Raw genomic sequence first — 57671 nt, 5'->3', positions numbered from 1 at the left:
AGAGAAGAGGTTATGGCAATTGGTGATGGTGACAATGATATTTCAATGATTGAATATGCAGGGATAGGTGTTGCTGTTGAAAATGCAGTTGAAAAGCTAAAAGAAGCTGCTGACTTTGTTGTTGCAAAGAGTGATGATAGCGGTTTTGCACAGGCTATAGAAAAAGTATTCAACGTTCATTTTTAAAATTTTAATCATATAATAGGATAAGAAAGAGAAAAACAGAGATTTTAATAAGAAAACGAGAGCTAATTTAAAAATTTAAAGGAAAATGATATTTTTTAAAAAAATATATTGACTTTTGAAAAAATTTTGCTAAAATAAATTCTGTTACTTGAAAAGAGTAAATTCCAAGAAGGAGGTAGGGAAGATGCACGCATTGGGCAGGCACATAATAGCAGAGCTTTACGGGTGTGACAAGGAAGTGCTCAACAACCGCGAATTGATTGAAAAAATAATGGTAGAATCAGCATTAAAAGCAGGTGCAGAGGTAAGAGAGGTAGCATTCCACAAGTTTTCACCACAGGGTGTAAGCGGTGTTGTTGTAATTTCAGAGTCACACCTGACAATCCACACATGGCCGGAGCTTGGCTATGCAGCAGTTGATGTATTTACATGCGGTGAAAGAGTTGATCCATGGCAAGCATGCAATTACATTACAGAAATGCTCAAAGCTAGCCACATGACAACTACAGAGGTAAAAAGAGGTTTGTTCGAACAACCTGTCAAGGTAGCAAACCTATAATAATACCTCCTTTTTGTTGATGGTATAGAAGATAGTGTTAAAGTTTTGAAGGGATGTGGAACTGAGAAATCTAAAAGGAGGACATAACTTTTTTAAATTGTTACTTTTTGAGGTTTTTTAATGTATTAAAGAATGCAAAAAGGGAAAAATATTTAACTGAAAGACCCCCTTTACTTAAATAAAAATATTTTGGTGCACAGATAAGACTTTCTGTGCACCAATTTTTTGGATTTACTAAACTTTGAATCCTGAAAACTTAAAGTGTCGAAAATGAAAAAAAACATGACATCAACAGCAAACTACTTTTCAAGAAACAGAGGTATTGTCCAAAGTTTTTAATTTCGTTTAACTATTAACACCTGTCAATTTCCTCTAATTGCCAAAACAAAATGGCATTTAACAATATTAAATTATACCAATAAAGTTAAATTCAGGACATTAGAATATTAATACTTCAAAAAGCAAATAATTTTCTTATTCTCTATTTTTATGTTTCCTTTTTTCAGCTTCATAAAGACTGTGTGACAATACTTTGATATAGTGCAGAGTGGAAGCTTTTCGTATTAACATAAATACAAAATAAAGATATTTACTGTCTTTCACTTCTTCACTATTTAAGTCTACTCTTGCTCTCGCATAACAGAAACTATCATATTTAACCTTGTTAAATATCTCAATTGGAAGTTGAAAATAAAGAGCAGTCGAAGCAGGGTCGATAATTAAATAACCGTTCTTTTTATCAATAATAAATCCTTCATCTTGCCATTTAAACATGTTTTCACCCAGATAAGAACGAGCAAACTCTTTAAGTAACATATTCAAATAAGAAATTTCAAAGGTCACTGGGGATTCTTTCAAAGCTTTGTTAATTTCTTTACAAGCAAGTAAAAAGACTTCATTAGGGCTCCATATTTCTATTCGTTTTCTTCTCATACCAGCACATAAACCATAAAAGGAATCAGGGAAAAATAAATTAACTGCAACTGTTTTTGCATGCGGATTGTTACTATATATATAATTTCTGAAAGCACTGTCAAAAGTATTTTTGTTAGTATATCCATACCAGTCGTAATTGCTTTCTACAGGTCTGTAATTGAACAGCTTGTCAATTAAAAATTCAAAAAGATTTTTGTTCATTCTTTTCAGAAATTTAATACTCTTTTTCTCTTCCATAATCAAATTATAAGAATAAGCAATAGCAAAAGCTTCTTCTTTCTGCCATATTCGACTACAGTTATTTATTCTGGCAAAAACATCACAGAAGTGGTAAAATTCGAAGCGAGAATAAATGGTTTTTAAAATAATATAAACAACTTGGGCAAGTTCTTTTTCTGAACTTATTGTGAAACCATTTTGGTAAACAAGTTTTAAAATTTCAAGCATTAACTGCAAAACTGCTTCAATTTTAATTCTTAAAAAACCTATCTGCTTGTCAGGAATGTAATATCCTAAAACTTTATTTACAGAACCATAATATACTTTTTGGTAAATTTCCAGCTGAGTATTTTCTATTTCTTTTTCAAGAAACTCAACATAGAACAAACCGTTATTATATTTTTTTCCAGATAAAACCTCAACATATTTTTGGAAGAAAACATCAAAAAGCATGTATTATTTATTTTCACCTCTTTCGAATATTTACATATTTTTATCATACCTTAAGTTTTAATTTGTTTCAAGCTATATTTACAAAAATAAACTGGATATGATATTATAAAATTAAAAAAATGGTGGGGTATAGAGGATGCCAAAAAGAGTAATATCTTTTGTTATGCTTTTGTCTTTTTTAATTTCAATTTTTCTTTCCTATCAAGCTTTTTCGTATTCAGATAAAGTTCTAAAAGACATTTCAATATTTGTGACAAAAGTTGAGAGGCTTGACAATAACCAGTATAAAGCAACATGGGGATATGAAAATCCGAATAAGAGTACAATAATGCTTCCGAAAGGGCACTCTAAACTATTTGGCGATATCAAAAGAGGTGACTGTATTTACAGATTTGAACCGGGGAAACATGCAACTGCTTTTTCAACATTATTTACTGGTGACAGGGTGATTTGGGAGATAAAAAACATTTCGGGAAAAGAAAAAAGGGCTATAGCTTACAAAGAGGCTGCAAATTTAGATTTTAACTCTTCTCTTATATCTATTAATTTTCAGCCGTATATAAAAGGACAAAATAATATTTTAACAGAAGGTTTTATACCAGACAGTGGTGAAGTTTTTTCAAATCAATTCGGGCTTGATTTTGGATTTGAAAAGAAGGCGAAAACCTTCAGGGATAATGCTTGCAAAGACCCTCTTGTTTGTACCGGCGTGATATTAGAACATAACAATAAATGGCAGATAAAACTTCCCAATGGAGCTTATGATGTTGTAATAAGTGTGGGGAGTGCAAATAAGGACACATGTAACACAGTTATTGTGGAAGGGCAGGAGTTCTGTTTAAATTTGAAACTCAAAAGAGGTGAATTTCAGCAGATAAAAAAGAAAGTAATTTTAAATGATGAATACCTTACACTCAGCACATCTTTTCACGGTAATTCAAAAACAGTTTTAAATTACATACAGATATTCTCAAAAAAAGTTTGTAGCATCAGCTTAGAGCCGAAGGAAATGGAAATTGAAATAGGTGAGAGTTTATATTTATTTGCTAAAGTTATTCCAGAGTGGGCGGATAATCAAGAAGTAATTTTTAGCAGCGAAAACCCTTCAATTGCCGAAGTAGACCAAAAAGGTATGGTAACAGGAGTTGCAGCCGGAACCACAAATATAATTGCACAAACTAAGGATGGAGGATATAAGGCTGTATGTAAAGTCACTGTTGTAGAGTCTGGTGTGCCATATCAGATTTCTTTTGCAAAGACTCGTTTGGATGTAGAGATTGGCAAAAGCAGAAAGATAGAATATATAATTGAACCTGTAGGGTATAAAGGCAAGATTGAGTGGATTAGCTTAAATCCTGATATTGCTGAGGTGGACTCACAGGGCAATGTAAAAGGAGTTTCAGTAGGAGAGACAAGGGTTAAGGCAAATCTGCCTGAGACAGGAAGTTTTGATGTTTGCAGGATTGTTGTCCACGACAAGTATCCTTATCCATTTGTTCTTATGGCAGACAGTGTCTATGGAGATGTTTATCTTGAGTGGGATGAAGTTTGCAATGCTGAATATTATGTTGTAAAGAGAAAAGCAGAAACTGAAGAGAATTACAAAGAAATAGCAAAGACAAAAAATACAAGTTTTGTAGATACAACATGTTATGAAGATGGCAGATATTATTACGTGGTGTATGCTTACAACAGCTTTGGAGAGAGTCATTCAAACGAAGAAATAGTAGATGTTCGCAACCTCGACAGCGATTTTGATGGCATAAATGACAAAAAAGAGAGCATGCAGGGTTTGAACCCCAAAGTGCAGGATAGTGACCGAGATGGGCTTGAAGATAGTTATGAAGCAGAGCTTGGCACAAATCCACTTTCTAAGGATTCTGATAATGACGGACTGAGTGATTATTTTGAACTTGAAATTTCGAAAACAGACCCACTCATTTCTGATTCTGACAGTGATGGCATTATTGATTCCAAAGAAGATTTTGACAATGATAAGCTTGATAATTTGTCTGAAGAAAAAACTTTTACATCTCCAATTTTTGCAGACACAGATTTTGATGGAATTAGTGATTATGATGAAATATTTATCTCAAAAACAAATCCAATAAAAGTAGATACTGACGAAGATGGTTTGTTTGATAAAACAGAAGTAGATAGTGGTTTAAATCCACTTAGCAAAGACAGTGACGGCAATGGCGTAATTGATGGAGAAGAAAGTATCTACCAAGTTGTATCAGGCGAAAGGCTAAGAAGTGTTAATCAAAATGAACAGGTTGTCTTTGGACTCAAGATAAAAGCAAAGGGTGAAATAGTCAACAGTGTTGTTGTCCAAAAAGTTTACAATTCATCCACATTTTTTGCAAATGGCTTTATAGTAGGAGAACCTGTTAAAATTGAATGTTTTGAACCGTTTGAAATAGCCCAGCTTCAATTTAGGTTAAATGACACTGTTTTAGAGGGAGGTCAGCTGAGCCATTTTGCGGTTGTGTGCTATGATACCAAAGGTGGCAAGTTTAGCTTACCAAAGGCAACATATAATGAGAGTTCAAAAACTATTACTGTTGAAACAAATCATTTCAGTGTATACTATCTTATAAATCTTAAGAAGTATTTAGATATAACTGGCTTAAAAAGTGGGACTGTTTCACCTTCCGGGCAGGCTGATATTGTGTTTGTTATAGACACAACAGGTTCAATGTCAGACGAAATAGATGCTGTCAAGCAAAACATTAACAATTTTGTAGATAAGCTAAAAACAAAAGATATTAGTGTAAATTTAGGGCTTGTAACATACAAAGATATAACATGTGATGGTCTAAATTCAACAGTAGGTCATGGATTTTTCTCATCAGCAGATGACTTCAAAAATGCACTCGGAAGTATAAAAGTTGATGGTGGTGGCGATACACCTGAGACGCTGATTGATGCACTTGAAACGGCAAGGTTGCTTGGCTTTAGAGAAAACAGCACAAAATTCATAGTTGTTTTAACAGATGCCAACTACAAGCTTGAGAACAGGTTTGGAATAAAGTCAGCAGATGAGATAATAGAAAGACTCAAAAGTGATAATATTATTGTTTCAGTTGTAAGTCCTACGTCGTTTGAAGGATTGTATTCTGCTTTTTCCAGCCAAACAAAAGGTATTTTTGCAGACATCTATTCCGACTTTTCTTCAACACTTGAAAAGTTAATTGATTTAGCAAACCAATATGTCAATGATGGCAGCTGGATTGTTTTGTCCAATCTGGATATAATCAAACTTAAAAAAGCACCAGATTTAAACGACAGTGTTACCGACACTGATGGAGATGGACTTGCTGACTCTGAAGAGCTAAAGAACTCCCAGAAAATAACACTGGAACTTCCGTGGGGTGGATTGCTGGAAAATTTAGAAATTTGGGATTTTGTGAGCTATCCAACCAAAGTTGATAGTGATGAGGATGGACTTTCAGATTACGGTGAGGTGCTTAAATACAAAACATCTCCTATCGATTTTGATACCGACTGCGACCTTTTGAGCGATCTTGAGGAAATAGAAGCAGGGACAAATCCGGTTGTTGTTGATAGCGATGAAGATGGTTTGAGTGATAGTGTTGAGTTTTATCTATTTTCCGGTGATGAAGCTTTTGATCCTAACACTGAAACAACTTTGTGGGGATGTGACTATGAAGAAGCAGTCCTCTATTTAAGAGAAGAGCTTCCGCTTTATGTGAAAAGAAACACAGTTGAGGATGTAATCTTAACAACAACATGCTCTCTTTACAAAAAGCAGCAAACTTTAAATAATTCCAGAAAAAGAAGCAAAGTTACAATGTTGAATAAAAACATAGTTTTTTGCTCAAGAAATGATGAAAAACTTCTGATTGAACCGGATGAAGAGTTAATAATTTGTGAGGGCTCAACCATTTATGTTAACAGCAAATACCCTGAATTGTTTAAAGTTTACGGCTCCTTAAAAATAGGTGGACCTAACAAAAAAACTTATGTGAAAATAGGAAATCCAAATAATTCATTAAAGTCTAATACACTCAAAGCAATTAGAGAATATACTTCAAGAATGACCATTTTTGCGGTAGTAGCCCCAATGGAGTGTGGTAACCAACCCAGATGCGAAATTACGAATATAGAGCTTTCTTCATTTGCGGGTTTTTTAAGCATAGGACACAAGGGATATGTTAAGATAGATGGTTGCACACTCAAGAATGTGAAGACGGGTATATATGTAAGTCCGGTTTGTTCTCCGCAGGGTTCCCAGCTTTTGGTTTCAAATACCACATTCCATAGCTGCTCAACAGCCGGGCTGTGGCTTTGCGCAAATATCAAACCTGTCAGGATAAATAAGAGCATATTTTATAGTGCCCCTGTTATAGTTGACAGCAAGGATGCAAATTTGAGGTTTGATGAATGTATATTCGAAAACTGCAATAACAGCAAAGATGAACCGGCATTTAGAACACTGCAAAGAGGCTCAAAAAACATTCTATTTTTATCCTGTGCATTTAGAAACAATAGCATTGGAATACATGCTTATTATCACAAAACAATAGTATTTATAAATGATTGTGTATTTGAAGGGCACAAATATTGCTCAATTTTACGCCAAGTAAGTCCTAAGGTTATTGTAGATAGACATACACGGTTTTTAGAAACCATAGAGCCTATCGTAAAATTTGAGGGAGCATCAACAAGCGAAACTCTATTTTCAGCTATTTTAGGATTATTAGATCCTTGTGGTATTAAAGATATCATAGAAATATTAGCAGGCGAAGACATCATAACTGGCGAAGAGATTCCAGGTATCGAGAAAGTTGAAAGGTTACTGTTTTTAACTTTAAATGCTAATGATATAAGAAGAGCAGATGATATTGAAAAGTGGCTTAAATATTTGGATGAAATAGAGAAAAATTCAAGTAAAGAATTCAGGGACTCTGTTGCGAAATATTCACCTGAGTTTGCCGAAAAAATTTGCAGGAAATTGTCGAATTTTGAAATATCAGTAGCAGGAAGACTGTATGATAAGATAGGGGAATTTTTTACCCAGGGATTAAATATCTATATAGACTCACATTACAAAAAGCTGATGGAATTATCAGAAGAGTATGGCAGAGAGGCAGTTTATTTGAGCATTCACGAGGGGTTGGAGAATGCCGAAAGAAGACTGGCTATGATTTCTAATAATACAAGAGAGATAAAAAATAAAGAAGATTTAGTATATTTTATAAATAGCAGCAATGAGCTGGCAAAGTCGTTGGGTGTGAGTGCTTTCAAAGAATCCAACTATCGAGATTGTTTGTATAAATATCTGGGTATAGATAACATAAAGGATTTGGCAAACAAGGCATATCAAGTTCACCACATATTTCCACAGAGTTTATTTGGGGAAGGTGGTCGTTATGAACTGATATTTAAAAAAGCGGGGTTGAATGTCCACGATGTGAGGTTTTTAGGGCTGTGGGATGCAAAGAACCATTTGAAGAAAAGTTATGATTATAATAGAGAATGGTTAGAGGAAATGAGGAAGTTGCTGAGAAAACATGGAGATCGGATAGAGGATATTGATATAATTGAAGTGATAGAAAAAGGAAGGGAGATAGCGGATAGATATGGGTTCACAAGGGTTAGATTTTAGTTTTTATGACAATTTTTATCATCTTATACCTGATTGGCGCTCAATGCAAGTAGAAATGCGACAGGAAGATTATATAAGTGGTAAATGTTTAGAGATATTAAGACGAGGGCATGAGATTGTGGAAAAAGAAGGTGCGATAGAGTTTTGGAGGATAAGGAATAAAGGGTTATCAGATGTTCTTACCACAGGAAGTGAAATACTGATAGTGTCGAGCAGGGTGATAGAGATTTTGGAGAGGTATGGGTTTACGGGGTGGAGGAAATTTAAGGTAGTGATAAAGGATAAGAAGAAGGGTGTAATAAGCGAAGGTTACTGGGGAATAAGTGTTGTGAGTAATATATTGAGAAGCAGATGGGATTTATATCGCGAGATAGTAGAGGAGAGGCTGGATGGGACTAAGAAGATAAGGAGGTTTGGATGGTATTTTGAGCCTGAGGACTGGGACGGCAGTGATTTTAACCTGCTTGATGGTATATCTTTAATAGTTACAAAGAGGGTAAAGGATGTGTTTGAGAAGGAGAAGGTAAAGAATATAAGTATTAAGAGTGTGCATGATATAAGTGTTTAATGATATTGAGGACTTTTGAGAGGGGCAGAAGAGCCCCTTATTTTTTAATATGCTATAAAAAATTTTGACACTTCTTCTGTAAAGAACTTTTAAAAAGTATGCTTAAGAGTATATTAAAAGGTTTCTCACAAGGTTTATTTATCCCTCTATATCTTATTCACTTGTGAATATTAAATGTTCTATAATAATGTTATACTCAAAGAAAAGGGGGCTATTGGTTTTTGAAAGTTGTCTGCTACGGAGAGGTTTTAATAGATTTTTTGAATGTAAAAGATAACCTGTTTGAAGCAAACCCGGGCGGTGCTCCTGCAAATGTGGCAGCAGCAGTTGCAAAGTTTGGAGGGAAATCCCATTTAATCTCACAGGTTGGAAATGATATGTTTGGAAAAATGATTATAGATAGCCTTTCTACCTGTGGTGTTGATATTTCAAATATTAAAATGACAGATGAGTATTTTACAACTCTTGCGTTTGTAAAGCTTGACAGCCGTGGTGAGAGATCTTTTTCCTTCTCAAGAAAACATGGTGCAGATGTTTACTTAAAGGTAGAGGATATTGATGTTAATGTTATAAAATCAGCTGATATATTTCACTTTGGCTCGCTTTCAATGACATATGAACAAAACAAAAGAACCACCTTTGAGCTTTTAAAGATTGCAAGACAAAGTGGCAGCACAATCTCATATGACCCAAATTACCGAAGTAGCCTGTGGGAAAGCCAAAAAAAGGCTTTGGATACCATGATTGAGCCTGTTGAAAATGGGTTTGTTGATATTCTGAAGATGTCTGAGGAAGAGGTTTTGCTATATGAAAAGGATGTAAATAACTTTTATAATAGAATAAAAGACAAGGTAAAGATTTTTCTTGTAACATTTGGCGAAAAGGGTAGCATGGTTTTCTTTAAGGGAAAGTCATATTTTGTTGATACAATAAAAGTTGATGTGGTTGACACAACTGGTTGTGGAGACTGTTTTGTTGGTATGGTTTTGTATGAAATTTCAAAATCTTTGCCAATTGAAAATTTATCAGAAGATGAAATTGTTAAAATTGTAAGAAAGGCAAACATAGCAGGGGCTCTGTGTGCGACCAAAAAAGGTGCTATTCCCGCAATTCCTGAGTACAGTTGGGTTTTAGAAAGGCTTTGAAGTCCAAAAAACTTTATTATAAAAACTTTTGGGGGAAAGAATGATGAGAGCAATAATAACGGTTGTTGGTAAAGATAAGGTTGGTATAATTGCGGCAATCTCGAGCTTACTTGCCCAGAACAATGTAAATATACTTGATATAAGCCAGACGATCATGCAAGGATTTTTTACGATGATAATGCTTGTTGACCTTAAAGATTGCAAATTGAAGTTTTCTGAACTGAAAGATCTTCTCATAAAAAAAGGAGAGGAAATAGGCGTTGATGTAAATATGCAGCACGAAGACCTTTTCAATAGCATAAACAGAATATAATAATTTTTCTTTTTGAGGAGATGAAAGCAGAATGTTCACATCACAGGAGATAATTGAAACTATCAATATGGTAAAGCAAAGCAATTTGGATATTCGAACAATCACAGTAGGGATAAGCCTTTTTGATTGTAGCTCTGACATTCCACAGAGGTTTATTGATAACATGAGAAAAAAGATTATAAAATATGCGGGGAATCTTAAAAATGTAGCAAATGAGATAGAAGATATGTTTGGGCTTCCGATTGTCAACAAAAGGGTAGCTCTTACACCTATTTCTCTTTTGACCTTTTCTTATTCATATGAAGATCTCATAGAAGTTGCGCTTGCCATTGATGAGATTGCCAAAGAGCTTGAGGTTGATCTGATAGGTGGTTACTCTGCGGCTGTTCACAAAAACTATGATGAAAATACTAAAAAATTCATATCTTCTATCCCAGATGCATTGGCCTCAACAGATAGACTATGTTCTTCGGTTGACGTTGGCACAACAAGGTCGGGTATTAACCTTGATGTGATTGCCCATCTTGGGTTTATAATAAAAGATATTGCACAAAAAACAAAGGACAAAGACAGTTTCGGCTGCGCAAGGTTTGTTGTGTTTGCAAACGCACCAGATGATAATCCATTTATGGCAGGTGCGTTTCATGGGACAGGCGAGGGAGATTGCTGTATAAATGTGGGAATCTCAGGTCCTGGTGTTGTGAAAAGAGCATTGGAAGAGAAGAAAGATGCTTCAATTGATGAGATTTATGAGACAATAAAAAAGATGGCATTTAAAATAACAAGGGCTGGTCAACTTGTTTTGCAGTATGCAAGCAAAAAGCTTCAAATTCCAGCCGGGATTGTAGACCTGTCTTTAGCGCCAACACCAAAAGTTGGTGATAGCATTGCAGAGATACTTGAAGAGATAGGAGTTGAGAAGGTAGGCGGGTATGGCACTACATTTGCTTTAGCGCTTTTGAATGATGCTGTAAAAAAGGGTGGTGCTATGGCGGCAAGTTTCACAGGTGGACTTTCTGGCGCGTTTATACCTGTATCAGAAGACTCTGGAATGGTAAAAGGGGTTGAAAGTGGAACACTTTCATTGGAAAAACTAGAAGCTATGACAAGTGTATGTTCTGTCGGGCTTGACATGATAGTTGTGCCGGGCGATGTAGAAGCTGAAGTTATCTCTGCTATGATTGCAGATGAGATTGCAATTGGTGTTTACAACAACAAAACAACAGCTGTGCGTGTGATTCCTGCATACGGCAAAAAGGAAGGCGACGAGGTTAACTTTGGTGGGCTTTTGGGAGGTTCAAAGGTGATGAAAATAAATAGAAGCTCACCAAAAAGGTTGATTGAACGTGGAGGAAGAGTTCCACCACCTATAATTTCGCTTAGAAACTAAAAATTTTGAAAAGGAGGTACAAAAATGCTTTTTTCTAAGATGCACGGGCTTGGCAATGACTTTATTGTGATAGATGCAAGGGGTAAAGAAGATATAGATTATAACTTGCTTGCAAAAAAGATGTGTCATCGCCATATTGGTGTTGGAGCAGATGGGATATTGCTTGTTTTAGATTCGAAGCTTGCTGATATCAGGATGAGAATTATAAACTCAGACGGGTCTGAAGCTGAGATGTGTGGAAATGGAATCAGGTGTTTTGCAAAGTATGTATTTGAAAGGGGAATTGTAAAATCTACTAAATTCAAAGTTGAAACATTGGCAGGAATAATTGAACCTGAGCTTTTTGTAAACGAATATGGACTTGTTGATAAAGTTAAAGTGAATATGGGAAAGCCCAGCTTTAAAAGAGAAGATATACCAATGCAAGGCGACCCAAAAAGTGATGCCATAAATACATCTATTGTAGTTGATGGCAATGAATACAGAATTACATCTCTTTTGATGGGTGTTCCTCACACTATTTTGTTTGTTGACGATTTAGAAAAGGTAGACATTTATACTTTAGGTCCTAAAATAGAAAAGCATGAGGTATTTCCAAGAAAAACAAATGTCAATTTTGTTCAGGTGATTGACAAGAATAATATAAAAGTGAGAACTTGGGAAAGAGGTGCAGGGGCTACATTTGCATGCGGTACTGGTTCTTGTGCTTCTGTGATAGCAGCAAACTTAAATGGCTATGCGGAAAGAAAAGCAAGTGTCCACCTTTATTTTGGAATTCTTGAAATAGAGTGGCAAGATGACGGTATAGTTTTTATGACAGGACCTGCCGAGGAGGTTTTTGTTGGGGAATATTTGGATTAAAGATAATTTTTTGGAAATTACAAGACAAAAAGCTCCCTGTACTTGGCTGTATGTAAGATATAAATAAAAGCTAATGCCAAGAAAGGGAGCTTTTTTATGTGTTAATATTGAACATATAAAGTATTCCTTTTTCTGCATCGTAGATTGCCAAATAAAAATCATATGAATAAAGGTTGTCAAGAATTTTAATATCAAGGTTTTCATAATCTATAAGCTTTGCTGTTGAAACCGATCTGTTACCAACTGCTCTCCAAAATCCTTTGGAAATTTTAAGAAGACAAACTTTTTTGCAAATCCTACTTACCCTTAATTTTATTTCTGAAATATCAGAAAAAGCAGAGTTTTATTCTGTTCATATGAAATGCCTTTACAAGTTAAGAAAGCATGTTCTTTTTAACAAGCGCCGCCTTGTGAGCAAAAATAGCATGATTGAAAAGGCAAGAAGTAAGTTCAGATGGATACTTTTAAAGCTGCCAAAGTCTTAGAAATTAATATTTACTTAACAAGAAGAGAACTTACGCCGCCCAAAATGGAAAAATTGAGTTTTTCAGCATTAGAAAATGTATTAACAGTATAACTCAGATCTACAATTAACATTATAAATTGGAAAATAAAATTATTGACTAATCTCTCTGGTTGTGGATAGATTTAAATTTGGAGAGTTTTGTAACAATTACAAGTGAGACAGAAACTTTGAAGATTGAATATCTGAAATATTTTATCAAAGCAGAAGAGAGACTTAAAAGAGTGCAGAGGCAATTGTCAAGGAAGAAAGAAGATCCCAAAAACTGGGGAAGTAAGAGAATGACTTTCAAAGGAGCATGAGTATAGGCAGAAAGGTCATTTCCATTTTCTAAGATATGTAGTAATAAAAACGGAAACATCAGCAAAGAACTAAAGTTGAAAGATAGAATATGGAAATGTCCGAAATGTGGAACTTGTCCATGATAAGAATGAAAATGTAGCAAAGAATCTATGAAGCTATGGAATTTTTCGTATAAGCAATAAGTAGGATGAACTGCCCGAATTTACGCTTATAGAGAGTGGAGTTCTATTACTGAGGATTTTCTCATCAATAGCAAGTCTGGTAGATGAAGTAGGATGCCTTCACCTCTTTAGGTGAATGGTAGTTCACAGCACACATAAAAAATAAATGGAGAGGAGTGTAGTTTTGCATGTTTTTAAAAAGAATTCAAGATAATATTTTGTACAAATCAAGATTGATTTTAATTATAGCAATTGTAATTTTGTTGTTAACTGAATTTAAAGTTGCTTTTGCAAACATTGAAATTGAAAGATTTCCAGTTAAGAAATTTGTTTATATTCACCCTCAATTTACCGAAGTTAAATATTTAGATTGGGTACATGGTGATTGGTCAAGAGACTATGAAATAAGGGTTTTGGTTAAAAAAGATGGTAAATGGGGTATTTTTTTAAAAAAAGCAAGAGTACTTGTGAAACCTCAATTCGATGAAATAGAACAGCTAAGCACCGGGTTTAAGGTAAAGAAAAACGAAAAATGGGGATTTATTGATAATACAGTGAAGGTATTAGTTGAACCTGTATTTGATGATGTCTATGATATATACAACGGTCTTTTAAAAATAAAAGTTGGCAATAAGTTTGGTTTTGTAAATGAAAATGGTAAGATTGAAATTGAGCCCAAGTTTGAAGACGCTAAATATTTTATTGGAAACATGGCTCCTGTAAAACAAAACGGGAAATGGGGCATAATTGATAAAACTGGAAGGTTTATTGCTGAACCTATGTATGATGAATGTGTTATACCAAATTTACCTCCATATGACAAAATAATTATAATTTCAAAAGATGAAAAATATGGTTATGTTTCAGCTGCTGGGACTACAGTTGTTCAGCCACAGTTTGAAGAAGTAGAACTACTAAATGAGAACTTGGTTGCAATAAAAAAAGAAGGAAAAATCGGGTTTGCAGATATAAGTGGAAAAATTCTCATTAATCCAGAGTATGATAAATACTATTCTATTGTTGGAGGATCTGATAATATACGAATAATAGCAGTATCTAAAAATAATCACATTGGTGCTGTTTCTATGACTGGACATGTTATGTTTGAACCTGCTTATGAAGATATCTCAGTTGTTTCAAAGAATATATTGATCGCAAAGAAAAACGGAAAATGGGGATTTATAACTTTCGACGGTAAGGTGAAGGTTGATTTTAAGTATGATGAGTTTGAACGGTTGATAGATAAAAACTTTATATTAATTAAAAAAGGAAAAAAGGTTGGGGTTGCAAATTTGAATGGTGAAATTATTGCTGAGCCTCAATATGATTATGTCGGTGACCCCTTTTTGGGTCCGACTAAAAAAGATGCTTTGATGACAGGCTCGAAAGGAAAAAGAGGAATTATTTACAACAAAATTGTTGTTCCTCCTCAATTTGATGTCATTAAATTTTGTTCAACCTCTAAAAATGCTACTATATTAACTGCTGTAAAAAAAGATGGTAAGTGGACTTATATAAATAAATATGGGAAACTTATTACTCAACCTCAGTTTGACAGTGTAGACGAATATTTTTATTCTGGTGTAGCAAAGATTATAGAAAACAACAAAATTGGATTTATAAATGAAAATGGTAAAATTATAACCAAACCACAGTTTGATGGTGTTACACCATTTGATGACTGTGGGTTTGCAGGAGTTAATCAAAAAGGTAAGTGGGGCTTCATTGATAAAAGCGGAAAGCTCATTATAAAACCTCAGTTTGAAGAAATATCTAATTTTACAGCGGATGGTTTGGCAAGAATAAAGCTAAAAGGTAAATGGGGGTACATTGAAAAAGGTGGGAAAGTTATAATCAAACCTAAGTTTAATCAATTGGGTATTTTCAAAGAAGGGTTAGCTCCTGCAAAACTTGGTGGGAAATGTGGTTATATAGACAGGAAAGGTAATTTTGCAATTAAACCGCAATATGAAGATGCATTGTATTTTGTTGGTGATACTGCTGCTGTCAAACTGAATGGCAAATGGGGTTTTATTGATAAAAAAGGCAGGTTTAAAATAAAACCTCAATATGATGAAGTGATAAACGTTTATATTATGGGATATAAGGATTTAAGAGTTATAATTAAAAACAACAGAACTGGACTAATTGATTCGAAAGGAAATATTCTAATTGATCCAAATTTCGAATCAATAGAAGGTGGTAATTTACAGTTTTTAGGTTATGTACTTTTAAAATCAACAGACAATAAGTACGGTTTTTTGCTTGATGAAGAATAAAATATCTGAATTAATCATTTTGATTGAATTTTTTTCAGCTTGTGATATAATTTTAATATGGTTTTTATGGCTTTTTGCAGGGAAGGTGAATGTATTGAAAGTCTTTTATGTTAAGATTGAATACAAAGATGGAAAAAAGGTAGAAGATATCTTTCTTACAAACGCTAAGGCAAAAGAGATGTGTGATTTACTTTTAGGTGAGGACAAAGAGGGAGCTATCAAACTTGTTGAGACAAAGTGCAGAGAAGTGGATTTATAAATTTAACCTGTAAATCTTACAAGTCAATACAAATTTTTTAGGAGGTTTTAAAACACAATGGCAAAGATAATATTAACCGTGTTGGAACTTCTTTTAGCAATTGCACTTATAATTGTTGTGCTTTTGCAGTCTGGCAAGAGTGCAGGACTTTCTGGTTCAATTGCAGGTGGAGCTGAAACATTTTTTGGAAAGTACAAGGGAAGAACTCTTGATGCTATGCTTGGAAGATACACATGGATAATTGCAGCAGCGTTCTTTATTGTATCAATAGTTTTGTTCTTTGTAATAAAGTAAAACCTGAGGTTGAATGTCAACCTTGGGTTTTTATTTTAACCATAAATGTTCACAATATCTTACAAAATGCTTAATACAAAAGGAGGTCACAACAGTTGAAAATAACAATGCAAAAAAGGTATAATTTTGACCAGGTGATATTGAATGTTGCTAAGTGTGCAAAAAGTTAAAAAGATATATTCTATCTGCCGAAGAACACTAATAAACTGGGAGAAGGAAGGGTTAATAACACCTCTCAGGACACCGAAGGGAAGGAGAAGGTATAAAAAAGAAGACATAGAAAAACTACTTGGCATGATAAAGGAAAAACCAAAACCAACCGTTGTTTTGTATGCAAGAGTCTCCACTAAAAAGCAAGAAGAGTACCTTAAAAACCAAATTAGAAGACTTGAAGAATATGCCAAGTCTCTCAAGGTTGGCAGTATGAAGTTATATCTGAAATAGCCAGCAAAGTAGATGAAAACAGGAGAGGACTATTAAAACTTTTGAACAGAATCAAAAGAGGAGAAGTTACAAAAGTTGTAATAGAGTATCCAGACAGACTTGCAAGGTTTGGATTTAAATATCTTAAGTTTTTCATGGAGAGCTTTGGGGTAGAACTGGTAGTGTTAAATGGCAGAGAAAATGAAGAAGATATAAACAGAGAACTGGCAGAGGACTTAATAGCGATAGTAACATCTTTTGCAGCGAGGATTTATGGACAAAGAGGTGCTAAAAGACATGGTAACAGTTCAGGCGAAGTTAGTGTTCGATAGAGAGGAAGACAAAAAGGCAGTATTAGATCTTATGAGAAGATGGTCCTCTTGTATGAGGTATGCATATAAGAGACTACTGGAAAGGCATAAAAGGAATGAACTCAAAAGAGAGCTGCAAGGAATTTTTAATCTTAATTCCCGATACGTTGATGATGCAATAATGAAAGCAAACAGTGTTTTAAACTTATGCAAAGGAAGAGGAGAAAATCCTGAAAAGGTCATTTTTGGTGGTAGGCAACTTTTTGAAAAACTAAAGAGGCGGCACATAAACGGCAAGGTATATAGGAAACTTCAACGAGAGTGGCAGGAGAAGAGGAAGGGGAATCTGTACTCAAGAGGAGACAGGAGCAAGAAAGGTAATCTCAATACAAGGATTGAGATAGACGGGAACTTCACAAAACTCAGGATTAACGTAGGAAAAAGAGAGTACGTATATGCGACGATACAAGCTGGATGGAAGATGAAAGGTAAGACATACATGGATAGGAACCTACTGCTACAAGCAATAAGCAGCTTTAGTGGACCTTATTCTGTAGAACTGAAACTCAAAAACGGTGTAGTATATGCCTACTTCACCGTTGAAGAAGTTTTCCCCAAGCCTGCGATAACGAGAGCAAATGGAGTTATAGGGATAGACACTAACGCATATCCAAAGAATGTTGCATGGGCAGAAACAGATGAGTACGGACAGTTTCTAGGATATGGCAGAATACCACTTGAGAAGCTTGAGAGTGGAAGCTCAAGCAAGAGAGAGTATTACAGGTGGCAGTATGCACACATGATAGTACAAATGGCGAAAGAGAAGCAAAAAGCGATAGTGATTGAGAACCTTAGCATACAGGACAGGGGCAGAAGAGGCGACTTTTCAGGTAGAAAATCAAGACGGATAAGGCACTATTTTGGAAGCAGATTACTTTTGGAGAAGGTAAAACTTCTGGCAAAACGGGAAGGAGTAGAGGTTATAGAAGTAGACCCGGCGTATACTTCTGTGATAGGGATGTTGAAGTATGCACCGCAGTATATGGTGAGCAAGGATATTGCGGCAGCGTATGTAATAGCGCGAAGAGGACTTGGTTTGAGAGAAAGGATACCGCACAATTATATGCTGCTTCTTAGTAGGCTTGATGTAAACAACCTGGAAGAGCTAAAAGAGTATGTAAGGAAGGTAGTCAAGAACAAACATCTGAGGAAAAAACAACTCAAAACGATAGATAGAGCGATAAAGTTTTTACAAAGCTCTGGGAGTGAGCCAGGGAGGCTATCCGTGCCTCTGGATGGAACAAGCGCGGGTAGTCGTGGCAAAAAACACAATCCCTGGCGAGTTCTCAGGGTAGCGGTGGTAACGCCACTCTCCCCTGACAGAGTCCTGCGTGATATGTCTGTCTTGAAATCGCTTTTGATTTCAGGGCAAGTGGGGAAGACCTGTAAGGGCGTAAGTTCCTGTTTCTTGGGGCAGGGGCTATGGCTTTCCCAAATACCGCCTGCTGGGGCTGGGAAAGCCTGAAAGGCGGACTACAAATACCCCAGCCGCCAATACTGTGCAATTTTGCACAGTTTGGTTGACCAGGAAAGTTTTGAATGAGTGTTGCACGTGAAATTGCACTTGAGGAGCTCAAAAAGAGAATAAAGACACAAAATTTACTGAAACATTGTCTGGCTTGTGAGGCTATCATGCGCGAGCTTGCATGCTATTTTGAACAGGATATGGACAAGTGGGGGATTTGTGGGCTTGTTCATGATATAGATTATGAAGATACCAAAAATGACCCTAATGCACACAGCTTAGTTGGTGCAAAAATTTTGGAGGATTTGGGGTTTGACAAGGACATTGTGTATGCTGTGAAGGTTCACAACGACGCACATGGTCTTCCAAGACTTTCACTTTTGGATAAAGCTCTTTACTGTGTTGACCCAACTTCAGGTTTTATTGTTGCAGGTGCGCTGATTCTACCATCAAAAAAACTTTCGGATGTGACAGTGCCGTTTTTATTAAACAGATTTAATGAAAAAAGCTTTGCAAAGGGTGCAAACAGAGAACAGATGAAAGCATGTTCTGAACTTGGACTTGAACTTGAAGAATTTTTGGGAATAGCCCTTAAAGCTATGCAAAAAATATCTAATGATCTTGGATTGTAAATTTAGAAAAAGGATGTGATAGTCCCTTGAAAAAAATTAAATTTGAAGAGAAAAAACAGGAGGTTTTAAATCTTTTTCAGGAAGAAAGTTATCATCCCATGACCTTTTCAGAAATCCTTGAGATTTTGAACTGGCAAGAAAAAGATGAAAAGCTTCTCAGGAAGATATTAGAAGAATTAGAACAAGAGGGCAAGATTGTAAAGACGAAGCGTGGCAGGTTTGGTCTTGCCGAAGAGATGAACTTGTTTGCTGGAGTGCTTGAGGTAAATCCGCGCGGCTATGGTTTTCTGATTCCTGACAATCCAAATGTTCCAGATATTTATATTTCACCTGAGAACATGAATGGTGCTATGCATGGAGACAGAGTGCTTGTCAAGGCACTTTCTGCTGTTCCTGTTGAGGGTAAAAAAATTGAAGGATATGTTGAGAGAATTTTACAAAGGAGTATTACAAAAGTTGTTGGAAGGTATGAGGATAGCAAAAACTTTGGTTTTGTTATTCCAGATGACCAGAGGATAACATATGATATCTATATTCCAAAGAGCGGTAAGAATAAAGCAAAGACAGGTCAGAAGGTTGTTGTTGAGATTACAAGGTATCCTGAAAAAAGAAGAAATCCTGAAGGGAAAATTGTTGAGATTTTGGGGTATGAAAATGCCAAAGGTGTTGACATTCTCTCAATAATCAAGAAATATGAACTTGACGAGGAATTTCCGAAAGAGGTATTAAAAGAAGTTGAGAATATTCCTGATGAAGTGACAGAAGAGGATTTAGAAGGAAGGGTTGACCTGCGCAACTTAACAATCTTTACAATCGATGGTGAAGATGCAAAAGACTTTGACGATGCAGTGTCTATCAAAAAACTTCCAAATGGGAACTATCTTTTAGGTGTTCATATTGCAGATGTGAGCCACTATGTAAAACCAAACACCCATCTTGACAAGGAAGCTTACAGGCGCGGAACGTCTGTGTATCTTGTTGACAGAGTCATCCCAATGCTTCCGTTTAAGCTTTCAAATGGTATCTGTTCACTTAATCCCAATGTTGACAGGTTGACGTTTTCAGTTATGATGGAGATTGATAAGCAAGGAAATGTTGTAAAACATGATATATTTGAAAGTGTTATAAGAAGCAAAGAGAGAATGACCTATACAAATGTTACAAAGATTCTTAAAGAAGAGGACAAGGAGCTTTTGAAAAGGTATGAACATATAAGAGAAGACTTAGAGCTAATGCGCGAGCTTGCACTTATCCTGCGAGAAAAGAGAATGAAAAGAGGGGCTTTGGACTTTGATTTTGACGAGACAAAAGTCATACTGGACAAAAACGGCAAACCTATAGATGTTGTTCGATATGAGCTTACAATCTCTAATAAAATAATTGAAGAGTTTATGTTGATTTGTAATGAAACAGTTGCAAATCATTTTTACTGGTTAAATGTTCCGTTTTTGTACAGGGTTCATGAAGAACCTGATATTGAAAAGATTTATCAATTTGCAGAGTTCATATACAATATGGGGTATGTTCTAAAAGGTATTTCAAACAAGGTACATCCCAAAGCTTTGCAGGCGGTTTTAGAGCAAAGCCGTGGAACACCAGAAGAAAGGGTCATTCATACTTTGTGTTTGAGGTCGCTAAAAAAAGCCAGATACTGTGAAGAAAATCTTGGCCACTTTGGCCTTTCTACAGAATACTATTGTCACTTTACCTCTCCAATTAGAAGGTATCCTGACCTTGTCATCCACAGAATTATGAAAGATGTATTAAAAGGTAAAATGACAGAGAAGAAGGCTCAAAAATTAAAACTTAAAATGCCAGAGATTGCAAAGTGGACGTCACAGAGAGAAAGAGTTGCAGAAGAAGCAGAAAGGGAAACAATTGACCTCAAGAAGGTTGAATTTATGCAGGACAAGATTGGTCAGGTCTTTGAAGGAATTATTTCGAATGTCACGCCTTTTGGATTTTTTGTAGAGCTTGAAAATACAATAGAAGGCCTAGTAAGAGTCAGCACTTTAGAAGATGATTATTATGTCTTTAATGAAAAAACTTACCAGCTAATAGGCGAGAAGTCCAAAAAGGTATACAAGATAGGTGACAGGGTAAAAGTAATGCTCATTGACGCCAATGTCCCGCTAAGACAAATTGAGTTTTCTGTTGTTGAGAAACTCAAAATGTAGAAAAAAGGGTGATAAGTATGCACATAGCACTTTACAGGAAATATAGGCCTAAGGTGTTTGAAGATGTTGTTGCACAAGAGCATATAACAAGGACTTTAAAAAATCAAATAAAACAGGACAAAGTAGCTCACGCATACATCTTTTGCGGCCCGAGAGGCACTGGCAAGACAACAACTGCAAAAATAATGTCAAGAGCTGTGAACTGTTTGAATCCCAAGGATGGGAATCCGTGCAACGAATGTGAGATATGCAGAAGCATCTTGGATGAAAAGACGCTTGATGTTTTGGAGATTGACGCTGCATCAAACACAAGTGTCAACGACGTGAGGCAAATCAGGGACGAGGTCAGGTACCCACCTTCTGTTTGCAAAAAGAAGGTATATATAATAGACGAGGTGCACATGCTCTCAACAGGGGCTTTCAACGCGCTTTTAAAAACCCTTGAAGAGCCCCCCTCCCATGCACTTTTTATTCTGGCAACCACAGATATTCAAAAAGTACCTGCAACCATTCTTTCAAGATGTCAGAGGTTTGATTTTAAAAGGATTTCTGTAAAGGACATATATGAAAGGCTCAAAAAGATTGTTCAGATGGAAAATATATCAATTGACGATAATGCCCTGTATTTGATCTCACAAAAGGCAGAAGGTGCTCTGAGGGATGCTTTGACCATATTAGAAAGGTGCATGAATACATCTGATGAACATATAACCTACAAGTTTGTTGCAAACCTTTTAGGTGTTACATCAACCGAGATAGTGAAAGAATATATTGCTGCTATTGTAGAAAATGATTCCAACAAAGGACTCAAAGTTATAAATAGGCTTTGGGATGAAGGAATGGATGTAAATACTTTTTTAGAAGAAGCTGTGAAGCTTTTGAGAAGTGCACTGATTTTACGACTTGGTGCAAAAGATGTTTTGGTTGACATGCTTGAAAGTGATAAAGATTTTGTCATTAACATATCAAACCTTGTTGATTCAAACAGACTTGTTTCAATCATAAAGATGCTTATTGACACTGCCAACCAGATACGCTGGACAAGATTTCCAAAGGTTTTGCTTGAGATAAATACAATAAAACTTTGCGATAGCCAGTTTGACACCTCATTTGAAACGCTCATTGAAAGAGTTCGAAAACTTGAGACAAAGCTTTCTCAGCTTGCCGAAAATCCCAAGGCTTTTGAAGCCATGAAACTTGACAAGGCTCAATCTACAAAACAAGAGCAAAAGATCTCGCATATAGCTGACAAAAGCGCAGAAGGTGTGGACAGCAATGCATCTTTTTCATGGTCTGAGATTTTGAGCAGGTGGCAGGAAATAAAAGAGGCTATCAAGGAGGAAAAGCCGGGACTTTCGCATGTTCTTCAAAATGCCAGCCTGAGGTTAGAAAATGGTGTGAAGGTATGTTTTAAGCAGGAAGATAGTGTGTTTGCAGAGGTTTTGAGCAGAAACATGGAGTATTTTAAGTCAATTCTAAAGAGGATTGTGGGGTATGAAGGTGAGGTCTCTGTTGATGTTGAAAAGCAAGAGCCATTTAAAGAAAATACTGTGTCTGACCAAGAGATAATAAACAAGCTCAAGGACATCTTCCCTGACACAGAGATTACTATAAAAGAGTGAAAGGAAGAAAAAATATGAATAACAACATTTACATTATCTACGGTAAAGATGCTAAATCTATGACAAAACAGCTTCTTGAGTATGCCGATGTGAAAAGTTATATTCCTCAGGGGAGCAAAATTGCTATAAAACCCAACTTGGTTGTTGCAAAGCCGTATACCTCAGGTGCTACAACAAATCCACATATTGTTGAAGGAATCATAGAGTACTTGAGGGAAAATGGGTTTGAAAACATTGCAATTTTAGAGGGTGCATGGCTTGGCGCTTCCACAAAAAGGGCGTTTGAAGTTTGTGGGTATACTGAGATTGCAAAAAAATACGGTGTAAAGCTTATTGACACAAAAGACGATAGGCCTTTGAAGATAAATGTTGATGGGTTTGAGCTGAACATTTGTACCCAGGTCTATAGCTACGACTTTTTAATAAACGTTCCACTTTTGAAAGGGCACTGCCAGACACAACTTACCTGTGCTTTGAAAAATCTCAAAGGGCTTATTCCTGACAGTGAAAAGAGAAGGTTTCACACACTTGGTCTTCACAAACCAATTGCATACTTGAACAAAGCAATAAAAACGCATCTTGTAGTGGTAGACAGTATTATGCCAGACCCTGACTTTGAAGAGGGAGGAAATCCTGTTGAGAAGGATTTTATAGCCCTTGGCTTTGACCCAGTTTTGATAGACAGCTTTGCCGCCGAGCATTTGGGTTACAACCCATATGACATTGAATACATAAGATTAGCAGAAAAATTAGGTGTTGGGAAAGCAGGTGAGTATAATCTCATAGAAATAAATTCTGATAAAAAACCTACAGGAGTTTCAAAAAGGTCTTCAATTGTTTCAAGATACACAAAATATATTGAAGAAAAAGACGCATGTTCTGTATGTTATGCAAACCTCATAAGTGCTCTTATGAGGTTAGACGAGCAGGGGGTTTTAAAAAGACTTTCGAAAAAACTCTACATTGGACAAGGCTATAAAGGGAAAGTTATGGATGGAATAGGAATTGGGAGCTGTACAAGCGATTTTAATATATGCAAACAGGGATGTCCTCCAAAGTCAAACGAGATTGTTGAATTTTTAAAACAGAATTTATAGTAAATACTCATACTCAAGGGCACATGCATGTAATAGAAGATGTATGTGTCCTTTTTGTTTAAAAAATAGAAAGGGACTTTTCAACAACCAGAGACACTTGGGAAATAACATATCCACAGAGTTATCCACATTATCCACAGCTTATTTTTAAACAGAATGGATATTTGCTTATTGTGAATTGTGGATAATTTTGTGGAAAAAATTTTTGTGTAAATAAGTCGAAATTGGTGGTATATATATAATATCAAAACAAAACTTTCTACATAGAAAGGATGGTCAATATGATGAACTTTATTATCAGTGGTAAAAACATAGAAGTAACTGATGCACTAAAAGAGAGGATTGAAAAAAAACTTTCAAAACTTGAGAGGTATATAAAACTAAATACAGATGTTCATGTAACTTTGAGTGTTGAAAAGATTTCACATATAGTTGAAGTGACAATACCATTTCATGGAATGATTTTGAGAGCTGAAGAGAGAAGCAACGATATGTACAGTGCCATAGATTTGGTAGTTGACACCTTGGAAAGACAAATTAGAAAGTTCAAAACAAAGATAGCAAAAAGGGCAAAAGACGCAGAGTCTTTGCGATACATGACATTTGAATTGGAAGAACCTGAAAAAGAGGTTCAAGAAGAAAATAGTGAGTTTAGAATTGCTAAAACAAAGAGGTTTCCAATAAAGCCAATGAGTGTTGAAGAGGCTATTTTGCAAATGAATTTACTTGGTCATAACTTCTTTGTATTTTTGAATCAAGATACAGATAAGGTAAATGTTGTATATAGAAGAAACGACGGCGCGTATGGTTTAATTGAACCTGAATATTAAAACTTTTTTAACAAAAGAAAAAAAATTAGAGCATCACTGCCCCCGCTCAAAGACGTTTTGTCTTTGAGCGGATTTTTGTTTGAATATGCATTCAAGAAGTGATAAAATAATTATTTGAAATGTCCAAAAAATTTTCAAAAATCGAGGGTGGAAAAATGTTAAAGATAATTGAAAAGCTTATAGGTAGCTACAGTGAAAGAGAGATAAAAAAAATCTTGCCAATAGTTGACAAAATAGAGTCGCTTGCACCAGAGTATGAAAGATTAACAGATGCAGAGCTGAGGCAAAAGACAGATATATTCAAACAGAGGCTAAAAAACGGCGAAACTTTGGACGATATCCTGCCAGAAGCGTTTGCAGCTGTGAGAGAGGCTGCTTGGCGGACTTTAAAGATGCGTCACTTTAGAGTTCAGCTTATTGGTGGAATAGTTCTTCACCAGGGCAGGATTGCAGAGATGAAAACTGGTGAAGGTAAAACCCTTGTGGCAACTCTACCTGCGTACTTGAACGCATTAGAGGGCAAGGGTGTTCATATAGTAACTGTCAATGACTACTTGGCAAAAAGAGACGCAGAGTGGATGGGACCTATTTACAATTTCTTGGGGCTTTCTGTTGGTGTTATAGTCCATGGACTTAGTCATGAAGAGAGGAAAAAAGCATACAATTGTGATATTACCTATGGTACAAATAACGAGTTTGGGTTTGATTACTTGCGAGACAACATGGCAATTTACAAAGAAGAACTTGTGCAAAGAGAGTTAAACTATGCAATAATCGACGAGGTTGACTCAATCTTGATTGATGAGGCAAGAACGCCTCTTATAATCTCAGGTCCTGCTGAGAAATCAACAGACCTTTACAAAAGAGCTGACAATTTTGTAAGAAGACTAAAACCTCTTTATTATAACAGTGATGATGACAAACAAATGCCTGATACAAACGGCTATGACTATATAGTAAACGAGAAAAGACACACAGTTTCGCTCACAGAAGAGGGTATCAAGAAGGCCGAGAAATATTTTGGTGTTACAAACTTGGCTGACCCGGAAAATGCAACGCTTCATCATCATATTATCCAAGCACTAAAAGCTCACGCGCTCATGAAAAGAGACAGGGACTATGTTGTAAAAGATGGGCAGGTAATAATCGTTGATGAGTTTACAGGAAGATTGATGTACGGACGAAGGTTTTCGGAGGGGCTTCACCAGGCCATTGAAGCAAAAGAAGGTGTGAGGATAGAAAGAGAGAGCAAAACTTTGGCAACAATAACTTTTCAGAACTATTTCAGGCTGTACAAAAAACTTGCTGGTATGACAGGTACTGCAAAAACTGAAGAGCAGGAGTTTAGAGAAATCTATAAGCTTGATGTTATAGAAATTCCAACTCATAAACCAATGATAAGAATTGACCACCCGGACAAGGTTTACAAGACAGAAAAGGCAAAGTTTGAAGCAATTGTTCAGGAGATTGTTGAGACTCATAAGAAAGGCCAGCCTGTTTTGGTTGGTACAGTGTCAATTGAGAAGTCTGAGATGCTGAGCGAGATGCTCAAAAAACATGGTATAAAACATGAAGTTTTAAATGCGAAACACCACGAAAAAGAGGCAATGATAATTGCAAAGGCTGGTCAAAGAGGTGCTGTAACAATTGCAACCAACATGGCAGGCCGTGGAACAGACATTGTTTTGGGCGAGGGTGTTGCTGAGCTTGGCGGGCTCAAAGTAATTGGCACAGAGAGGCATGAGAGCAGGCGAATAGACAACCAGCTTCGTGGAAGAGCCGGCCGTCAGGGTGACCCTGGTGAATCAAGGTTCTATGTATCATTGGAAGACGATTTAATGAGACTTTTTGGTTCAGAGAGGATTAAAAATCTTGTTGAATCGCTGGGCTTGCCTGATGACCAGCCAATTGAACATAAGCTCTTGTCTGATGCAATTGAAAAGGCACAAAAGAGGGTTGAGGCACGAAACTTCGAGATACGAAAACATCTTTTGCAGTTTGACGATGTTTTGAACAAGCAAAGAGAGATAATATACTCACAAAGGCGCAAGGTTTTAGAAGGTGAGAACTTAAGAGACTCTATCTTGGGCATGATAGATGAGCTTGTGGATTACAAGATAAAAGTTTATACAGGTGAAAGTCCTCATCCTGAAGACTGGGATATAAAAGGTCTTTTGCAGGATTTGAAGTTTATATTCTTGGACAGTGAGCTTTATGAGCAGGATGCAAAAAATATGACAAAACAGGAGCTAAAAGAAAAGCTCATCTCAATTGCAAAAGAAAAATATGAGAAGAAAGAACAAGAAATTGGCGAGCTTATGCGTGAGCTTGAAAGGGTTGTGCTTTTGCGAGTTGTTGACATGCACTGGATGGAACACATAGATGCAGTGGAACAGCTGAGAGAAGGCATATCTCTTCGCGCAATTGGCCAAAAAGACCCAATAGTTGAGTTTAGGTTCGAAGCGTTTGAGATGTTTGATGAGATGATAAAGAGAATTCAGGAGGACACAATAAAGATTATACTTCATGCAAATGTTGAAAATATGCCTCAGAGAGAAAGAGTTGCAAAAGAAATGTATGAAAATGCGCCATCAGACACGCCTGTAAGAAAACCTGTTGTGAAAACACAGAAGGTTGGGAGAAACGATCCATGTCCTTGCGGGAGCGGCAAAAAATACAAAAAATGCTGTGGCGCAGTTTAATTCATAAATATATCTTATAGGAAGGAGTGGTCTTAAAGTATGCTAATGCTTGAAGAAATTTTGCAAAGACTTGAAAAAGCAGAAGAAGATTTAAAAGAAATGAGGGTTTCTCTTTGACATTGACGGGCTGGAAAGTGAACTGAAATCCTTAGAGACTGAGACATCAAAACCTGAGTTCTGGCAAGACATAGAAAATTCCCAAAGAATTTTGCAGAAGATAAAGAGAATAAAAGATAAAATAGAAAGATTCCAAAAGTTATATTCTCAATGGGAGGATTTAAAAGTCTTGACAGAGCTCAGTATAGAAGAAGGCAACCACGAGATGTCAGAAGAACTTGAAAAAGAGCTCATTAGCCTCGAAAGAAAAATAGATGAATTTAAGATAGAAATTCTTTTAAACGGTCCATATGACAAAAATAATGCAATATTATCAATCCATGCTGGTGCAGGTGGCACAGAAGCTCAGGACTGGGCAGAGATGTTACTTAGGATGTACACGCGCTGGGCTGCAAAAAAAGGTTACAAGGTTGAAACTTTGGACATTCTGCCCGGTGAAGAGGCAGGTATTAAAAATGTCACCATTCGAATAGTTGGTGAAAATGCTTATGGGTATTTAAAAGCTGAGAAAGGAGTTCACAGGCTTGTGAGGATATCACCTTTTGATGCGGCTGGAAGAAGACATACTTCCTTTGCAGCGGTTGAGGTTCTGCCCGAGGTTGAAGATGACACCGACATTGAGATAAAGGAAGAGGACCTTGAGATAGACACATATAGATCATCTGGTGCAGGTGGTCAGCATGTTAACAAAACAGAGTCAGCTGTCAGAATAAAGCATATTCCAACAGGTATTGTTGTGACATGCCAGAATGAGAGGTCTCAACATAAAAATAGAGAGATTGCTCTTAAAATCTTAAAAGCAAAACTTTTAGAGCTTAAAGAAAAGGAAAGAAGAGAAAAGATTCAAAAACTTAAAGGTGAACAAACAGAGATTGGCTGGGGCAACCAAATTAGGTCATATGTATTTTGTCCGTACACTTTGGTAAAAGACCACAGGACAGAAGCTGAAGTAGGGAATGTTGAGGCAGTAATGGACGGTGAGATAGATGTCTTCATAAATGCGTACCTCAAGAAATTTAGAAACGAGGAGGATGTTGCGTGAAACAGTATGTAATTTTCAATGTAGGTGATTACAGCTTTGGGGTTGACATACTTGAGATTGTTGAGATTATAAAGCCAAACAAGATTGTAAAGGTACCAAGTATGCCCCAGTATGTTGAAGGGATTATTGATGTAAGAGGCACATCTGTTCCGGTTTACAACCTTGCAAAGCGTCTGGAGATTAAGTCGAAAGCAGAGACGCAAAAAATTATTATTGTTGAGCTTTCCAAGTTCCAGCTTGGATTTTTGGTTGATGATGTCTCTGAGATACTCAAAATCGAAGATGATAAGATTGAAAAGGCAAATGAGAGCATCAGGGGGATCAAGCGAAAATTCATTGACTCAATTGCGCGTGTGGGAGATGACATGATTATCATTCTTGACCTTAAAAGTGTGCTTACAATTGAAGAGGAAGAACAAATATCTGATATGCTAACAGAGAACAATTAATAAAATTTTTTGAGTATTAGGGGCTTTTTATAACATAAATTTTCTTGGAAAGCCCCTTTTTGTTTGCAAAAAACATGATATTTTTTATCAGAATAAAAAAATAAATAATTGAAAACTGTATACAGGTATACTAAAATAAATTTCAAAATAAGAGCAAGGGGTGAAATTTAAATATGACAAAACCGATGACAATGTCACAAAAGATTTTGGCATACCATGCAGGAAAAGAATATGTTGAACCTGGAGACTTGATTTTTGCAAATGTTGACCTTGTTTTGGGGAATGACGTTACAACACCTGTTGCAATAAAGGAGTTTGAAAAGATAGGGATTGACAGGGTTTTTGACAAAGATAAAATTGCGATAGTTCCCGACCATTTTACTCCAAACAAAGACATAAAGTCTGCTCAGCAGTGCAAGATGGTTCGAGAGTTTGCTAAAAAGTATGAGATTACAAATTATTTTGAAGTTGGCGAGATGGGTATTGAACATGCACTCTTGCCAGAAAAAGGACTTGTTGTGCCGGGTGATTTGGTAATTGGTGCGGATTCGCATACTTGCACATATGGTGCACTTGGTGCTTTTTCAACAGGAATTGGTTCTACTGACATGGCATGTGCAATGGCAACAGGAAAGTGCTGGTTCAAAGTTCCAGAGGCCATTAAATTTATTCTCTACGGCAAAAAAACTGGCTGGACATCGGGAAAAGATATCATCCTTCACATTATTGGTATGATAGGTGTTGATGGTGCACTTTACAAGTCAATGGAATACACGGGAGAAGGTTTAAAATCACTTTCAATGGATGACAGGTTCACCATTGCTAACATGGCAATTGAAGCAGGTGCGAAAAATGGCATATTTGAGGTTGATGAAAAGACAATAGAGTATGTAAAACAGCACTCTACAAAGCCTTATAAGATATTCAAGGCAGACGAGGATGCAGAGTATTCACAGGTCTTTGAGATTGATATTTCAAAAATTAGACCCACAGTTGCCTTTCCACATCTTCCAGAGAATACAAAGACGATTGATGAGATAACAGAAAAGATTTATATTGACCAGGTTGTGATTGGTTCTTGCACAAATGGCAGAATTGAAGACTTAAGGATTGCAGCAAAGATCTTAAAAGGAAGAAAGGTTAAAAAAGGGCTCAGATGTATTATATTCCCTGCAACACAGAATATATACAAACAGGCATTAAAAGAGGGATTCATTGAGATATTCATAGACGCTGGATGTGTTGTTTCAACACCAACTTGTGGTCCATGCCTTGGTGGACACATGGGAATTTTAGCAGATGGTGAGAAGGCTCTTGCTACAACAAATAGGAACTTTGTTGGCAGAATGGGTCATCCAAATAGTGAGGTTTATCTTTCATCGCCTGCAATTGCAGCAGCATCAGCAGTTTTAGGTTACATTGGCTCACCTGAAGAGCTTGGAATGAAAGGAGATGAAGAATAGATGATTTTCAAAGGTAAAGCTCACAAGTATTATGATAATATCGATACAGATGTTATTATTCCTGCAAGATATCTTAACACATCTGATCCTAATGAACTTGCAAAGCATTGTTTGGAGGATTTAGATAAAGAGTTTGTGAACAAGGTTCAAAAAGGTGACATTTTGGTTGCTGGGAAAAATTTTGGATGTGGATCTTCAAGGGAACATGCACCAATTGCAATAAAGGCATGTGGGGTTTCATGTGTTATTGCAAAGTCGTTTGCAAGGATATTTTACAGAAATGCGATAAACATTGGTCTTCCAATTGTTGAGTGCGAAGAGGCAGTAGATGGTATAGAAGCTGGAGATGAGGTGGAAGTTGACCTTGTAAATGGAATAATTAAAAATCTAACAAAAGGTAAAGAGTTTAAAGCAAAACCCTTTCCTGAGTTTATGCAAAATATCATGAAAGCAGGCGGACTTATAGAGTTTGTAAAAGGAGAGTTGAAAAAAGATGCATAGGATAGCTGTAATTCCTGGAGATGGAATAGGTCCTGAAGTAATTGAACAAGCGCTAATTGTTCTTGATAAGATATCTTCTAAATTTGGAGTTAAATTTGAATATATCTTCATTGACGCTGGCGGATGTGCAATCGACAAGTATGGTGTGCCAATTAGAGAGGAAGATTTAGAACTTGTTAAAAAATGTGAGGCAACATTATTGGGTGCTGTTGGTGGACCAAAGTGGGATAATCTTCCCGGAAATTTGAGACCTGAACAAGCTCTTTTGAAGCTCAGAGGAGGACTAAAAGTTTATGCAAACCTGCGTCCTGCTGTGCTGTATGATGAGTTAAGAGATTCATCACCTCTCAAAAAAGAGATTGTATCAAGAGGCATTGATATTCTGGTTGTAAGAGAGCTAATTGGTGGCATGTACTTTGGTCCAAAGGGAAGAGAAGTAAAAGATGGCGATGAAGTGGCTTATGACACAGAGGTGTATTCAAAAAGTGAAGTTAGAAGAATCGCAAAGGTTGCGTTTGAATCTGCCAGAAAGAGAAGGAAAAAGGTAACCTCTGTTGACAAGGCAAACATATTAGAATCATCAAGGCTCTGGAGAGAAACTGTTGAGGAGGTTGCAAAAGATTATCCGGATGTGGAGCTTTCTCACATGTATGTTGACAATGCATCAATGCAGCTTGTAAAAGACCCATCACAGTTTGATGTTATACTTACTTCCAACATGTTCGGTGACATTTTGTCTGATGAGGCATCAATGATAGTAGGGTCGATTGGTATGCTTGCCTCAGCTTCACTTGGCGAGGGCAGTGTGGGACTTTACGAGCCAATACACGGCACAGCACCTGACATTGCAGGTCAGGATTTGGCAAACCCGATTGCAACAATTTTGTCTGCTGCGATGATGCTGCGCTACAGCTTTGACATGGAAGATGCTGCAAAGGCTATAGAAAATGCTGTGAAGATTGCTCTCAAAGAAGGGTATAGAACAAGAGATATCTACACAGAAAATTGTAAGCTTGTTGGAACAAAGCAAATGGGAAAAATTATTTGTGAAAATATCTAAAAGCTGCAGAAAATTTTCTGCAGCTTTTTTGTGTTTAAATGCTTTTTAAAGTAAGGTAAAATATAAACATAAAGCATTTTTTAAATAAACCATACACTGGAGGGGTTTTTGAAATGAAGTACAGACCCTTTGGGAAAACAGGCTTTATGGTGTCTGCTCTTGGATTTGGTGCAATGAGGTTACCAATCTTGGATGGTGACTATTCGAAGATTGACGAAGAAAAAGCAACCCAAATGCTGCATTTTGCAATCGACAATGGAATCAATTACATTGACACAGCGTATGTGTACCATGGTGGCAACAGCGAAGTTGTTGTAGGTAAAGCTTTGAAAGGAGGATATAGAGAAAAGGTTAAGGTTGCAACAAAACTTCCTGTCTGGCAGGTAAATAGTTTTGATGATGCTGATAGGATTTTGGATGAGCAGCTAAAAAGACTTGATACAAGCTATATTGACTTTTATCTTTTGCATGCTCTTAACAAAGACCACTGGAAGAAGTTAAAAGAGATGAACATCTTCAAGTGGATTGAAAAAGTGCTTCTTGAGGGAAAAATAAAATATATTGGGTTTTCGTTCCATGACGATGTAGCTACATTCAAAGAGATTGTTGATAGTTACAACTGGACGTTCTGCCAGATACAGTACAATATCCTCAACCGAAACTATCAGGCAGGGGAAGAGGGGCTCAAATACGCAGCCGCAAAAGGATTGGCAGTTGTCATCATGGAGCCACTTTTGGGTGGAAGGCTTGCAAAAGAGCCGCCTCAAGAGATAAAACAGCTTTGGGAAAAAGCACCTATCAAAAGAACACCTGTTGAGTGGGCACTTTCGTGGCTGTGGAACCAAAAAGAAGTGTCGGTTGTGCTAAGCGGTATGAGTACGCTCGAGCAGGTAAGAGAAAATATTAAGAGAAAATATTGAATATGCAAGTAAATATGAAGTGGGAAATTTGACTGACGAGGAACTTGAGCTTGTTGAAAAGGTTGCTCAAAAGTATAATGAGCTGAGGAAAGTCAACTGTACAGAGTGCAAATACTGTATGCCATGTCCACAGGGTGTTGATATTCCTTGGAATTTTAGCATTTACAATCAGGCAAGCATGTATAACATGTATCAGGAGATGAAAAATGATTATGCAAAAAAAGAAAAAGAGAGAGCAGAAAATTGTGTTGAGTGTGGTGTCTGCGAGACAAAATGTCCACAGAACCTTCCAATAAGAGAGATCCTAAAAGAGGTTCACGCATATTTTTCAAAGTAAAAATAGGTTATTTACTTTAAAGCGCATTTTATGATAAAATACTGCATGTTGTGGGAAGATAAAAATTCTTTCTTCCCTTGCTCCCAAAAGGTGATTTGGGGGCCTTTAAGTCTAAAAGGGAGGTGAAAGTTGTGGTTGAGAGAAAGTATGAAACAGTATTTATAATAAGCCCCACACTTGACGATGAGGCAAGAGCTAACCTCATCGAAAAGTTCAAAAATCTTATCTCAAGCAATGGACAGCTTTTAAATGTTGAAGAGTGGGGAAAAAGAAGGCTTGCTTACAAGATTGACAAGCACGCAGAAGGGTATTATGTGCTGATGCAATTTACAAGCAAGCCTGAGTTCCCACGCGAGCTTGAGAGGGTTTACAGAATTACAGATGGGGTTATTAGGTTCTTGATTGTAAAGCTTGAAAAATAAGAGGGGGCGGCTTTTTTGAATAAGGTTATTTTGATGGGTCGCTTAACGCGCGACCCTGAGTTTAGGCTTACTGCCAACAATACCCCCGTTGCAAACTTCACGCTTGCTGTCAACAGACGTTTTAAACGCGAAAATGACCAGGATGCCGATTTTATCCCGATTGTTGCGTGGAGCAGGCTTGCCGAGTTTTCAAAAAACTATCTCAAAAAAGGAAGGCAAGTTGTGGTAATAGGAAGACTTCAGCTTCGTACGTGGGATGATGAGGCAAATAGACGTCACTACATCACTGAGGTTGTGGCGGAAGAGATTTATTTTGCAGAACCAAAACCTAAGGATGTACCTGTTGACAGCGAAGCAGAGGTAAAAGAAGACATTATTTTGCCTGACTTAGATGATGAGACAATTGAAAGCGAACTTGAAAACTTTTTTGAAGAGGATGTAAAAATTCCATCAAAAAATAATGATGTTGATGAGGGTATAGAAGATGACCTGCCATTTTAGATAAAGTGGAAATTTAAGAAAAAAGGAGGGAAAAGGTTTGAACAACAATCAAAATCAGCAGCAAGCTCAAGCTACTCAAACAATGGAAAGAGTTAGCTCAAGACAGAAAAAGAAAAAGAGAGTATGTTCATTCTGTGTTGAGAGAATATATGAGATAGATTACAAAGATGTGAACAGGCTCAAGAAATTCCTCACAGAAAGAGGCAAAATAATGCCAAGAAGAACAACTGGCAACTGTGCAAGACATCAAAGACAGCTAACACGAGCTATCAAGCGCGCAAGAATCTTAGCACTTCTTCCGTTTATAGTTGAATAAGATCCTTTTATAAAAAGAATATAAATAAACCTCCTTCTATAGTGATAAAATAGAAGGAGGTTTTATTTTTGTGTGGTTTTATTTAATATTTATTGATATTTGAAATGTTTTTGTATAAAATTTTTATTAAATAAAGCCAAAATCAATCTAATAAATGTGAAAGGGGAAACATACAATGAATGAGAGTATAAAATTGAATTCTCTTTTTGATGAAATCAACAACCCTCCAGCTACTGCCAGTATTATTCATTGGTGGATTTTTTCTGATGAGATGAACGAGAACAGAATAAATGCTGAGCTTGATTATATTTCAAATCTTGGCTTTAAGCAAGTATTAATTGCAGTAGGACACAATGTTTCGCCTAAATATTTGACACATGGTTGGTTTGAAATGGTAAAATTTGCAGTTCTCCAAGCTAAAAAAAGAGGAGTTAAAGTGTGGATTGCCGATGAAGGGACATATCCAAGTGGCTTTGCTGGCGAAACTTTTAATAAGAAGTATCCTCACAAAAGGATGAAGGCTATTATTGTTGAGAAGGAGTTTATTATTGAGGGTAATTTATGTGAAGTTGAACCTCACTCTGGTACAATTGGGATTTTGGCCAAAGACATGAACCAGAATAAATACTTTGCTTTTGAAAAGCTTGAATTTAGTAGCGGATTTTTATACTTGCCCTATCATTCGACTTGGCAAATAAAAGTAATATCTTCAGCTTACAGGACATCTCCAACAAGATACGTTCACCATCCAACAGGTGCAAAAGATACTACATTTTCACTTTGTGATTATCTTGACTATGAAGCTGTCAATCTATTCATAAGTGAGGTATATGAAAAATATAAAGCTTATATGGGAAATGAATTTGGAAAGACAATAATTGGATTTTTCGCTGACGAACCTGATTATTCTATTTCTGGACTACCATATACGGATAATATATTTGATATATTTTACAATGAACAAGGATACGACGTTAAAAAGTACATACCGTATTTCTTTAAAGAGCAATTAGATGAAAAAATAAAAAGAGTAAAAGCAGATTACTGGGATGTATGGAGCAATATTTTTACAAATACTTTCTTTAAGCAGATCTACAAATGGTGTGAGGCAAATGGCCTCAAATTTGTAGTACATCTAAATCATGAAGATATGATAGAACACCTTACCAAATCTGAAGGACAGTTCTTTTCGCATATGAAGTATGTTCATATTCCAGCAATTGATGTAATTTGGAGACAAATCTGGTATGACAAAAAAGCAATATTCCCTAAATACGCTTCTTCTGTTTCTCATATTAAAAATATTGCTCAGACCTTTTCAGAGAGTTTTGCAGTATATGGACAAGGTATATCTGTTGAGCAAATCAAATGGGTAGTTGATTACCAGTTTGCAATGGACATAAATCTATTTTTGACCTCAATCTTCAAGTATCTTTATGACCATCCGCAAAATTATTTCTTTCCAGAGGTAATTAAGTATATTAATACCATTTCATATCTTCTCTATGTAAGCACCCCTTGTACAAAGGTTCTGGTTTACTTTCCTACACCGGATCTGTGGGCAGGTGAAAATATGTCTGCTTCAAAAGCAATGGAAATTGGCAATGCACTTTTAGAGAACCAGATTGATTTTGATTTTTTTGACCATTCTCTTTTAGAATATCTGGAAATTAAAAACCATAGAATATACGCTAACAATAGAAAAGAATACGACATTGTTATTCTTCCGCCTATAAAGTATTTGCCACAAGATCTGTTCAGATTTTTAAAGCTTTTCTCAAGCAAAGGAGGGAAGATTATTTTCTTCGAGAACTCTCCTTTGTTTGTTTATAACAAAACCTTTACATCGTTTTTCCACTTTGTAGATAGAGAAATAGGTGTGGTTGTTGAAAGTATCGAGCAGCTTTCAAAAATGGTTGAAAAAGATGTCACTGTTGTAGACAGCAAAGATGTTAGAGTTCTTCATAAAAGAATAGAAGGCAATAATCTGATTTTTCTCTTCAATGTTTCAGGTACTTCATTTTTGGGTAAGATAATATTAAAATTTTCTAAGAAAAATGTATATATATGGGATCATATACAGAATAAATTTTTAATGGTTTCAAATATCAAAAGTAATAAAAAAAACATACAATTAGAACTCTATATACATCCATATCAGACTTTGGTTTTAATAGCAAGTGATGAGTATGTAGATGGAATTCAAAAAACAACACTGCTTGGAAGCTTACCGAGAACAGTCTTGGAATTAAACGATAACTGGGAAATTCATTTTGATAAAGATTTTGTTTTGTTTTCAGATTTAAAAGATTGGCAAAGCTTGGGCTTTGGTGACTATTCTGGCAGTGTAGTTTATAGAAAAATATTTTCGTTTTCTCATGATGACTTTATTAAAAATAAACATCTTTTCCTCAACTGCCCCAATGTAAAGTACTCTGCAAAGGTTTGGTTAAATAAAAGATATCTTGGTGTAAGAGCTTTTTCGCCTTTTATGTGGGATATAACAGAGGCATTGAAAATTGGTGAGAATGAACTTGTGATTGAAGTTCAAAACACCCCTGCAGCAGCTCTACTTGGAACACAAGAAAAATTGGAAAAATTAAGAAAAGAGGCAGAGAAGAACTTTTATCTTTCTATTTCTCTAAAATTTGACCTGGAAATGGTCCAATCAGGATTGTTGCCTCCAGTTGCTATTGTTTCTTTAGAATGAATATTTTAAAGCTCAATTTTTTGGGCAAATCATTCTTTTTGGAAGAGAGGTGACTGCCTTTGGTTTTGTAAGTCTTTCCTTGTAGCAATATTTAGCTCACTTTCAAAGTAAAAAAATCTTTGTAGCTGTTCAAAAATAAAATAAAAAAATAGGTATTGACACAACAAAAACAAAGTATTAAAATAAAATTAAACCAAAAACAAAATTCAAATCTCAATATTAATACCGACAAAAATAATGGAAATCTGATGAAAAACAATATTATCAAGGGACCAAAAAAGAAGGGAGAGAATGATTTAATGACAGCTACCACTTCTATATGGAAAAGACTGAAAAAAGACAAATGGCTGTATATCTTAGCTCTACCGGGTATTTTGTACTTCATCATTTTTAGGTACATTCCAATGTTTGGTATAGTAGTTGCCTTTCAAGATTTTAATCCGTTTTTAGGGTTCTGGAAAAGTCCGTGGGTAGGTTTTGAGCATTTTAAAACACTTTTCACCGACCCTGATTTTCCGATGCTGTTTAGAAATACACTGTTAATTTCATTTTACAATATACTTTTCTATTTCCCTGTGCCAATTATTTTAGCGCTACTGATCAACGAGGTGCGAAATCAGGTTTATAAGAGAATTGTCCAGACGTGTGTTTATGTTCCTCACTTTGTTTCAATGGTGGTCATAGCAAGTATTACATACGTGCTTCTCTCAAGTGAGGCAGGGGTTATAAATAATATTCTGTATAGCTTAACAGGTAAAAAAATTGAATTTTTGACAGATCCAAGATGGTTCAGACCTCTTATAATAATTCAGAGCATATGGAAAGAAGCAGGATGGGGAACAATAATCTTCTTGGCAGCACTATCAAATGTTGACCCAACATTATATGAGGCTGCTATTGTGGATGGGGCAACGAGGTGGCAGCAGACGTGGCATATCACAATACCCTCAATTATGAGTACGGTAATCATACTTTTCATTTTGCGATTGGGACATCTTCTTGATACTGGCTTTGAACAGATATTTTTGATGAAAAATCCTATTAACAGGTCGGTAGCAGAAGTGTTTGACACATATGTTTATCAAGTAGGGGTTACCCAAGGAGCGTACAGTTACAGTACAGCGGTTGGTCTTTTTAAGTCTGTTGTTGGACTGATTTTGATTCAGGTTTCTAACTATCTGTCCAAGAAATTTACTGAAACTTCATTGTTCTAATCTTTATTCAAGAATTTGAGAGGTGTCAAAAATGAGACAGAATAAGACAGTAGCAAGTACTATTTTTGATGTTTTTAATCATATATTCCTTGGAATATGGGCGATAATAACTGTTTTACCTTTCCTATACGTTTTGGCTGCATCTTTTGCTCCAGATTCAGAAATAAAAACGAGGACATTCTTTATAATTCCTCATAATCCTACTCTTCTCACCTATAAATTTATTTTTGCTTCAAACTATTTTCTTCGTAGTATGCTCAACAGTGTGATTATCACGGTAGGAGGTACCTTGGTAAATCTGTTTTTCACATTTACAATGGCATATGCTCTTTCAAAAAAGCACTTTATAGGCAGAAGTATTGTCTTAAATGGCATAATATTTACAATGCTTTTTGGTGGAGGAATGATTCCTACATATTTGCTGGTAAAAAGCCTGGGTCTCTTAAATTCTTATTGGGCACTATGGTTGCCAGGTGCAATTAGTCCCTTTAACTTCTTTGTTGTCAAAAACTTTTTCCAGGAAATGCCACAGGATTTAGAGGATGCAGCAAGAATTGATGGATGTACAGAAGCTCAAGTGTTGTGGAAGATAATACTTCCTCTTTCAAAGCCTATTATTGCGACATTTGCTTTGTTCTATGGAGTGGGGCATTGGAATTCATGGTTTGGAGCGCTTTTGTATATAAACGATGCTGAGAAATGGCCTGTGCAGCTAATTTTAAGGCAAATAGTAATGTTGTCAACCACGCTTGCTTCGGACCTAACACAATTTGATCCTAATTTCCAACCTCCACAGGAGTCGCTGAAGATGGCAATAATTGTCGTAGCAACTTTACCAATAATGCTTTTGTATCCATGGCTTCAGAAGTACTTCATAAAAGGTATGTTTATTGGTTCATTGAAGGAGTGATGTAAAGATGTAAAATGAGATGTTATAAACAAGAAGATAAATTCAAAATTCAAAAATTTATTTTTCAAAAACAAAAAGCGGGAGGGAGTTAATTTATGAGTAAAGTTAAGAAGATTTTGAGGTTATTTGTAGTTAGTATCTGTATTGCAGGTTTGTTGTTAACATCAATAGGAGTATTGGGTGCATCAAAATCAAAGTATTCGTTTAAACTCACAATCATGGCTCAGTATTTTGGGACAGAGCCTGCGCCATCAAATAGTCCAGTAATTTTAAAAGCAGAACAGTACCTAAAAACTGACCTGGAGTTTACATGGGTACCTGCCGATGGTTACAATGACAAATTAAACATTATGTTAGCAAGTGGAAATCTTCCAATGGTGGTTTATGTACCAGGAAAAACTGCGTCTATAATTGGTGCATGTAAAGCAGGAGCATTCTGGGAACTTGGACCGTATATAAAGCAATATAAGAATTTAAAAGCAATCCCGGATATAGTTCTGTGGAACTCTTCCATTGATGGTAAAATATATGGTATTCCACGTTCAAGGACCTTGGGAAGAAATGGTATTGTTTATAGAAAAGACTGGGCTAAAAATGTTGGTATCACTAAGCTTGAAACTATTGATGATTTGTACAACATGTTAAAGAAGTTTACTTACAATGATCCAGATAAAAATGGAAAAAATGACACATATGGAATGATTGTTTGCAACTACAATGGACCATTCTATATTACTCTCACATGGTTTGGTGGTCCGAATGGATGGGGATTGAACAAAAACGGACAGTTGGTGCCAACTTTCTTGACAAATGCATATATAGAAAATTTAAAATTCTGGCGAAAGATGTATCAAGAAAAGCTGTTTAACCATGACTTCCCGAGTGTTCCAGGTGCAAGATGGGAGGATTATTACTCACAGGGTAAAGGTGGAGTAAAGATTGACGTTATAGACTCTGCAAACAGAATTTACAATGGCCTCAAGAACAACGGTATCATTCCAAAAGATGCAAAGGATACAGATATAATGGACGTTGTTGTGTCTGTGAAAGGTAAATATGGTCTAAGAAATATGCCGACTTCTGGTTATGCGGGGTATCTGATGGTTTCAAAGACAAGTGTAAAAGATATGAATACATTCAAGAAAGTAATGTCGATATTAGATAAGTTTGGCGACAGAACAATGCAGGATCTGTTTGGTTATGGACTACCGAACAGACATTACAAACTTGTAGATGGTAAAATAGATCCTATTCCAAACTTGCCAGCAGATTTGTCAAGAGAAATAAGCGGACTTAACCAGGTTCTACATTTTTATCCTGCAAACGGTGGAACACCAAGATATATGACTCCACTTTTGCAGCTGCAGGCAGATATGCAAGCTTTGAATGAAAAGCTCAATATTCTTGTGCCAAATCCGGCAGAAGCATTGATAGGTATGTCAGATACTTATATCAAACGCGGTGTCACACTTGATAATATGATAGAGGATGCGCGCGTTAAATATATTACTGGTCAGCTCAATGACCAGGGCTTTAAGAAAGTTCTTGATAACTGGAGAAGGCAGGGAGGAGACCAGATTATAAAAGAAGTAAATGCACTGTATCGTAAATATAAAAAGAATATTCCTTACAAAGAAGACATATATAAGATTCTCAATCCTTAGGACCTGTGTCTTAACAATTTTATTAAAAATAGAATCTCGTGCGAAACATTTCTGATATTTCGCACGAGATTTTTTTTAAAACACTTATTGAATTTGGAGGCTTAAAAAATGCAAGAAATAAAGCTAAAATGGCTTGTCAAACCGCAGGTAGGCAATATTGGTGCAACGTTTTGTATTCCATGGAAAAAAGCTCAGCTCTGGAATACAGAAAATGTTATTGTCAGAAACAAGGATGGAAGTATTATTCCTACTCAAAACTGGGCACTTTCATACTGGGGTGATGGGTCGGTAAAGGTGAGTAGCCACGCTGCTTTCTTTGGCACCAATTTACCTGATGAGCTCTTTGCATGTATTGAAGAAGATACCGTAACAAAATTCGAAACAATGGTTGAAGTTTATGAAGACAAGGAGCATATTAGCGTGACAACAGGCAAGCTTGAGTGCAAAATTAGCAAGACCGGAGATAAAATTATTGAATATTTAAAAGTAGGACAAAAGATTATTTGCTCTAATCTCACGCAAATTCTTATTACAGAAAGAATTTCTAATTTTACAGGATATAAGACTAAAGTTGAAGAAGAATACATTCCTCAAATATTAGGTGCAAAAGTAGAGTCTCACGGACCTTTGAGATGTGTTATAAGGGTGTGGGGAAGACACTTGCGGAATACCAAGATGACATTTGATGGCTCTTTACTCAAACAAGGGTGGTTGCCTTTTGAGTTGAGATTATATTTCTATGCAAATTCAGATAAAATTAAGATTGTTCATACATTTATTTACAACGGAAATCCCCATCAAGATTTTATAAAAGGATTGGGCTTAAAATTTGATCTTCCTTTGCACTCTCCTCTGTACAATAGATTTGTAAGATTTGGAGGGGACAGTGGACTTTTTTGTGAGTCACCAAAAAATTTGATAGATGTGTACAGAAAAGAGAGATACAAAATAATGTTTCAAAATCAGGTCAATGGACAACCAGTAGATTTTGATATTGACGAGGACCACCATTATATTAGGGAGATTAACAATACTCCAGAGTGGGATGAATTTATTCTTTTTCAAGATTCTTCCGAGCACTATGTTATTAAAAAACGTACATCTTGCCAGTGCAGTTTTGTAAAAGCAACAGAAGGCAGAAGATCTATGGGGTTTGCATATATTGGTGATGAGAATGGTGGGCTTGGAGTAGCTTTAAAGGATTTTTGGCAAAAATATCCTTCAGGATTTGAGGCAAAAGATTTAACTTCTTCTGAGGCAAATTTAATAGTTTGGCTTTGGCCACCTTATGCTGAAGTTATGGATTTGAGACACTATGATTTTGGTACATACACATCTTCTTCATATGAAGGGTTTGATGAGTATAGAAGTACTCCCTATGGTATAGCTAATACAAATGAGCTGTGGCTGTACTGTTTTGATTATGCTCCAACAAGTGAGCAGCTTTTGGAATATGCAAAAATGCAAGGATTTTCTCCTCTTCTTGTATGTAGCCCTGAAAGGTATAAAGAGACAGAGATATTTGGAGGATTAAATTTACCGGATAATAGCAACTCCAAGAAAGAAAAGATTGAAAGAATACTGACAGCTATTGTTGATTTTTATCTAAAGGAAGTTGAGAGAAGAAAGTGGTACGGTTTTTGGGACTATGGTGATTTTATGCATAGCTATGATATGGTAAGACATATGTGGAAATATGATATTGGTGGATATGCTTGGCAGAACACAGAGCTTGTGCCAAACATTTGGCTTTGGCTTATGTTTTTAAGAACAGGACGTTTTGATATATTTAAAATGGCTGAGGCAATGACAAGACATACATCAGAAGTAGATGTGTATCATCTTGGGGAATACAAGGGACTGGGTTCAAGGCACAATGTTGTTCATTGGGGATGTGGTTGCAAAGAAGTGAGAATTAGCATGGCATACCTTCACAGGTATTACTATTATCTTACTGCCGATGAAAGAATAGGGCAGCTTATGGATGATGTAAAAGATATTGACAAACAAATTATGCACATGGACCCTATGCGTGCGTATTTTACGAATGATCCTGAAAATAGAGTACACATAAGGGTTGGACCGGATGTTATGACCTTTTGCGCCAATTGGTTTGTAAGATGGGAAAGGCACAAGGAAGAAATTTACAAACAAAAGATAATAAAGATACTGGACTTTTTGAAGAAAAATCCAGCAGCATTTATTTCGGGTGGGGTATTTGACTATGATCCTGAAAAAACCCAGTTAAAACCTGTTGAATACACTGGTGGTTCAAATTTTGTATTTTGTTTTGGAAATACACTTGTTTGGCTTGAGATAGCCAAGAATTTTGAAGATAAAGAATTTGAAGAATTGTGTGCTCAGCAGGGCCTTTTTTATACTGAATTTAAAGAAAACAAAAATGAGATTTTAAAAAGCTGGGGTGTTCCAAGCTTTGGATTTAAGTTGAACATGCTCAATATTGGGATGGCTGCCTTTGCTGCAATGAAGAAAAATATTCCTGAATTGAAAAAAGAAATATGGCAGATGTTTTTAGACCATAACAAAAATCCATGGCTAAAATTTATTTGTGATGGAGGTATAAATTTACAATTGGCAACTGTACCTGCGCCTGTTGCTGAGATTCCTTTTATTTCAACGAATATAGCTTCTCAATGGTCATTAAACGCATTGCTTGCGCTAGAATTTATTGGAGATGAGCTATGATAGAAGTAAAAAATACATAATAAGGAGGTTTTGTAAGCTATGCTTTATCCACGTGAGACAAGAACAAGAGAGATAAAAGACTTAAGCGGTATATGGAGGTTTAAAGTTGACAGGGACAATAAAGGCTATGAACAGAGGTGGTTTGAAAAACCCCTTGAAGATGCTATTTTGATGCCTGTGCCGTCAAGCTACAATGACATAACCCAGGATGAGAGCATAAGAGATCACATAGGTGATGTGTGGTATGAAAGGACATTTTACATACCTGAAGGTTGGAAGGACAAAAGAATAGTTTTGAGAGTTGGAAGTGCTACTCATCACGCAAGAGTATTTTTAAATGGTAAGGAAATAGCCCAGAACAAAGGTGGGTTTTTGCCTTTTGTAAATGTCAATATCAAAATGAACAAAAAATCGAAAATAAAAATGTACAAAAAATAAACTTAACTTTGCTGGTTTGTATTGCTAAAATATGCTGTTTTTGACTGTAATCTGTATGAAGGACCTTTTATGAAAATCACGTAAGAATGATGCAGTAGCCTATCTAAAATTGCATTTGCTATTGTCGCTCCACCAAATATCTCTCCCCATTCTGAGAATACAACATTAGTTGTTATTATTGTACTGCTCTTCTCATATCTGCTCGATATCAGCTGGAAAAATAAATTTGCTCCATCATTGTCTATTGGCAAATAACCTATCTCATCTATTATTAAAACTTTGTATTTCGAAAAATGCTTAAGTCTGTACTCTAATCTGTTCTCCAATAATGCTTTCTTTAGCTGGGCTATTAACTCTTGAAAATGTATAAAATATGTTGAATACCTTCGTTTTGCACACTCTATACCTATTGCTGTGGCTAGATGCGTTTTCCCTACCCCTGGTGTTCCGACAAATAGTATATTTTCATTACCCTCTAAAAATCTCAAACTCATTAAGTCCATTATCTGTTGCTTGTTTATACTTGGCTGAAATGAAAAATCAAAATCTTCTATACCTTTTATAAATGGGAAATTTGCCACCCTCACACATCCTAATATCGCCCTTTCTTCTTTGGCTTTTATCTCTAAATTACTAAGTTCATATAATGCATCTGTCATACTTTTTTCTCCGCTTGCCACTAAATCTAAGTATTTGTCAAGGTTATTCTTTATGTTGTGAAGACCTAACTCTTCTAAGTTGTTAAGTAGTTTCACATAGTTGCTCATTTTTAGATTTTCTCCTTTCTTTAGGTTTTCAACAGATTATCAAATTTCTTTAGGTTTTCCTCACATATCTTGTTAAGCTCTTCTCTTTGACCAACTCTCATTAGCATTAGCTGCTTGTAATCTTCATCGTGATAATTGATATTTTTTTCATCAATAACATGTATCCTTAACAGGTTTGTGTTATAATAAATATAAATTTTGTTTTCCACCTCCTTTACTTGGACTGTCTTTCCTATGTATTCGGGTGGAACAGAGTATTTACTTCCCTTGTAGTAAATCAGAGAGTCCTTTTGGACTTTAACTGACTTGTAGGAATTTAGGTAACTGTCTATTAACCTTTTGTCTGGCAAGGGTTGTAAATACTCTTTTTCTTTTTGAAACAGAAGAGCAGGTGGAACTTGAGTTGTTTGATTTGGCTGCATATTGACCTTTGCGTTTATCTCTTTTATTATCCTTACTAAGTCCTCTTCTGTTTCAAATTCACCCTGATATGGCAGTATCCAATCTATAAACTTGTTTGCTGCTTCAACTTTTCCTTTTGTGTACGAATGTCTTGGTTTGCACAGTTTTACTTCAAACCCAAAGTCTTTTGCAAAACTTTTAAATCTTGAATTTACTTTAATTTTCTCACCTGTTATATCAACAACTGCTGCTGTATTGTCAAATAAAATCTCTCTCGGTACTCCGCCTATATCTTTGAATATTCTTATTAGAGTTTCTATTAATTCTTCTTGAGTTTTTGTCCTGTTTATCTCAAAGCAGCAATACCTTGAATAACCTAATTTAAAATCAAGAACATTAATGATAAACTCCTCTCCATTTCTTGAGACAAGCTTTATATTCTCTTTCCAATCAACTTGCGCTTGCTCACCTGGATCTGTCTCAAATCTTGGGTGACCTTTTATTTTCTTCTCTGGCTTTAATCCTTTTTTCTTAACATACTTATTGAAGTTTGAATATGTTCCTATTGTCTCATCTTTTGATTTTAAATACTCATAAACACCCTTGACTGTAACTCCTTTGATAGCAAGCTTTGATTTTATCTCATCATAGTATTTGTCCAATTTACTTGGTTTATTTCTATTCTTAGGTTTTCCTTCATAACCCTCATAATATTTTTTAACTGTTCTTCTATCCATCCCATATATTCTTGCAAGTTCTGAAAAGTTAGGTTTCATTTTCATCGCCCTTATCATGTTTAAATGTGCTGTTAAGTTCTGCATTTGATATCCCTCCTCACTATGAGAAAGGATATCATATCAATGTACAATTTTGTACATCATTATATTCCACTTTCAGTACATTTTTATTTTATCATTAACACCTTTTGAAGTTGAGATTAATAAATTTGCCCAAATTGGCTGTGAGAATAGACTTACAATTGTTGTAAACAACATCTTGGACTGGAGTTGTCTTCCACCAGGGTTTATAAGGGAATACAATGACCCAATGCATCCAGAAGGGTATAAAACTCAGGAATATCTTTTTGACTTTTTCAACTATTCAGGTATTCACAGACCAGTTTTGCTCTACACCACTTCCAAAACATATATTGAGGATATTAAGATTGAAACCCAGATTGAGGGTCAAAAGGGTATAGTTTGCTTTAAGGTGGCTGTAAGTGGCGAAAAAAAGGATGAATGTCAGATAGCAGTAGCTTTGTATGACAAAGATGGAAAGCAAATAGCAAAGGTCGAAGGGCCAGAGGGTATGATAGAGGTTGGAGATGCGATATTTTGGGAGCCTTCAAATCCATATCTTTACAAACTAAATGTAACTTTAATACACGATGAAAAGGTGGTAGATGAATATTATCTTCCTGTGGGAATAAGGACAGTTGAGGTAAAAGGCAAAAGACTTTTCCTAAATGGTAAGCCAGTGTATCTTAAAGGTTTGGCAAAGCATGAAGACAGTGATATAAGGGGCAAGGGATACGACCCTGTGATAGCTGTGAAAGATTTCAACCTCCTAAAATGGATAGGAGCAAACTCATTCAGAACATCACATTATCCTTACGCAGAAGAGATTTTAAACTTGGCAGACGAGTATGGTTTTTTGGTAATTGACGAGGCACCAGCTGTTGGCATGAATTTCTTTAACAAAAACGAAAAAGTGTTTACCGCGGAGAGAGTAAACCAAAAGACATTAGAACATCACTTAGAAGTTATAAGACAACTTATTGCAAGGGATAAAAACCATCCAAGTGTGATTATGTGGAGTGTGGCAAATGAGGCTGCAACATATGAAGATGGGGCATATGAATATTTCAAAAGAGTAATAGATGAGGTGAGAAAGCTTGACCCGACAAGACCGGTGACGCTGGTTGAATCCTCTTTTCCAGATGAGACCAAAGTGGGAAGTCTTGTTGATGTTATATGTGTAAACAGGTACTATTCATGGTATTCTGATCCTGGCAGACTGGATTTGATAGAGTTCCAGCTTGAAAAGGAGCTGAAAAGGTGGTTTGAGCTTTATCAAAAACCAGTGATAATAACAGAGTATGGGGCAGATACAATTGCAGGATTTCATTCAAGTCCTCCAATGATGTTTTCTGAGGAATATCAGTGTGAGATGCTTGAAAGATATCATAGGGTGTTTGACAGGCTGGATTTTGTGATAGGCGAACACATATGGAACTTTGCAGACTTTGCAACAAAACAAGAGGTTCGAAGGATTATGGGCAACAGGAAAGGAATCTTTACAAGGCAAAGACAGCCAAAAGCCGCAGCTTTCTTGCTCAAAAAAAGATGGCAAAATTCAGAGCACAAAAGGCTGGAGGAAAATGTTTCAGAAGATAAAACACGTAATTAACAATAATTCATTGCGCTTAAAATTTTATTAAATCCACAACAAACAAAATAAAAACAAAAGAACAAATTGACTTTATCAAGAATAGGTGATATAATCATCTTAAACACAAATAAATTTATGTCCAAAATAAGAAGGAGTGGCTTCCCCACTCCTTACTTTATTAAAATCAAGTAGAGGAGGTTTTTAATAAAAATGCCAAACCTATCAACGACGTATGCAAAGCTGAATTTAAGAACACCTGTAATTGTTGCATCTGCTGGCATTACTGGAACTGTGGAGAGGCTTCAAAGATGCGAAGAAAACGGTGCTGGGGCAGTTGTGACAAAAAGTCTTTTTCAAAAGGAAATATGCAGAATTGCACCCACTCCACGGTTTAAAATAGTCAAGCATGAAAACACGTTTACGCTTTACTCATATGAACAGGCAAGCGAATTTAACCCTCAAGAGTATGCTGAATTTATATTCAAAGCAAAACAAAAGCTAAGCATTCCAGTTATTGCGAGTATAAACTGCTACACAGATGATGCATGGCTTGAGTATAGCAAGCTTATGGAGCAGGCAGGGGCTGATGCGATAGAGCTAAACCTTTCATGTCCTCACGGTGTGCATATAATGTCTGGTATGGATGTAATTGAAGAGATGGTCAACACAACAAAACTTGTCAAAAGCAATGTTAAGATACCAGTGATACCCAAAATGACTCCTCAATCTACAAATCCGGGATCTGATGCCTTAAGACTCGACAGTGCAGGAGCAGACGGGCTTGTAATGTTCAATAGATTTACAGGGCTTGACATTGATATTGAGAAAGAAGCACCCATTTTGCACGGCGGTTATGCAGGGCATGGTGGTCCGTGGGCAATTATGTATGGTTTGAGGTGGATAAGCGCTGTATCGCCAAAAGTGAAATGTAGTATCAGTGCAAGCGGCGGTGCCATGAATGGAGAAGATGTTGTCAAATACATATTGGCAGGTGCGTCGGCTGTTCAAGTTTGCACAACTGTTATTTTGAATGGCTATGGGGTTATAAAAAAGATAAACAAGTATTTAGAAGAGTACATGGAGAGAAAAGGTTACAACACAATTGATGATTTTAAAGGAAAGGTGTGCAGTAGAATTCTTGACATGGACTCTGTTGACAGAACGCACTGGGCTGTTGCAAGGATTGACAAAGAAAAATGCACATCTTGTGGCAAGTGCTTCACAGTTTGCATATATGATGCAATTGAAAAGGATGATGGAAAGTTTAAAGTAAATCAAAACTGCGATGGCTGCGGACTTTGTGCAGAACTGTGCCCAGCCAAGGCAATCTTAATGGTAAGAAGAGGTGAAGTTTAAAAGTGATATACAAAGCAGATGTGCTGGTAGTAGGTAGTGGCGGAGCAGGTTTGAGAGCTGCAATTGCAGCGTGTGAAAGAGCATATGAGAGCCGAAAAAGAATAAAAGTTTTGCTGGCAAGTAAAGGAAAAATAGGAAGTTGTGGTACTACAGCTCTTGCATACTCTGATAGAATGGCATTCCATGTCACACTTCCCACAACAGAGCCTAAAGGTGAAGATAACTGGAAATATCATGCAAAAGATATCTATGAGATTGGCGGACTTGTTTCTGATTATGACTTGGCTGAGATTTTAGCAAAAAACTCAGCCGATGCTTATTTTTACTTAGATAGTCTCGGTGTTCCGTTTGTAAAAGAAAATGGCGTACCTGCTCAATTTGTGACAGACGGTTCTATATATGCGCGTGCATGTTTTACAGGACCTGATACTGCTGTTCAAATAGAAAAGGCTTTGATTCGAAAGCTTGGTGAGATGAAGGATATTGAAGTTTTAGAAGATGTGATGATAAGTGATTTGATTGTTGTGAATAACAAAGTTTGCGGAGCAATTGCTTTTAAAGGGAATCAAAATATCATAATACTTGCAAAAGCCATTGTTTTAGCAACAGGTGGGGCAGGAAGTATTTATAAAAGCAATGTGTTTCCACCACGCATGACAGGTGATGGGTATGCAATGGCACTTCGTGCAGGGGCTTTGCTTGTGAATATGGAGTTTATTCAAATAGGTCTTTCATCCCCCAAAACAAAACTTGCGTGTTCAGGAAGTATAATGAGATGTGTCCCCAGGTTTGTAAATGAAAAAGGAGAAGAATTTTTATTAAATTATCCTATCGCGTACAATGATGTATTTGAAAAAGGTGCAACGTGGCCAATAAGCTACGAGCACAAGACATGTTTGATAGACATTGCAGTGTTCAGAGAGATTGCCCGTGGGGGTAAAGTGTTTTTAGACTTTACTCAAAATCCAAAAGGTTTTGAATTTAAACACCTAAGAGAAGACTTAAAACAAAGATATTACTCAGAAGTTAAAAATCTTACAAATAAAAGATCTACTCCATACGAAAGACTTTGTGAAATAAATCCTCAGACAGTTGAGTGGTTTTTGAAAAGAGGAATTGACCTTAGAAACCAAATGTTAGAAATTGCGCCATCAATTCAGCATTTCCAGGGTGGTGTAAAAATTAGAGAAAATGCAAATACAGCAATTAGTGGCTTGTATGCCTGTGGCGAGTGTGCAGGCGGACAGCATGGAGCAAACAGACCAGGCGGAAATGCACTTTTGGATACTCAGGTTTTTGGTAAGATAGCAGGGGAAAGTAGCTTTGAATTTGCCTCAAACACTTCGATTGATGAAGAATCTGCAATTTCTGAAGCAAACCGCCTGTTTGAAAGCTATAAAATCTATATAGCTGAAGATGGCATTGATTTGGAGAATGCTATATCAGAACTAAATAGGGTTATGGATTTGTACGCAAGTGTTGTGAGACATCAGGATGGACTTCAAAAAGCACTTATGAAAATTGAGGAGTTGAAAACAAGAAAAATCAAGCCTGTTGAGTATGAATATCTTTTAGAGCTAAAAAACATGCTTTTGTGTGCAGAGGCAGTGGTAAAAAGTTGCATTTTAAGAGATGAAAGCAGAGGACCGCACTTGATGTTCGAAAATTACAGCGATTTGTGGCCAAAGCCAAGAGATGAAAGATACAACATATATCACGTATGCAAGCTAAACAAAGAGACAAATCAAGTTGAAGTCTTTCCTATGGAACCAGTAAAACCCGAAACCTTAGGGGGCAAAGTAAAATGAAAGCTTATGCAATGGTATTAGAAGAATTTAACAAGCCGTTAAAAGCAAAAGAGTTTGAACTAATCAAGCCTTCTGATGGTGAACTTCTTGTTAAAATTGAAGCGGCGGGTGTTTGTGGATCTGATGTGCATATGTTCAGAGGTAATGACCCGCGTACAAAACTTCCCATGATTTTAGGGCATGAAGGTGTTGGACGTGTGTATGCTATTTCAGGTCAGTGGCGTGATATAAATGGCGAGAAAATTCAAGAGGGAGATTTGATAATTTGGGACAGGGGTGTTGTGTGTGGTAGGTGCTACTTTTGTGCTGTCAAAAAAGAAAGCTATCTGTGTCCGCACAGATGGACATATGGGATAAGCGTTAGCTGCGCAGAGCCTCCGCATTTGAGAGGCTGCTATTCGGAGTACATTTATCTTCACAAAGATACGAAAGTGATAAAAATAAAAGAGAATGTTGATCCAGAAATTTTAGTATCTGCCTCATGTTCTGGTGCAACGTGTGCTCATGCTTTTGACATTGTTTCACCTGATTTTGGTGACAGTGTCCTAATTCAAGGGCCAGGTCCTATAGGGCTTTATGCAATCATTTTTGCAAAACTTAGAGGAGCACGAAATATAATTGTGATTGGTGGCACAAAAGAAAGACTTAAAATGTGTGAAGAATTTGGGGCAACGCATGTGCTTGATAGAAATTCAACTACAGCTTGCCAAAGACAGGAAATAATAATGGATATCACAAATGGGCGTGGAGTCGATTTGGCAATTGAAGCTGTGGGACATCCATCAGCAGTAAGTGAGGGAATAAAACTTGTTCGAAATGGTGGAAGCTACTTATCACTTGGTTTTGGTGACCCAAACGGCAGCGTTACACTCGATTGTTACTATGATATTGTGAGAAAAAATTTAAGATATCAAGGGGTATGGGTCAGCGATACAAAACATTTATATATGGCAGTGAATGTTGTGCTCCAGAACAGGGAACTTTTCAAAAAGATGATTACAAATGTTTATAAGTTGACTGATGCGACAAAAGCTCTTGAGGATATGGAAAACAAAAATACAATAAAATCTGTTCTAAAGCCTTGATTATAAATCAAAAGGGGTGGACAGTCTTGAATATTGCAAAGATTGGTCTTATTGGAATTAGTGGTTTTGGGAGTATACACTTGCGGTCAATAGAACAGCTTCAAGGGAAGATGGTTGACTTGAGAGCAATTGTTGCAACAAGCTACGAAAAAAATAAAGAAGTGATTGATAGATTGGCTTCTCGAGGTGTTGAGTATTATCAGGATTATAGATTAATGCTTGAAAATCATAAAGACTTAGATTTTGTTGCCATCTCAACGCCCATTCATTTACATGCTCCAATGGCAATTGATGCAATGGAAAGAGGTTTTAATGTCCTGCTTGAAAAGCCGCCTGCTGTGACAATTCAGGATATTGACGCTATAATTGAGACGAAGAGAAAAACAAAAAGGGTTTGTAGCGTGAACTTTCAAAACACCTCTGGTAAAGCATTTAGAAAACTTCTTGAGTATATAAGAGAAGGCAGGCTTGGCAGGATAAAATCAATTATTGGTGTTGGACGTTGGAAAAGGGATGAAAGCTATTATCAAAGAAATGCGTGGGCTGGGAAGCTAATTGTTGATGGTAACTATGTCTTGGATGGAACAATAAACAATCCTCTTGCACATCTTTTGAACAATGAATTGATTATTGCTGAGACCTCAGAAGAAAATGGAGGTGTACCTCAGAAAGTTACTGCAGAACTTTATCACGGTCATAAAATTGAAGGTGAAGACACAGCGTGTGTGAGAATCATCACAAAAACAGGAATCGAGGTCTATTTTTATTCAACGTTATGTAACAGGGAAGAAGAGTCACCCTATATCATAATAGAAGCTGAAAAAGCAAGAGCTTATTGGACATTTGCAAATAAGTTTAAGATAGAATATTTTGATGGCAATACAGAAGAGTTTGATGGTGGACGCGAAGATTTGTTTGTGAATATGTACATTAATATGGTGGAGCATCTGTTTGAAGGCAAACAACTTTACTGTCCTCTGGAAGTGACTCGCAATTTTGTTTTGGCATCCAACGGGGCTTTCGAATCGTCAGGGTGTATTTATGATATTCCAGACGAATATTTAGAGATTAGCAATGAAAATGGTAAGATATATACCTATATCAAAAATATAAAAGAAATCATAGATGAGGCAGCTGAGAATAGAAAACTATTTTCTGAAATAGGAGTACCGTGGGCGAAACAAACAGAAGAGTTTGATTTAATTGATTACTGTTGTTTTAGTATGTTTAAAAGGTAAAATCTTATATTTTTAAACTGAATAGGCTTAATTTATTTTAAAAAGTACAGAGCTATCTTGAGTTTTATTTTGATAGCTCTTTTATTTTTTAGTGTAATAAAATATTGACAAAATAAAATAGCAGATATAAAATAAACATAGAAATAAAGTCAAATAATCATGCATAAACAAAAAACTATACTTAGAATACTTTATTTGCTCAAAACATACACAGGCAATAATTGTTTTGGATGACTCTATATATTTGTGTAAAAAGGATTGAGCTAAGCCTCTACTTTTTCAATATACTTTTGATTTTTAAAAATATTTTGTGATTTCCTTAAGATTAGTTATCTAATAAACAATTTTGTTTTTATTTTGGTCAATTTTATAATTAAATATGCAATAATTCTTGACAATTTCAAAATAATTAGATATATTAAATACAGAAGTAAATTTAAATCCATAAAACAGCAAATAAAACAGATTCAATTTAAACAAATATAAAATAAAAGCAGAAAGTAAGGAATATTATCTTTTATCCTTGCAACAAGTGAAGGAGGGTATAAATGCTCAATAGAGCATTTAATTTTAAAAAAAAAGGAAGGAGGAAATTTTATGAAAAGAATATTGTGCATTGGAACTATTATAATATTTTTATTTTCAATCCTTATATTTCCTTTTACTAAACCTTCTGAAAAGGCTTTTGGTTCTTCTCAGTCAATCAAACTCAGAGTTGCGTGGTGGGGAAGCCAAACGCGTCATGACAGAACTCAAAAGGTGCTTGAACTATACCGAGCAAAGGTTAATCGAAAAGTAAGTTTTGTAACAGAATTTGGAAGCTGGTCGGGATATTGGGATAAACTTACAACTCAAGCAGCTGCAAAGAATTTGCCTGACATTATTCAAATGGACTATATGTATTTAGCTCAATATGTTCAAAAAGGATTGTTGGCAGATTTAACACCTTACACAAAAAATGGAATATTGAATCTGAAAGATGTAAGTGAAGCAAGTATAAAAAGTGGATCAGTTGGTGGAAGGATTTATGCCATAAGTTTAGGGACTAACGCTTTAGCAATAATTTATGACCCTGCTGTGGCTCAAAAAGCAGGTGTTAAGATACCTGAAGATGGCAACTGGACCTGGAATGACTACAAAGAGATTATCAAAAAAGTTTTTCAAAAAACCAAAATCAGAGCAGACTTGGCATTAACAGCTGACCCAAAATTCTTACTTGAATACTATGTAAGGCAGCAAGGCAAAAGCTTATATAAACACGATGGAACGGGTTTGGGATTTACTCAAGAAAAATTTGTTATTGATGTATTTAATATCAATTTAGAGTTATTGAAAGGCGGATATACAGCAAAACCTGATGAAGTTTCAGCAACCTCCACAATTGAAGACAGCTTATTTGTGAAAGGCAAGACATGGATAGGATGGACATGGAGCAACATGTTTGTTGCAACAGCAAATGCTGCAAAACGCCCACTGGCATTAGCTCTTCCACCCAAGGGGGGTATAAGACCAGGGTTGTATTTAAAACCTTCTCAGTTCTTCTCTATTGCTGCAACCTCCAAATATAAAACTGAAGCAGCTAAAGTTATAAACTTCTTTACAAATAGCATAGAGGCGAATAATATTTTGCTTGCTGAAAGAGGTGTGCCTATTTCAGCAAAAGTAAGAGAAGGTATCAAGAATGCAGTCGAACCTGCAGTGAGACAGACATTTGATTATATAGCCCTCGCTGAAAAGAATTGTTCACCTATTGATCCACCAGATCCACCAGGCGGAACTGAAGTAGGGCAGACGTTTAAAGATCTTTACGACCAAGTCTTGTATGGTCAGATAAAACCTGAAACAGCGGCAAAGATGTTTATGCAAAAAGCAAATCAAATACTTGCCAAAAACAAGAAATAAACTTTGAGTATAGTACTTTTCTTTGGCAAGACAAGCCAGCTGAAAAATATTATCAGCTGGCTTGTTTAACTTGAATTAAAGGAGGAAAAAACATGTCGAATATTAATCGAAAAAAGTCTTTCAGAGAACTTTTGATGAGTTCAGAAAATGTTGCTGGTTATGTTTTTATATCTCCCTGGCTTATTGGCTTTTTTGTGTTCACTTTGATTCCTATTGCAGCAACCTTTTATTTGTCTTTTACTCAATATGATTTATTATCATCTCCTAAATTTGTAGGATTACAAAATTATGTACAAATGTTTAAAGAAGATCCGTTATTTTGGAAATCAATGTCAGTAACTTTTTTCTATGTGTTTGTAACTGTGCCATTAAAGCTGGCTTTTGCATTGCTTCTTGCCCTTTGGCTTTCTTACAAAAGCAGACTAACACCATTTTACAGGGCTGTATACTATGTTCCTTCTATGATGGGTGGCAGTGTGGCTGTGGCAGTGCTTTGGCAAAGACTTTTTACAAGTGATGGTGTTATAAATTCAATATTGAAACTATTTGGAATTCAAAGTGAGACTTCATGGATAGGAAATCCAAGAACTGCTATATGGACGTTGATATTACTTGCGGTTTGGCAATTTGGTTCGCCGATGTTGATATTTTTAGCAGGTTTAAAGCAAATACCAGAAAGCTATTATGAAGCAGCTATTATTGATGGAGCAAATAGCTGGCAAAAGTTTGTTAAAATAACCTTGCCGATGCTCACACCAATAATATTTTTCAACTTGATTATGCAGATGATAGGAAGCTTTATGACTTTTACTCAAGGATTCATTATTACAAATGGCGGCCCTGTGAACAGCACACTCTTTTACGCTATTTACCTCTACAGAAGAGCATTCCAATTTTATGACATGGGCTACAGCTGTGCTATGTCGTGGGTAATGCTTATTATCATTGGAATACTCACAGCTTTTATATTCAAATCATCTACATTTTGGGTATATTATGAGTCCAAGGAAGGTGAATAAAAAGTGAGAAGAACAAAGACAATGAAAGCATTATTGTTTCATCTGCTAACAATTCTATTTGGTTACATAATGCTGTATCCACTTCTTTGGATGTTTTTCAGTTCCTTCAAAGAAAATAGTGAAATTTTTCTAAATGCGCACGAATTGCTACCCAAAAAGTGGCTTTTCAAAAATTATATTGATGGATGGAGAGGTTTTGCGGGATACCCATTTTCAGTTTTTTTTAAAAATTCATTTATTGTTACTATTATTGGTACTGTTGGTGCTGTCATTTCCTCAGCTATTGTAGCTTATGGTTTTGCAAGATGTAAGTTCAAAGGCAAAGGATTTTGGTTTGGTTGTATGATTATAACTATGCTTTTACCATATCAGGTTGTTATGATTCCGCAATACATCATGTTTCAAAAGATGGGATGGGTAAATACGTTCAAGCCTTTACTTGTTCCAGCTTTTTTGGGTCAGCCATTTTTTATCTTTTTAATGATTCAATTTATAAGAGGAATTCCAAACGAATTAGATGAAGCGGCTAAAATTGATGGTTGTAGTAAATATTCAATTTTTACAAGAATTATTTTGCCATTAATTTCTCCGGCTTTAATTACATCAGCAATCTTTTCATTTTTGTGGCGTTGGGATGACTTTTTAGGGCCTCTTTTGTACCTCAGCAAACCTGAGTTGTATACAGTATCTTTAGGGTTGAGAATGTTCTCTGACCCGACAGCAGTTTCTAACTGGGGAGCTGCCTTTGCTATGGCAACATTATCGCTCGTTCCCTCATTTATAATATTTATATTCTTCCAACGCTATCTAGTGGAAGGAATTGTTACTACAGGTTTAAAGGGTTAAATATATAAGAGCATAATATTAAAGGGTTGCATTCCCTTATTGGTAGGGAACAACCCTTGTAATTTTTATAAATATAGGAAATAATTAAAACATTATAGTTTAAAATTCAATTACCTTATCCTCATCAGCAGACTGCCTTGCTAAAAGCGAAGCAAAGGTTACATAAAAGCTATCCTCGCTACTAACTAAGCACTTATCTGTACCTCTTACCTCATTTAAGAAATCTAAAAACACAATAGGTGGTTTTTCTAAAGAGACTTCTGAGATCTCTTTAGTGGTATCATTTAGCAAGAAAACTTTTCCATTTAAAACTTCAAAAATTCCTCTTGTTCCCACAATTCTAATTCTATCATCATCATGAGTAGGGGCAGTAGCAGGACGCAGATAGTCAATGTTCACCGTTGCAAAAATCTCATCTTCCATTACAAAACTACAAAAAGCAGTAGATTCAAGCTCACCATGATCATTATTATAAAGTTTTGAATGTCCTGCAAAGACCGATTTAAATTTCTTGCCACTTAGCCAATAAATCCAATCAATAGCATGAATGCCAACCCAGGGAATTGTTCCGCCATATGTTCTTCTATGTTTATAAAAGTCAGGTCGAGTTCCAAGTTTATAAGATTTTTGGGCATGTATCAGTCTTATTCTACCTATCTTGTTTTCATTTATAAGTTTATAAGCAGT

General features: G+C 36.1%; 45 protein-coding genes and 2 pseudogenes (2 of these 47 cut by a window edge). 43 read left to right on the top strand and 4 right to left on the bottom strand.

Annotated features, from left to right (window positions below; genetic code table 11):
- Together ATHE_RS10665 and speD are read left to right on the top strand one after the other, a co-directional pair.
- Window positions 1-186: the final stretch of a Cof-type HAD-IIB family hydrolase gene (locus tag ATHE_RS10665; protein WP_015908468.1), read on the top strand. 615 nt of this gene lie to the left of the window's left edge; 186 of the gene's 801 nt are visible here — the last part of the coding sequence; its start codon lies beyond the left edge, outside the window; its stop codon occupies window positions 184-186.
- 184 nt (window positions 187-370) lie between these two features.
- Window positions 371-745: an adenosylmethionine decarboxylase gene (gene speD, locus ATHE_RS10660; protein ID WP_011916845.1), complete on the top strand. Its 375-nt coding sequence runs from the start codon at window positions 371-373 to the stop codon at window positions 743-745.
- Between the two features lie 474 nt (window positions 746-1219).
- On the opposite strand, the gene ATHE_RS10655 is transcribed toward speD, so the two are convergent.
- Window positions 1220-2353 carry a hypothetical protein gene (locus ATHE_RS10655; protein WP_014043029.1) on the bottom strand — a complete coding sequence of 378 codons (1134 nt, stop codon included), beginning with the start codon at window positions 2351-2353 and terminating at the stop codon, window positions 1220-1222.
- A gap of 136 nt (window positions 2354-2489) precedes the next feature.
- Between ATHE_RS10655 and ATHE_RS10650 the strand changes: the two genes are divergently transcribed.
- The 33 genes and pseudogenes from ATHE_RS10650 to ATHE_RS10490 all read left to right on the top strand — a co-directional run bounded on the left by ATHE_RS10650 (window position 2490) and on the right by ATHE_RS10490 (window position 44170).
- Window positions 2490-7985, top strand: coding sequence for an Ig-like domain-containing protein (locus ATHE_RS10650; protein ID WP_015908467.1), 5496 nt, complete (start codon window positions 2490-2492; stop codon window positions 7983-7985).
- The gene (locus ATHE_RS10645; protein ID WP_015908466.1) at window positions 7960-8553 is read left to right on the top strand and encodes a hypothetical protein; all 594 of its coding nucleotides are present in this window, start codon (window positions 7960-7962) and stop codon (window positions 8551-8553) included. The genes ATHE_RS10650 and ATHE_RS10645 overlap by 26 nt, the downstream gene beginning before the upstream one ends.
- Window positions 8554-8774: 221 nt before the next feature.
- The gene (locus ATHE_RS10640) at window positions 8775-9698 is read left to right on the top strand and encodes a carbohydrate kinase family protein (RefSeq protein ID WP_015908465.1); all 924 of its coding nucleotides are present in this window, start codon (window positions 8775-8777) and stop codon (window positions 9696-9698) included.
- A gap of 43 nt (window positions 9699-9741) precedes the next feature.
- On the top strand, window positions 9742-10011 hold the full coding sequence (locus ATHE_RS10635; RefSeq protein ID WP_013412665.1) for an ACT domain-containing protein: 270 nt from the start codon (window positions 9742-9744) through the stop codon (window positions 10009-10011).
- 31 nt (window positions 10012-10042) lie between these two features.
- A complete protein-coding gene (locus ATHE_RS10630) occupies window positions 10043-11401 on the top strand; it encodes a PFL family protein (RefSeq protein ID WP_015908464.1) in 1359 nt (452 codons plus the stop codon).
- Window positions 11402-11425: 24 nt separating this feature from the next.
- On the top strand, window positions 11426-12262 hold the full coding sequence (dapF, locus tag ATHE_RS10625) for a diaminopimelate epimerase (protein WP_015908463.1): 837 nt from the start codon (window positions 11426-11428) through the stop codon (window positions 12260-12262).
- A gap of 654 nt (window positions 12263-12916) precedes the next feature.
- Entirely contained in the window at window positions 12917-13087 is a 171-nt protein-coding gene (locus tag ATHE_RS14650; protein ID WP_156046820.1) for a hypothetical protein, read from the top strand.
- Between the two features lie 350 nt (window positions 13088-13437).
- Window positions 13438-15528, top strand: a complete 2091-nt coding sequence (locus ATHE_RS10615; RefSeq protein ID WP_015908462.1) for a WG repeat-containing protein — start codon at window positions 13438-13440, stop codon at window positions 15526-15528.
- A complete protein-coding gene (locus ATHE_RS10610; protein ID WP_015908461.1) occupies window positions 15518-15787 on the top strand; it encodes a hypothetical protein in 270 nt (89 codons plus the stop codon). Before ATHE_RS10615 ends, ATHE_RS10610 begins: the two co-directional genes overlap by 11 nt.
- Before the next feature lie 57 nt (window positions 15788-15844).
- The gene (secG, locus tag ATHE_RS10605; RefSeq protein WP_015908460.1) at window positions 15845-16081 is read left to right on the top strand and encodes a preprotein translocase subunit SecG; all 237 of its coding nucleotides are present in this window, start codon (window positions 15845-15847) and stop codon (window positions 16079-16081) included.
- A 144-nt stretch (window positions 16082-16225) separates the two neighbouring features.
- A pseudogene (locus tag ATHE_RS10600) lies at window positions 16226-16836 on the top strand (IS607-like element ISCbe1 family transposase).
- Entirely contained in the window at window positions 16802-18340 is a 1539-nt protein-coding gene (locus ATHE_RS10595; protein WP_015908459.1) for an IS200/IS605 family accessory protein TnpB-related protein, read from the top strand. Before ATHE_RS10600 ends, ATHE_RS10595 begins: the two are co-directional and overlap by 35 nt.
- A gap of 74 nt (window positions 18341-18414) precedes the next feature.
- Window positions 18415-18972 carry an HDIG domain-containing metalloprotein gene (locus ATHE_RS10590; protein ID WP_015908458.1) on the top strand — a complete coding sequence of 186 codons (558 nt, stop codon included), beginning with the start codon at window positions 18415-18417 and terminating at the stop codon, window positions 18970-18972.
- A gap of 26 nt (window positions 18973-18998) precedes the next feature.
- Complete coding sequence (gene rnr, locus ATHE_RS10585) at window positions 18999-21149, top strand: ribonuclease R (RefSeq protein ID WP_015908457.1); 2151 nt, start codon at window positions 18999-19001, stop codon at window positions 21147-21149.
- A 17-nt stretch (window positions 21150-21166) separates the two neighbouring features.
- Window positions 21167-22771 carry a DNA polymerase III subunit gamma/tau gene (gene dnaX / locus ATHE_RS10580; protein WP_015908456.1) on the top strand — a complete coding sequence of 535 codons (1605 nt, stop codon included), beginning with the start codon at window positions 21167-21169 and terminating at the stop codon, window positions 22769-22771.
- A gap of 14 nt (window positions 22772-22785) precedes the next feature.
- A complete protein-coding gene (locus ATHE_RS10575; protein ID WP_015908455.1) occupies window positions 22786-23868 on the top strand; it encodes a DUF362 domain-containing protein in 1083 nt (360 codons plus the stop codon).
- A 284-nt stretch (window positions 23869-24152) separates the two neighbouring features.
- The gene (gene hpf / locus ATHE_RS10570) at window positions 24153-24698 is read left to right on the top strand and encodes a ribosome hibernation-promoting factor, HPF/YfiA family (protein WP_015908454.1); all 546 of its coding nucleotides are present in this window, start codon (window positions 24153-24155) and stop codon (window positions 24696-24698) included.
- A 155-nt stretch (window positions 24699-24853) separates the two neighbouring features.
- Window positions 24854-27400: a preprotein translocase subunit SecA gene (gene secA, locus ATHE_RS10565; protein WP_015908453.1), complete on the top strand. Its 2547-nt coding sequence runs from the start codon at window positions 24854-24856 to the stop codon at window positions 27398-27400.
- Between the two features lie 39 nt (window positions 27401-27439).
- Window positions 27440-28559, top strand: a protein-coding gene (gene prfB / locus ATHE_RS10560; RefSeq protein ID WP_015908452.1) for a peptide chain release factor 2 whose coding sequence is annotated in 2 segments (ribosomal slippage) — window positions 27440-27502 and window positions 27504-28559 — 1119 coding nt in all. Because the reading frame shifts where the segments join, the coding sequence is not laid out codon by codon here.
- Window positions 28556-29008, top strand: coding sequence for a chemotaxis protein CheW (locus ATHE_RS10555; RefSeq protein WP_015908451.1), 453 nt, complete (start codon window positions 28556-28558; stop codon window positions 29006-29008). The genes prfB and ATHE_RS10555 overlap by 4 nt, the downstream gene beginning before the upstream one ends.
- Window positions 29009-29181: 173 nt before the next feature.
- Entirely contained in the window at window positions 29182-30471 is a 1290-nt protein-coding gene (gene leuC, locus ATHE_RS10550; protein WP_015908450.1) for a 3-isopropylmalate dehydratase large subunit, read from the top strand.
- Complete coding sequence (gene leuD, locus ATHE_RS10545; RefSeq protein WP_015908449.1) at window positions 30472-30972, top strand: 3-isopropylmalate dehydratase small subunit; 501 nt, start codon at window positions 30472-30474, stop codon at window positions 30970-30972.
- Window positions 30965-32032 (top strand): 3-isopropylmalate dehydrogenase, encoded by a 1068-nt coding sequence (gene leuB / locus ATHE_RS10540; protein WP_015908448.1) that lies wholly within the window; start codon window positions 30965-30967, stop codon window positions 32030-32032. Before leuD ends, leuB begins: the two co-directional genes overlap by 8 nt.
- Window positions 32033-32145: 113 nt before the next feature.
- Window positions 32146-33289, top strand: a pseudogene (locus ATHE_RS10535) (aldo/keto reductase).
- Window positions 33290-33420: 131 nt separating this feature from the next.
- A complete protein-coding gene (gene rpsF / locus ATHE_RS10530; RefSeq protein WP_015908447.1) occupies window positions 33421-33711 on the top strand; it encodes a 30S ribosomal protein S6 in 291 nt (96 codons plus the stop codon).
- Between the two features lie 15 nt (window positions 33712-33726).
- Entirely contained in the window at window positions 33727-34212 is a 486-nt protein-coding gene (locus ATHE_RS10525) for a single-stranded DNA-binding protein (RefSeq protein WP_013412642.1), read from the top strand.
- 82 nt (window positions 34213-34294) lie between these two features.
- Window positions 34295-34528: a 30S ribosomal protein S18 gene (rpsR, locus tag ATHE_RS10520; protein WP_035168561.1), complete on the top strand. Its 234-nt coding sequence runs from the start codon at window positions 34295-34297 to the stop codon at window positions 34526-34528.
- Between the two features lie 175 nt (window positions 34529-34703).
- Window positions 34704-37238: a glycosylhydrolase-like jelly roll fold domain-containing protein gene (locus tag ATHE_RS10515; RefSeq protein WP_015908445.1), complete on the top strand. Its 2535-nt coding sequence runs from the start codon at window positions 34704-34706 to the stop codon at window positions 37236-37238.
- A 248-nt stretch (window positions 37239-37486) separates the two neighbouring features.
- Complete coding sequence (locus ATHE_RS10510) at window positions 37487-38452, top strand: ABC transporter permease (RefSeq protein ID WP_015908444.1); 966 nt, start codon at window positions 37487-37489, stop codon at window positions 38450-38452.
- 31 nt (window positions 38453-38483) lie between these two features.
- Window positions 38484-39362, top strand: coding sequence for a carbohydrate ABC transporter permease (locus ATHE_RS10505; RefSeq protein ID WP_015908443.1), 879 nt, complete (start codon window positions 38484-38486; stop codon window positions 39360-39362).
- A gap of 95 nt (window positions 39363-39457) precedes the next feature.
- A complete protein-coding gene (locus ATHE_RS10500; RefSeq protein WP_015908442.1) occupies window positions 39458-41026 on the top strand; it encodes an extracellular solute-binding protein in 1569 nt (522 codons plus the stop codon).
- A gap of 108 nt (window positions 41027-41134) precedes the next feature.
- On the top strand, window positions 41135-43732 hold the full coding sequence (locus tag ATHE_RS10495) for an exo-rhamnogalacturonan lyase family protein (RefSeq protein ID WP_015908441.1): 2598 nt from the start codon (window positions 41135-41137) through the stop codon (window positions 43730-43732).
- A gap of 39 nt (window positions 43733-43771) precedes the next feature.
- The gene (locus tag ATHE_RS10490; RefSeq protein ID WP_015908440.1) at window positions 43772-44170 is read left to right on the top strand and encodes a sugar-binding domain-containing protein; all 399 of its coding nucleotides are present in this window, start codon (window positions 43772-43774) and stop codon (window positions 44168-44170) included.
- A gap of 2 nt (window positions 44171-44172) precedes the next feature.
- Here ATHE_RS10490 and istB read toward each other — a convergent pair whose 3' ends face one another.
- A complete protein-coding gene (gene istB / locus ATHE_RS10485) occupies window positions 44173-44937 on the bottom strand; it encodes an IS21-like element ISCbe3 family helper ATPase IstB (RefSeq protein ID WP_015906876.1) in 765 nt (254 codons plus the stop codon).
- 20 nt (window positions 44938-44957) lie between these two features.
- On the bottom strand, window positions 44958-46160 hold the full coding sequence (gene istA / locus ATHE_RS10480; RefSeq protein ID WP_013429593.1) for an IS21-like element ISCbe3 family transposase: 1203 nt from the start codon (window positions 46158-46160) through the stop codon (window positions 44958-44960).
- Between the two features lie 49 nt (window positions 46161-46209).
- On the opposite strand from istA, the gene uidA reads away from it, so the two are divergent.
- The 8 genes from uidA to ATHE_RS10440 all read left to right on the top strand — a co-directional run bounded on the left by uidA (window position 46210) and on the right by ATHE_RS10440 (window position 56984).
- Window positions 46210-47748 (top strand): beta-glucuronidase, encoded by a 1539-nt coding sequence (gene uidA / locus ATHE_RS10475; RefSeq protein ID WP_015908439.1) that lies wholly within the window; start codon window positions 46210-46212, stop codon window positions 47746-47748.
- Between the two features lie 192 nt (window positions 47749-47940).
- Window positions 47941-49086 carry a 4Fe-4S binding protein gene (locus tag ATHE_RS10470; protein WP_015908438.1) on the top strand — a complete coding sequence of 382 codons (1146 nt, stop codon included), beginning with the start codon at window positions 47941-47943 and terminating at the stop codon, window positions 49084-49086.
- 2 nt (window positions 49087-49088) lie between these two features.
- The gene (locus ATHE_RS10465; RefSeq protein WP_015908437.1) at window positions 49089-50894 is read left to right on the top strand and encodes an FAD-binding protein; all 1806 of its coding nucleotides are present in this window, start codon (window positions 49089-49091) and stop codon (window positions 50892-50894) included.
- Entirely contained in the window at window positions 50891-51979 is a 1089-nt protein-coding gene (locus ATHE_RS10460; RefSeq protein WP_015908436.1) for a zinc-binding dehydrogenase, read from the top strand. Before ATHE_RS10465 ends, ATHE_RS10460 begins: the two co-directional genes overlap by 4 nt.
- Before the next feature lie 26 nt (window positions 51980-52005).
- On the top strand, window positions 52006-53217 hold the full coding sequence (locus ATHE_RS10455) for a Gfo/Idh/MocA family protein (protein ID WP_015908435.1): 1212 nt from the start codon (window positions 52006-52008) through the stop codon (window positions 53215-53217).
- A 597-nt stretch (window positions 53218-53814) separates the two neighbouring features.
- Window positions 53815-55119, top strand: a complete 1305-nt coding sequence (locus ATHE_RS10450) for an extracellular solute-binding protein (RefSeq protein ID WP_015908434.1) — start codon at window positions 53815-53817, stop codon at window positions 55117-55119.
- Between the two features lie 92 nt (window positions 55120-55211).
- Complete coding sequence (locus ATHE_RS10445; RefSeq protein WP_013429600.1) at window positions 55212-56138, top strand: carbohydrate ABC transporter permease; 927 nt, start codon at window positions 55212-55214, stop codon at window positions 56136-56138.
- Between the two features lie 3 nt (window positions 56139-56141).
- Window positions 56142-56984, top strand: coding sequence for a carbohydrate ABC transporter permease (locus ATHE_RS10440; protein ID WP_015908433.1), 843 nt, complete (start codon window positions 56142-56144; stop codon window positions 56982-56984).
- 99 nt (window positions 56985-57083) lie between these two features.
- Here the strand turns inward: ATHE_RS10440 and ATHE_RS10435 are convergent, their stop codons facing one another.
- A protein-coding gene (locus ATHE_RS10435; protein ID WP_015908432.1) for a Gfo/Idh/MocA family protein crosses the window boundary here: on the bottom strand, window positions 57084-57671 show its 3' portion. 402 nt of this gene lie beyond the right edge of the window; only the last 588 of its 990 coding nucleotides appear in the window; its start codon lies off the right edge, out of view; it ends in the stop codon at window positions 57084-57086.

This window comes from Caldicellulosiruptor bescii DSM 6725, assembly GCF_000022325.1.
Lineage (GTDB): Bacteria > Bacillota > Thermoanaerobacteria > Caldicellulosiruptorales > Caldicellulosiruptoraceae > Caldicellulosiruptor > Caldicellulosiruptor bescii.
The sequence above is the reverse complement of the archived record's forward strand: the minus strand, read 5'-3'. Positions and strand labels throughout refer to the sequence as shown.

Coding starts and splice junctions, on each gene's coding strand:
- secA (WP_015908453.1), top strand. CDS start 24,854: ATGTTAAAGATAATTGAAAAGCTTATAGGTAGCTACAGTGAAAGAGAG.
- dapF (WP_015908463.1), top strand. CDS start 11,426: ATGCTTTTTTCTAAGATGCACGGGCTTGGCAATGACTTTATTGTGATA.
- ATHE_RS10510 (WP_015908444.1), top strand. CDS start 37,487: ATGAAAAACAATATTATCAAGGGACCAAAAAAGAAGGGAGAGAATGAT.
- ATHE_RS10470 (WP_015908438.1), top strand. CDS start 47,941: ATGCCAAACCTATCAACGACGTATGCAAAGCTGAATTTAAGAACACCT.
- ATHE_RS10590 (WP_015908458.1), top strand. CDS start 18,415: ATGAGTGTTGCACGTGAAATTGCACTTGAGGAGCTCAAAAAGAGAATA.
- ATHE_RS10495 (WP_015908441.1), top strand. CDS start 41,135: ATGCAAGAAATAAAGCTAAAATGGCTTGTCAAACCGCAGGTAGGCAAT.
- hpf (WP_015908454.1), top strand. CDS start 24,153: ATGAACTTTATTATCAGTGGTAAAAACATAGAAGTAACTGATGCACTA.
- ATHE_RS10460 (WP_015908436.1), top strand. CDS start 50,891: ATGAAAGCTTATGCAATGGTATTAGAAGAATTTAACAAGCCGTTAAAA.
- ATHE_RS10445 (WP_013429600.1), top strand. CDS start 55,212: ATGTCGAATATTAATCGAAAAAAGTCTTTCAGAGAACTTTTGATGAGT.
- ATHE_RS10595 (WP_015908459.1), top strand. CDS start 16,802: ATGGTAACAGTTCAGGCGAAGTTAGTGTTCGATAGAGAGGAAGACAAA.
- ATHE_RS10610 (WP_015908461.1), top strand. CDS start 15,518: ATGAAGAATAAAATATCTGAATTAATCATTTTGATTGAATTTTTTTCA.
- rpsR (WP_035168561.1), top strand. CDS start 34,295: ATGGAAAGAGTTAGCTCAAGACAGAAAAAGAAAAAGAGAGTATGTTCA.
- ATHE_RS10515 (WP_015908445.1), top strand. CDS start 34,704: ATGAATGAGAGTATAAAATTGAATTCTCTTTTTGATGAAATCAACAAC.
- ATHE_RS10650 (WP_015908467.1), top strand. CDS start 2,490: ATGCCAAAAAGAGTAATATCTTTTGTTATGCTTTTGTCTTTTTTAATT.
- secG (WP_015908460.1), top strand. CDS start 15,845: ATGGCAAAGATAATATTAACCGTGTTGGAACTTCTTTTAGCAATTGCA.
- istB (WP_015906876.1), bottom strand. CDS start 44,937: ATGAGCAACTATGTGAAACTACTTAACAACTTAGAAGAGTTAGGTCTT.
- ATHE_RS10630 (WP_015908464.1), top strand. CDS start 10,043: ATGTTCACATCACAGGAGATAATTGAAACTATCAATATGGTAAAGCAA.
- ATHE_RS10490 (WP_015908440.1), top strand. CDS start 43,772: ATGCTTTATCCACGTGAGACAAGAACAAGAGAGATAAAAGACTTAAGC.
- ATHE_RS10500 (WP_015908442.1), top strand. CDS start 39,458: ATGAGTAAAGTTAAGAAGATTTTGAGGTTATTTGTAGTTAGTATCTGT.
- leuC (WP_015908450.1), top strand. CDS start 29,182: ATGACAAAACCGATGACAATGTCACAAAAGATTTTGGCATACCATGCA.
- ATHE_RS10450 (WP_015908434.1), top strand. CDS start 53,815: ATGAAAAGAATATTGTGCATTGGAACTATTATAATATTTTTATTTTCA.
- ATHE_RS10505 (WP_015908443.1), top strand. CDS start 38,484: ATGAGACAGAATAAGACAGTAGCAAGTACTATTTTTGATGTTTTTAAT.
- istA (WP_013429593.1), bottom strand. CDS start 46,160: ATGCAGAACTTAACAGCACATTTAAACATGATAAGGGCGATGAAAATG.
- ATHE_RS10615 (WP_015908462.1), top strand. CDS start 13,438: ATGTTTTTAAAAAGAATTCAAGATAATATTTTGTACAAATCAAGATTG.
- ATHE_RS10575 (WP_015908455.1), top strand. CDS start 22,786: ATGAATAACAACATTTACATTATCTACGGTAAAGATGCTAAATCTATG.
- speD (WP_011916845.1), top strand. CDS start 371: ATGCACGCATTGGGCAGGCACATAATAGCAGAGCTTTACGGGTGTGAC.
- ATHE_RS10635 (WP_013412665.1), top strand. CDS start 9,742: ATGAGAGCAATAATAACGGTTGTTGGTAAAGATAAGGTTGGTATAATT.
- ATHE_RS10645 (WP_015908466.1), top strand. CDS start 7,960: ATGGGTTCACAAGGGTTAGATTTTAGTTTTTATGACAATTTTTATCAT.
- ATHE_RS10655 (WP_014043029.1), bottom strand. CDS start 2,353: ATGCTTTTTGATGTTTTCTTCCAAAAATATGTTGAGGTTTTATCTGGA.
- leuB (WP_015908448.1), top strand. CDS start 30,965: ATGCATAGGATAGCTGTAATTCCTGGAGATGGAATAGGTCCTGAAGTA.
- dnaX (WP_015908456.1), top strand. CDS start 21,167: ATGCACATAGCACTTTACAGGAAATATAGGCCTAAGGTGTTTGAAGAT.
- leuD (WP_015908449.1), top strand. CDS start 30,472: ATGATTTTCAAAGGTAAAGCTCACAAGTATTATGATAATATCGATACA.